This window comes from Microcystis sp. M20BS1 (genome assembly GCF_020245305.1).
GTDB classification, from domain to species: Bacteria; Cyanobacteriota; Cyanobacteriia; order Cyanobacteriales; family Microcystaceae; genus Microcystis; species Microcystis ichthyoblabe_A.
The window spans coordinates 1-43,060 of record NZ_JADBUZ010000074.1 but is presented as its reverse complement, the minus strand read 5'-3'; the positions used below and the strand labels follow the sequence as shown (position 1 = coordinate 43,060).

The following is a 43,060-nucleotide window of genomic DNA, read 5'->3' as shown; positions in this document are numbered from 1 at the left end:
TTGCTAAAAAAATTGATCAAAGATTCCCAACGGGGGATAAATGGCATCGAGATTTATTAGAGCAAATGTCTGTTGATATACCTAGGGTGAGAAAAGCAGTTATTACAGAAGAAACAAGGCTCATTTTGGATGAGTTACGGCGGTTTCGTCATCTGGTGAGAAGTGCTTATTCTTGCCAATTAGATGAGGAAAAGGTTTTAATCATCGCCCATCAAATTGTTAATTCTTATCAAACCATAATCAATGACATTCAATTGTTTTGTCATAATTTAAGTAAGGGAGAAACTTAATTAAAGATAACCCAATTTACAAGATCAGCTTCTTAAGGGTGTACCAAAGCAAAGTATGAGTATCAAGTAAGTATTTCAAGGCAAATACTCCGCAAAGTCTTGCAAGTGTTCTTCGTCATCAGCTACAATAGTAATCATTCCTTTACAGGGTCTGGGTCTTGGACGTTGGTGCGGTGTAGGTATTTGCCTCAACCCAACCTACAAGATCAGGTGATTGCACTAATGTTTGTCAGAAAATCAGCAATTATGCGCCTCCTTAGATTACAATGCTTTTGAGCCAATCATCGCTGTATAGTACCCATTTTTGATAGTTGCGAAATGAGCCATCTGTAAGTAATTTAGTTACATCTCCGTCTTGCTGAAAGCCAAGTCTAAAAACAAGACCTAGCGAATTTGTATTTTCAGCTTCGATATCAGCTATTAATCGTCTCAGCTTCCGACTTTTAAAAATAAAAGTGATAAAATGTGTTAGAGCTTCTCGCATAAGTCCGCAACCCGACCATGGATTAAAAGCAAAGTAGCTAATAGTTCCAGAGTCATCAACTGAAGGTAAGATGCTTCGGACTTCAATGACACCAACGAGGCTTGAATCTAATGTAGATCGTACCCAAAAAGATTCCCTAGATGGCCGAACCGTATTTTGTAAATAAGCGATAAATTCGTTTTTAGTAGAAGGAGGTTTCACCCATGGAGTGTGTAGCGATTTACTAGACTCAACAGCAGCAAGAAACTCATCTATAAAATCTAAATGAGGACGAACAAGAATAACTCTACTTCCTATAATATTTCTATCCATTGAATACAAATTGTTAGATTCTTTCATCTTTTATAGTCATTTCAATTAAGATTAAGAATATCAATGCCAGAGTTCATAAGGGTTTAACTGGTCTAGAGTGTATCAGACTTATCTGAAATGACTATAAATCCTGAAAATCGTGAAATATTTATCTAATTAGACATCCATAATAATAGTCTTAGAGTATTTTCTAGAGATGTCAATTGAGATTTCATGTCACAGAAATATATGGAAGTGTTTAGCTATGACTGTATATTGGTAACTTCATAAGAGAGTGCATGATATCAATTTTTACGGATAACCAGTATTGCATGGGTGCCTGATGCTCAATATCACGAATACGCTTCTGAATATCTGCTGGTAACTTGCTAAAATTTGGTTGGGCTATCTGTTTACGGGCAAGTTCAATCATCTGTATGAAATTTTTTTTCAACGTTGCTTCTATATCTTCGAGAGCTACCGATACAGAAATACATCTGCCACTTTTGGCAACTTGTTGATAATGGGTATAGATCATATTGTACATAATCTGAAGTCCTAGCATGGCATTAACGACATCTTCTGTTAACTCAAAGGTTGTAACCATCCATTCTTTGAAAACACTTAAGGACTCAACCATTGTTGAATAAACCTCCCCTAGCATTTCCATTGAAAATGCGACTTCTGATAGAATATCTTCCGAGATAAAAAGTGCAGCTTCCGCGATGAGATCACCTTCAACAATAACCTCTAATAAGGCAGCAAATAGTTCTTCCATAAATTTCTCCTTTTAGGAAAGTACAAAAGTCAACAAACAATAATTAACGAGCGAGGAAAAGTGAAGAAACTGTTTCCTCGCTTCTGTGTTAGGCTAATGCGCCTTTATCACACTGATTAATGAGAGGCATCATAGATAGGCATTGTTGCCATTGCTTCCATGATTTTTGGTCCAATCACTAACCAATAGACTTCACCATTCATGTTTGCTTCACTTGTGATGGTATCTTGAACTTCTTTTGGCCACGTGGAAAAATTGGGATTTGATTGCTGTTTTTTTGCCGCTTGGACAATTGTTCTGTCGTAATCAGTTTCTAAGGTCTGTTTAGCCCCTTTAATTGCCTCACTTAAGGCAATCATTTTGCCACTTTGTGAGGATTTTTGAGCTTGCTTCTCAATGAATTCGTACAGCATAATAACGCCAGTACCAACCATAACAACATCAGTGAGAGTAAGCCCTTTCAATTTTGAAACTACCCAGTCTTTGAAGGTTTTGGCGGACGATAGCACTTGATCTGTGAAAGTAGTTACTTCTTCTCTTACAATACTTTCTTCTGAGAAGGTTCCGTATCCTTCTACTTCTCTTGCTATTCCCATAAGTTCTTCATCTTCAATAACAGAATCGAACAATTCCTCTTCAAATGCCATGATAATTCTCCTTGTTTTAGATGAAATGTACTGTGAAATTTAAGCTCAAATGAGCTTAGTGTTAAACGTGATTAGGCTAAGATTGATCCTCTAAAGTAACATTGACTGTAATTGTCGAATGACTTTTAGTCGGACTCATCGTAACCATCAGTTCACCGAAAGTTGTATTTACCGTATCTGAATCATGCTGAGACCATGAAGGCGAATCTAGCCCAGGATCACCACCCCTATTGATAAGATAAAACCAATAAGGTGAAGTACCAATTCCAAATACTTGGATAGGAACATGAATACGAACCCACAAGGTTTGTCCTTTTCCGACAATACCTTGGTAGAAATCTATATCTCCATCTGCGATAAATTTCATCGCATTCTGATCCATAGAAAGGTAGTCCGATCCACCAACTCCTAGTTTTTGGTCTGGCTCATGATTGATTTCGCCAACTACAGCTTGGGTTACTCCACCATAATGTGTTATCATCACTTCCTGAGAAGATAGATTACGGTATTGTATTTGCCAATCACCCATAATAGATAGTCCTCTTTTTAACTGGTTGCCAATTAATTCTCTACCCCTAAAACACTCTCAAAAATCCATTTCTGAATTTTTCGAGTTAGCCATAATGCCTTAAGCAAAATGCCTTGTCTTTGGGGTTAAAAGTGATTGGTTCAATCACCTTTGATACCAGAATAAGTTTTATTTTGAGTAATGGCAATCTCTAAAGTTAATACTTTTCTAATAGGTTTTTTTGAGCAGAATATTAACTTTTATATGAGATTTATATTAGATTTGTATTAGATTCAAAGGGTGACTTTATGGTATGACTCCCTCATCCCTGAAAGTAGAACTAATGAATTAATCATTCGGCTAAAATCCTCAAAACCCTTTTACCCTCTGACTTGTAGCGGTTTTAGGGGATGAAAAGAAGGCAGCAAAAAAGCGATCGCAATTCTTGAAAACAGACAGCGATCACCTTCTTCCTTGAATAAAGAGATGCTATGATTAGATGATGAGTATAACCTTCCAATTAGTTCTGGCTTTACTTTCCCGTGGGCAAGTCAAAATATCAGCCCATGGCTACGATGAACTAGCAAATGACGGTATTCTGGTAAGGGATGTGATAACAGGTATTAGAGAAGCTGTCATTCTCGAAGATTACCCGGAATATCCTAAAGGGCGTTGTGTGCTAGTCTTACAGAAAGATAGTCAGGGTAAACCCGTTCATGTGGTTTGGGGTATAGCCAAGAATACCGAATCGCCTGCTGTTCTAGTCACTGCCTATAGACCTGATCCAGCACGTTGGTCAAGTGATTTTACAAGGAGAAAACCATGACAAAAAAGCCTCACATTAAACTCATCCACATTGGAGAGTACATGGCTGAAGTGGAAGTAGAACTGATTGAGACTCCCGAAGGATGGTCGCCCTATTTATCATTAGAAGACGCTCAAAAATTAGATGATGTCCGAGAAGCCCTTCGTCAAGGTGATCTACAAAAAGCTTCCAATTTAGCACATCTTTACAAAATTACCCCTCTTACCGTTTAACTAAACTTTGACAAGAAAAAATTAAAAAGCGATCGCAATCCTTGAAAACAGACAGCGATCGCCTAACTTTTAACTATCACAAGCAACATTATTGGAGGGCTGATAATTCTTCCCGAAGAATACGGCGTAAATCGGACTGAGTGAGCGATCGCTCAGAAGGAGATTGGATATATTGTTTTAAAGCCTCATTAATTAGGGTTTGATAACCCATTCCTGCGGTTTCAGCCTGTTCTCGAAAATAAGCTAGAATCTCATCATCTAGATAAATGGTAATGCGTGTTTTTCCCTGAGAGGAAATGAGCGCCCCTCGTTTTCCTTTAGAAAAATCATATTCCTTTCTCATAAGTTTTTCTCTCTTGTTTTGTAGCACGACGAGCGGAAATCAAGGGAATGACTTCACCCCGCAAAGTATAAATAACCACTAATAGTGATCCCATGTTTCCCATCCCCACTGCAATAAAACGTTCTTCTGTTATACAATCGGGATCAAGATCATGAATAGCGAGGGGATCAAAAAACACCATTTCAGCTTCTGCAAAGGAAACACCGTGCTTTTGCCAGTTGGTTTTTGCTTTTCTGGGATCATATTCAAATGTTATACATACATTATATGTATTTTAGAAGGTTGAGTCAAGCTCAAAACCCCTTCAGAGTATCACACGGATCGCCTTACCTTCCCACTTAGAGGGGTATTCAGGGGGAATGACAACTGTGCCATCATGAAGAATCATTTTAAATTCAATCGCTTCCATTCGTTAAGTTTAATAAAGTGCTGTATCAAGTTTAACCCAATCAATCCAGGCAGTTTTAGGGGATGAAAAGAAAGCCGCAAAAAAGCGATCGCTTTTTCCCAATCAAATATAATTTAGGTAGAAAATTCCCAAAAAACCTCTATGCTCAACGGGTACAAAATTATTGATGCTGATTCCCATGTCATTGAACCCCCCGCAATGTGGGGACAATACCTAGAACCTAAATTTAGGGAATTTGCCCCTTCTGCTGACATGAAAATCAAAGGAGAACCGATTAGTCAAAAAATCTCCCCACAAGTCCAAGCAGAAGGGAATAAGCAGATGAGGCAAGCTCATCCCCATGCTTATCTCAATCGCTATAATCCGGAATCCCATGTTCAAGCAATGACACAAATGGGGGTAGATAGGGCTTTTATTTATCCTACCTATGGACTGTGGTTATTTGCCATTGATAGCCTACCTGCTGAAGTGATGGGGGCTTTTGTCCGTGCTTACAATACATGGTTATATGAAGAATTTTGTAGCTATGACCCGGCCAGACTCAAAGGAGTCGCTGCAGTCAATCAACACGATCCCGAAGACATGGTAAAAGAGCTACACCGCATGGCAAACTTGGGCTGGAAGGCGGTTTTTTTGCGCCCTAACCCCGTTAAAGGCAGAATTTTGAGCGATCCAGGCTATGAACCCTTTTGGACGGCCTGCGAGGATTTGGACATGGCTGTAGGAATTCATGAAGGCACTCATAGCCGCTTATCCACCACTGGTGCAGAGCGATTTAATAGTCGGTTTGCGCTTCATGCTTGTTCTCACCCGATGGAACAAATGATGGCACTGTTAGCCTTAATTGAAGGGGGGGTGTTAGAACGTCATCGGAGGCTGAGAGTGGCGTTTCTAGAGTCCGGGTGTGGTTGGCTTCCCTATTGGTTATGGAAGCTTGACGAAGAGTATAAAAATTTATAGTATGATATAAAGAATAAGATTAGGTTGAACTTAATCCAAGTATTTTCCCTATCAATCTCAGATTATTAAGATATTATGACTGAAAACCCCAATAATTATAGTTCTAACTTACCTTCTGGTTGTCCCTTGATCCCAGAATCAATCCTGACTGCGAATAGATGTGAACACACGGAGCTTAACTTAGAGATTGAAGGGCAATTACCAGAAGACTTGCAGGGTCATTTTTTTATGGTCGCACCAGTAGGAACGGTTGATTCTGGGGGTCTCCCTTTTCCTGATGGAGACTCATTTTTGAATGGCGACGGTATGATTTACCGACTCGATTTTGATCGGCCCGGTGAAGCGAGAATTAAAACAAGGTTGGTTAAACCCGCAGACTATTATGCAGATAAAGCAACCCAACTAGGAAGCCCCTACGAAAAATATAGATTTCGCAATCATGGAATTGTCCGCTTTTCTTATTCGCTTGGCTTTCGTAATGAGCTAAATACTGCCTTTTTACCCATGCCATCAGCGGATGAATCCCTGGACCGTTTGCTGGTGACTTATGATGTAAGCCGTCCCTATGAACTAGATACCGAAACACTTGAAGTCGTTACACCTGTTGGCTCTAATCAAGAATGGCAAGCGGAGATTAACAAGCCTAAATATCCCTTCAAGCCGATTCTGAGTACCGCCCATCCTGCTTTTGATGCTTATACAGGCGAGATGTTTAGTGTAAATTATGGTAGAGCTATTATCAATTTTATGGAAACACTACCTGCTATATTAGCCTTAGAGGAACTACCAGAGGAAATTTACCAATTAGTTTCCACAGTAATTGGTTTTTTTGATGCTGGGATCATTCGAGATATTCTGCGGTTTAGTCTTCAATTGGGACAAGATGTTATCCAAAAAAATATAGAGATATTGCTAAGATTAATTGGGGAAAATATTAGCGATTTTGTCTATTTAATTCGTTGGGATGGAACAGGTTATTTGGAACGCTGGAAATTACTACTTCCCAGTGGCTCACCCGTGAGAATTAAACAAACTATACATCAAATTGGTGTCACTAAAGACTATGTGATTTTAATGGATACATCTTTCATTACTGGGATAGAGCAGGTGCTCAATAATCCCTTGCCAAATAATAAGAAAGTCGAAGAAACTCTCCGAGAATTACTTGAATCTCCCAATCTGCCTAATTCCTCTATTTATATTGTTTCCCGTAGCGATTTGAAAGCAGGACAAAACCCTGCTTATTCTGACAAAGAAGTGACTGTCATCGCTAAAAAACTCGTCATTCCTTTACCAGCCGCTCACTTTTTGGTTGATTACGAAAATCCTGATGGAGAGATTACGCTTCATGTTGCTCACATTGCTTCTTGGGATGTGGCTGAGTGGATTCGTAAATATGACTTATCGGCTTACCCACCCTATCATCCAATCGCCAAGCGGGTTTATTCTATGGAACCCAATGAGATGGATATTAGCCGTTTGGGACGCTATGTAATTGATGGAAACCGAGGAGAAGTCATTCAATCAAATGTTATCTACTCATCTCCCTATACTTGGGGAACGGGTTTATACGCTTACCGAGATCGGTTATCATCAGGAAGGCAGCCCAAACGACTCGATAATATTTACTGGATTTCCTTTGGACTTTGGCAGGAAACGATGACAAAGTTTCTCTATGATTTATATAAAGATACCCCCTACCGAGCAGTGGCTTTGGAGGATTTACTGAATTTAGCGAAACAAGGCGTTCCATCTTCCCTGTTTCGATTACATACCCCAGATGATTTCCTGAAGATTGCCGATTCTTATCAGTTTCCTAGGGGATATATTGGTAGTTCTCCTCAGTTTGTTCCTCGTTATGGCAGCGAAGAAAATTCTACAGAGGGTTACATTATTTGTAGTGTCTTTACCCCTAGTAGTAGCGAATTTTGGATTTTTGATGGGGGGGACCTCGCCCAAGGTCCTTTGACTAAGCTAAGACATCAGGATTTAAATTTTGGTTATAGTTTGCACACGGCTTGGCTTCCCAAAATTGGTCGCCGTCAAGTGAGTTACAATATTCCTGTCAAATCGGATTTTCAGCAGTTGGTAAACGACAGTTCCCCCGATATTCAAAAACTTTTTGAAGATGAAATATATCCCTTCTTTCCATCAGATAATTGACATTTAGTGTAGGAGATAAGGATTCGATGTTCGCTCTTCCTAACTATGAGATTAATCACAAGATTTACGAAGGGGTTAAAAGCGTCGTTTATCGGGGTAAATCTTGTCAGAAAGAACAACCCGTAATCATCAAAGTTCTCAAAGCTGAATATCCCTCCATAGAAGAGATCGTTTGTTGGAGACAGGAGCATGAAATTATTCAAAATTTAAACTATGATGGGGTAATTAAATCCTATGTTTTGGTTAACTATCGTCATGTTTTTGCCCTAATTCTCGAAGATTTTGGTGGTCAATCTTTAGCTGAATTTTTAACAACCCAACACCTTTCTATTTCTCAGTTTTTAACCATTGCTATCTCCTTAGCAGACATCTTAATTAAGATTCACCAAGTTCCCATTATTCATAAAGACATTAAACCCAGTAATATCCTCATCAACCAAGAAACAAAACAGGTTAAACTGACTGATTTTAGCATTGCTTCTAACCTAACATTTGAGCGGCAAACTATTACCAATCCTCGCTTTTTACAAGGAACACTGGCTTATATGTCCCCAGAACAAACGGGACGAATGAATCGCCGGATTGACTATCGCAGTGATTTTTATTCTTTGGGAGTGACCTTTTATGAAATGCTCACAGGAATGTTGCCCTTTAGATCTCAGGATTTGATGGAGTTAGTTCATTGTCATATTGCGAAACAACCTCCTCCTTTAGAACAATTCTCAGTTCCGCCGATGATTTCTAACATTGTTAGAAAACTAATGGCAAAAAATGCAGAAGAGCGTTATCAAAGTGCTGCTGGACTCAAATTTGATTTGGAAACTTGTTTATGTCAACTAGAAAAACAGAGCCGGCTTAAGATTTTTGCTTTGGGAGAACGGGATTATCCCAATCAATTGCTGATTCCTCAAAAACTCTATGGAAGAAGTCAAGAAATAGTGAGATTACTAGAAGCATTCAAACGAGTAGCACACCCAAAAGTAGTAGGAGTAGAAAAAGTTGAATCTGCCATCGAAATAATGTTAGTCTCTGGTTATTCAGGAATTGGTAAGACATCCATTGTTAATGAAGTTCAAAAAGCAATTGTTGAAGCAAGAGGATATTTTATTAGGGGAAAATTTGAGCAGTTAAAACGCAATATTCCTTATCTAGCTCTGATTCAAGCATTTCAAGAATTGATTCGCCAGTTATTAACTGAAAATCAGAGGGAAATTGAAGGTTGGAAAGACCATATTATCAGGGCTATTACGCCAAATGCTCAAATTATTATCGATGTCATTCCTGAAGTTGAATTAATCATTGGTAAACAGCCAGAAGTTCCTCAATTAAACTCTCTAGAAGCTGAAAATCGTTTTAATCAAGTTTTTAAAGAGTTCATCAAGGTTTTTTGTACTCCTAATCATCCTTTGGTAATTTTTCTTGATGATTTACAATGGATAGATTCGGCATCCCTAAAATTATTGCAACTTATAGTGACCGATAAAAGAGGCAAATATTTGTTTTTTATTGGTGCTTATCGAGATAACGAGGTTAGTTCAACTCATCCCTTAACCTTGATGCTAGAGAAACTAAAAACTACCCATTTAGTGATCAATCATCTTGAAATTCAACCCTTATCTTATGACAATGTTCGACAATTAATTGAGGAAACTTTTAACGGTAAGGTTAATAGGGATGAGCTTAAAGATTTAGCCGAATTAATTTTTTATAAAACCCAAGGCAATCCTTTCTTTATCTCTCAGTTTCTTAAAACTTTATACAGTGAAAATTTAATAACCTATCAAGTCAATATAGATCGTTGGATTTGGTCTAGTGAGGCTATACAATCTGTCGGTATTACTGATTATAATGTTGTGGAATTAATTGCTAGAAATATTGGTAAACTTCCTGAAAAAACGCAACAAATAATCAAATTAGCTGCTTGTATTGGCAACTCTTTTAGTTTAGATTTATTGGCATTTGTTCAACAAAAATCTATCTCCGCTACAGCGAAAGAATTAGCGATAGCTCTTCAACAAGGATTTATTTTACCTCAGTCAGAAGACTATAAACTTCCTTTATTGTTTGATCAGATAGAATACCAAAAGTTAAATTTAGAAAATGTAGAGATTAAATACAAATTTTTACACGATAGAGTACAGCAAGCAGCCTATTCACTTATTCCCGAATCAGAACGAAAAGCAACTCACTTGCAAATTGGTCAATTTCTTCTCAAAAAGACAACTACTCAAGCTCAACAAAACAAATTATTTGACATAGTTAATCAACTCAATTTTGGGATTGATTTATTAAAGGATACCTCAGATAAAGAACAGTTGTGTCAATTAAATTTAAGGGCGGGAAAAAAAGCTAAATCGGCTAATGCTTACCAAGCTTCAGTAAATTATTTACATTTTGCTTGTCAGCTTTTATTATTAGATAGTTGGCAAAAGCAATATGAGCTTACCTTTAATATTTATCTTGAATTAGTAGAAGCTCACTATCTGAATACTAATCTAGAAACGGCTGATAATCTCTGTGATTTTGCTTTACTGCACGTCCGAAGTCCTTTAGAACAAGTTAAATTTTACGAAATAAAGATTAAAATAAACTTGGCTAGAGGCGCAATAGATTTAGCTCTAAATAACGGACAAAAAGCTTTAGAAATTTTAGGCATATCTTTAGTGGAATCACCACCACAAGCGTTAAACATTGAAAAATTAGCCAGATTAGGAGTGATGAAAGAACCTAATAAGTTGATTGCAATGAAGATTTTTAGTCTTATTTTGGGTCCTGCTTGTTTTGCTGAAAGTTCTATAGTATTACCAATTCTCTATACTGAGATTACCCTATCCCAGCAGTATGGCAATTCACCCTCAGCGATTTACGCTTATATTAATTACGGCTCGCTTATTGCTTGGCTCATGTTAGATATTGATTTAGCTTATCAACTTGGACAATTATCTTTACAGGTTTTAGAGAAATTAAATGCCAAGAATTTTTGGGCTAAAGCTTATGTCTCAATTTCCATTAATATAACCTATAAAAAACATCATATTAAACAAACGCTTGAACCCCTTAAGAAATCTATCCAAAAGGCTCTAGAAGTTGGCGATCTTGAATTTGCTTGCCATGGGGCTAATTTCTACTGCGATCATTTATTATTTGTAGGGAATAACTTAGAATTCGTTCATAATCAGCAAAAACAATATATTGATTTTATTGCTCAATATCAGCAAGAACATCCCTTAAATTTAATAAAAATATGCGCCCAATTTGTCGAAATTTTAGTAAATGAATCCGTCGTCAAAAACTTGACGGGTACTATCCTCGACGAGGAAAAGTCTTTAAGGCAGTTACTCCAAGTTAACAATCGAATTTCTGTCTTTAATATTTATTTTTATAAAGCTTGGCTTTGTTACTTGTTTAAAGATTATCCTCAAGCAATAGAAAACAGTAAGATCGCCCTTGAATATTCAGGTTTTGTGAAAGCGGAAATTATTTTTACAGAACATAATTTTTATTATTCTTTGGCATTACTAACTCAATATCCATCCCTCGATCAAAAAAATAAAAAACAATATCTTAAGCAAGTCAAAGAAAATCAGAAACTGATGAAATGTTGGCAAGATCATGCCCCGATGAATTTTCAGCATAAATACAATTTAATACAGGCAGAAATGGCTCGTGTTTTGAGAAAACCTTTGACAGCAATGAAATATTATGATAGTGCTATAGCAGGAGCAAAGAAATATGAATTTATCCATGAAGAGGCTTTAGCTTATGAACGTGCCTCTGAATTTTATTTTACTTTAGGTAGAGAAGAATTTGGAAAATTGTATCTTAGAAATGCTCATCATTGTTACATTTGTTGGGGTGCAAAGGCCAAAGTTAAACAATTAGAAGAAGAATACCCTCAATATTTATTAGGCATCAGCAATCAAAACAAATCTAAAGGACTGAGTACCACCATTTCAACCACTGGTAATGATGGAGCAGTTCTTGATTTAACCACTATTCTTAAAGCCTGGCAAGCGATTTCTGGAGAAATTAAACTAGAAAATCTTCTGCAAAACTTAATGAAAATTGTCATTGAAAATGCAGGAGCGCAGAAAGGTTGTCTGATTTTAGAACAGGAAGGAAATTGGGTCATTGAAGCTCAAGGAACAATTGATCAAGAAACGCTTAATATCTTACAGCCGATTCCCATAGAATCTATCGACTATGATCATTCAATTCCTATCTTACCCACCAGTATTATTTACTATGTCGCTCGGATAAAAGAAACTATCGTTTTAAATGATGCCACTTCTGAAGGTCAATTTACTAATGATTATTATATTGTGGCTAAAAAAACTAAATCCATTCTTTGTATTCCTTTACTCAATCAAGGTCAATTAAAAGGAATTGTTTATTTAGAAAATAATTTAACAACAGGCGCATTTACCTCAGAAAGAGTTGAACTATTAAATATTCTAGCAGCTCAAGCTGCTATCTCTATTAATAACTCAAGACTCTATCAAACCTTAGAACAAAGAGTAGAAGAACGGACAAAAGAACTCACAAATACTTTAGAGGTACTGAAAGCAACTCAAGCAGAACTTATCTTGGAAAATGACCTACTTAAAAGTGCTGAACAACCTCCCAAATTTGTCTATCAAGTGGGGGGCAGTTTACCGATGGATGCACCGAATTATGTGGTTCGACAAGCCGATCGCAATCTTTATAAAGCTCTCAAACAAGGTCTATTTTGCTATGTTTTAAATGCACGTCAAATGGGAAAATCTAGCTTAATGGTACGGATGATGAGCCAATTACAAAAGGAGGGAATTAGATGTGCAGTAATTGACTTAACTCGGCTAGGAACAGACAATATTAGCCCCGAACAATGGTATAAAGGATTAGCCGTTGATCTGCTCCGCAGTTTTGGATTAATCAAAGAATTGAAAACTTTTAAAGCTTGGTGGAGTGAACAATTAGACCTGCCTCCTGTACAACGATTAGGACAATTTATAGAAAATTTTCTTCTAGTTAATGACGATTTTGATCAGCGGCAATCTGGAAAATCGACTGTTATATTTATTGATGAAATTGATAGCATTTTAGGGTTAAAATTTGATGTCTCTGACTTTTTTGCTTTAATTCGTTCTTTTTATAACCAGAGAGCGATTCAACCTCAATTTCAAGAGCTAACTTTTGCCTTTTTTGGTGCTACCACACCTTCAGCTTTAATTACTGACCCCCAGAAAACACCTTTTAATATTGGTAACGCTATTGAATTAGCAAGTTTTAAAGAACACGAAGCTCAACCTTTATTATATGGGTTAACAGAAAAAGTCAGTAATCTTCAGACAATGCTCAAACAAGTCTTAAGCTGGACGGGAGGGCAACCTTTCTTAACTCAAAAACTCTGTCAACTGATGCGGGATAGTGAGCAACCAATCCCCTCTAATCAAGAAGAACAATGGTTGGCCAACTTAGTAGCAGAAAAAATTATTCAAGATTGGGAGATACAGGATCAACCCGAACATTTAAAAACCATTCAAGATCGCCTTCTTCAAAGTCCAAACCGACCCCAGTTATTAACCTTGTATCGACAAATCCTGCATCAAGAACCAATACAGATTGATAACAATCCCTCTTTACCTGAGTTATTTTTATCTGGATTAGTGGTAAAACGCCATGGAAAAATGGACGTTCATAATCGGATTTATCAGACGATATTTAATAATGATTGGCTTGAGCGATCGCTATCTTAATACCATGGTTCAAAAATTTATTTATACTGAACCAGTATATTGGCTTATAAAGTACTTTTGATACAACTGACAGCTGACAATTGCTTGATTTTCTCTGAGTTTAATTAAACCCATACTATTAAGTTTGTAAGCAATAATTGGATCGACTATCATTGGTTGATTCCCTTGACAAATCTGTTGAAAAATACCAGCAAGTTCGGGTTGTTTTTGTAAAGTGACCCAGTGCAGCTGTAAATGAGAGGAATAAATCCCCGTTGATGTAGTTGCTGATTTGATTAAATCTGGCATCGTGATTCGCTCTTGGCTAAGATGATAAATCGCTAAATGAATCAAGGCAGGATGTCCCCCCACTAAGTCGATCAACTGTTGAATTTCGTTGGTTGCTAATTCATTTAATTGATATTTTTTTGCCAATTCTGCCACTTGTTCTTGACCAAAACCCTGTAACTCTATGGGTAATCCCACATTAAAAGGAGACTGTTCTAATCGCAGAGAAACATAAGATTCTGTAGATTGAACAATAATTAAACGTAATTTCTGCCACAGGGGAGATCGCTTAGATTCTTCATAACAAGCTCTGATTAAAGGTAAAAAATCTTCCGCTACTTTCGGATGTTCAAAGACTCGATGCACTTCGTCTAAAGCCAATACCAGTGGCTGTTTTATCTCTCGTAAAATATACTCTTCAAAATAAATTGTCCAACTCATTTTAATTCCTATATCTTCATCCCAATAATCATCTAATTTGGCTTCTAAATTCAACTGCCGAGCGCAATTACGGCAGATCCAGCGTAAGAACTTGTTAAAATTTGCTATGATGTCTTGGTCTGCTTTTTGTAAATCTAAACTAACAATTTGATAACCGAATTGCTGTTGACAAGCCTCTAAAATTGTTAATAATAAAGACGTTTTCCCCCATTTTTTGGGAGCTTTAATGCGTACTAACGCCCCAGATTGTCCGATTTCCTCGATAATTTTTGCTTCAAGTTTTGTTCGTTTTAGATAATAATAAGAATTATAGGGAATAGGAGCATCGGGGTATTCTGGACGCTCATTTTGGAGATATTCCTGATCGCAATACTGAAGCGATGTGGAGTTGGTAAAATGAGATTGTAGTCTAGATAAAAAATTTTTCTTATTGATCGTTTGTCCGATCAGTTGCGAGACTCTATTATAGAGTCCTGGGGCAACTACATTGGCAAGATAGCCGCTACTATAACCATTTTCTTGGGCAATTTCTTGATAGTTCTTTTTCTGCCAAAGTCCTCGCAATAATAATTGTTCTGTGTCATTGAGACAGCGATTCTCAAGCTTGAGCAGTTGCCCATTAAGAATCTCTTGGATTTCCTCGAATTTCATTATTTTTGTCCAAGGTAAGAAGATTTGAAGAAATAGATTGTTTTATTTTCCAGTTCCGTTGCAGCCAGAAATATTGAATCTTGACATAACGGCACCGATTCAAAATAGAATTGGTATATTTGACAGACAAGCTGACGAGAACCAGTAACCGACAAAATTGTGCGACGGCAACACCGAGAGGGATTAATTTCCCCCCTTGCTAGGAAATTATAGCATTTCTTGTCAAGGTCAATTACACGGGAGCAATTATCTCTTGATCATTTCTATCAAAACCCCTAAGTCTTCCGCGTCTAACTCCTCGATAATCCTATTAAGAATTAATTCGTAAAAATCCTCACAGGAGTTGAATAGACAGGGTTTTAAGTAGGTGGGTGGAATTAAATATAAGATGAACGTAGGTTGGGTTTCATGCTTCAACCCAACCTACGCATGGGTTACGCTACCGCTAACCCATCCTACAAATAATTGTGCCTCCCTACTTAGCAATCAGATGTACTGCATTTCAACTGCCTATTGAGAATTTTAGTACAGTGGCTGCTCCCAATCTTGCCAACAACGGTGAACAGTTACTGTTCATCCTTCAATACACTTGCTCCCAAAGCTTTTAGGGTTTCTTGTAGCATTTCAGCGCGAGAGAAATTACCCTGATCTTTCAATAATTGTAGGCCTTTTTGCCAAATCTCGATCGCCTCATTATAACTACCGAAAACTATATAAGCAACCCCTAGATTTTGGTAAATAGTGGGATTATCCGGGTTTAACTTGAGAGCTTTTTTATAAGCTTTAATCGATTCTGGTAGCCGGTGCAGTTGTTTGAGAACCAGTCCTAAATTATAGTAACCATCGGCATAGCTAGGATCAATTTCTACGGTTTTCTCAAAGACAGATAAGGCAGCTTCGTATTTTTCTGCTTCGTACAATAACCCACCTAAATTATTATAAGCACCCAGTTTTAATTTATCTAAAATTGGCTGCTTAATCGCTTTAACAAAATGATCGCCTGATTGCTTAAATTCCTCCACTGAATAATAATAATTAGCGAGATGATAATATAACTCGTATAAAATATGTGGATTAGAGCCATGGCATTTTAAACCATGTTTGAGCAGCTTAAAACCCTCTTTATCCCTGCCAATCTTCAGATATAACCCTCCCAATTTACTACACACATAGGGATCGTGGGGATGTTGTTGATAAAAGCCCTCCATCGCTTTTCTTGCCCGTTCAAACTTATCTAGGCTGGCTATTTTATCGACGGTGTAACCGTAGTGAAAGATCGCAATTTCTGGCAGTTCAACTATTTTCCAATCAGGCTCTTTTTTTAATAAAATAGCCACATTATCATCAATAATTGAGTGATAGGGACGGGTAAAAGTTACCTGAGGATGTCGGCGAAATAGCCGCGAAATTAGAGAATAGGGTGATTGTATGGCTCCGATTTCATGACGGATTAAATTAATAACTAAATTTTCCTCTTTTTCCATAGCCCGACGCATTTTCGGTACGATAGCAGGATTTAATTCCTCATCGGCATCAAGAACTAAAATCCAATCGCCAGTAACATATTTTAAAGCCTCATTTCTGGCCTCGGAAAAATTCCCCCGCCAATCGTAGCTAGGAACTATAGCACCGTAACTTTGAGCAATAGCAATCGTATCATCGGTCGAACCCGTATCCATAACGATCATCTCATCCACCACCTCTTTAACGCTATCCAAACAGCGCCGGAGATTTTCGGCTTCATTTTTGACAATCATGCAGAGACTAAGTTTAGGCATAACTTTATCAACTCTAGCGGTTAATCTTGAGCGATAGCAGCTGATCAATAACCCACTGATTACCACTCATCGATTATTAATTATCTTCCGAGTCTATCTTAAACCGTTCTACCGAAGAAAGCAGCTCCCGGGAGATACTCACCAATTTTTGCAAAGAACCCGCCACCTGTTGAGATTCTTGGGAAGTTTCCTGAGCGGTTAACTCCACCGACTGCATAACTTGGGCGACATTGAGGGAATTTTCCCGTTGTTTGACCGTATCGGCGGTAATCGATCGCACCAGCGTATCGATGCGGTTAGAAACTTGGATAATATCTTCTAGGGACTTCTTGGCCTGTTCCGAGCGCTCGGTGACATCGATAACCTGTTGAATCCCTTCCTCCATTGCCATCATTACCGAACCCGTTTCCGATTGAATCTGTAAAACGATCTGTTCAATTTCCTTAAGAGATTTAGCCGATCTATAGGCTAACTGACGTACCTCATCGGCCACCACCGCAAAACCGCGGCCTGCATCTCCTGCTCGCGCCGCTTGAATCGAGGCATTAAGAGCCAATAAATTGGTTCGCGAGGCAATCTGAGAGACTACTGCGACAATTTTCGAGATTTCCTGGGAAGCTTCTGCCAAACGCTTGACTTTTCGCGCCGTTTCTGATACCGTGTCGCGGATTTGCAGAATTCCCGCCACGGTTCTTTCCACGGAATCGCCCCCCTTGAGAGCGGTAATCGAGGAAGTGCGGGCGACTTCTTCGGCTTCCCTGGCGTTTTCTGCCACCCTTTGAATTGAGTCGGTCATCATCTGTACCGAATTAAGGGTGACGGCCAACTCCTCCGCCATCCGCAGGGCATCGCTAGACTGATTGCGGGCGAAAGATTCACTATTGGTACTGGCTTGATTCACCTGTTTTGCCGCTTTTTTCACCTGTCGGACAATTTCGCGCAGGTTTTGGATCGTCAAATTAAAAGCATCGGCCACCGCCCCTAAAACATCGGCACTTACCTCCGCTTCCACGGTCAGATCCCCCCGAGCCGCTCCTTCCACATCATCGAGAAGTCGAATCACTTGCCTTTGTAGATTTTTCCGTTCCCGTTCCGTTTCGGCGGCGCGGCCTTGGGCCAAGGTGGTGATAGTTGCCACCACCTTGGCCATCTGATTGAAACGATTGGCCAGTTGACCAAATTCATCTTCCGAGTAGATCGTCGCTTTAGCGTTAAAATTGCCTTCCGAAAGATGATCGAATTGGCTTTGCAAATCGTCGAGACTGCGCTTAATTTGACTAATTAGCAACTGTAAACCTAGCCAAGTTAGGGCAAAGGTTCCCAATCCAGTTAATAACATCATTGCTGGTTTCGGTTGACTCCAAGGAGAAAGGCTGGCTGGTGCTGGTGGTATTGGGGCTGGTTTGGGGGCAACTTTTGCAGAAAGCCAAGAGGTGGTGCTAACGGCAAAAATTAACACCACTGGGGTAATACCCGCTAAAGCCGCTAAAATTAGTTGTTTTTTGCCCAAAGAAGCGTTGACAAAAAAGGCTAATTTGCCCGGATTGACTTCCACCACTGGCCCGAGCAGGCGCTCGGAAACAGGGCCAAGATGACTATCTCTTTTGTCATCGGGGATTTCTAGACGAGAAGGATGAAAACTAGGCTCTCCCACAGCAGAACTGGCATTAAGGCTCGCCCTGGGTTCGGGGACAAAACCAGCAGTTAAAGCTTCCTCTCCCGAACCGGTAAATAGCTCCGATTCCCCCAGTTCTTCGCCTATATCCGTCAGACGTAGTTGGGAAAAACCGTCTAAATCCTCATCATTGAGTTTTAGTTCTCTAAAATCTCTGGCTTCGTCTTCCTCGTATCTTTTTTGAGTCACTCTGCCCTGATTAAGGTCAGTTTTCGCCGCTTGTCGGCGGGGCAGTTCCGGTTCAATGGCAAAAGTGCTTGTTTCTGGGGCATCGGCATAGGATAACTCCTGATCTCGACCGGTGACGGGATTTTCCCGCCAGTCAGCCGTAAAAGTGGCTTCTCCCGTTGATCCTAACCCACCGCCCCACCCTTCCTGCAGCGGGTCAATCTCCGCTGCTTCCAAAAAGGGGAAAGGGGGTTCTCCATCCGCAGAATCCCCGGACCACTGGGAACCGTGAGAGCCTGAACCAGCCAGGATAAGGGAACTAAAGGCGGTTTCCTCGGATTCCCCAAAATCATCGCCATAGGAATCAACTGTACCCGCCGTAGGCTCTCCGAAATCCTCGTCATTGAAAAGACCACTATCCCAGTCCATTACCTCCTGTTGCTGATCTCGATCAGCAGCTTGCGATCGCCCAGACAAAGAATTGCTGAAACCTTGACTGGGATCGAAAGCTGCCTCGCTGTAGGCAATGCTTTCCGCAGCGGCGATCATAAAATCTCCATTCTCGGCTTCAAAACGCGATTGCTGAATCTGATCGAGACCCCGTCGAGCATAATCTACCAGCTCAAAGAAATTGGCAGAATTTTTGGCCAATTCCAGCACTTTTTCGTAACGTCCCTCGGCCAAGCTGTATTGTTGTAGTCCGACATAAATGTGTCCCTGTAAAAGGATGACGTTGGCATCATCGGGATACTTGCTGATCATTTCTTTGACAATGACGGCGGCATCCTCAAGGTTGCCCTGGCAATAGGCGGTGTTCGCCTTGCCATAGAGTTTCGCATATTCTTTCCCTGACGGCATTTGTCCCTCCCCTAGTAAAGATAAAGTGGTGAAGTAGTTAGTAGTTTCAAGAAATAATTACTATAAATGCTATTCTGCTATTTTTTTGAGGTTTTAAGCCGCCCAACGGGTAGAACGGAGTATGCCCAGATGATCGAGTAGTCTTAAGGTTTTTTTTGATTCTTGGCCCAGAATCCACTCTCCCCGCACGTATGGCGCGATCTGATCGGGAATACTGACGACACTACCTAGTTTATCTGGGTCGAGCCATTTCATATCTCCCAAACGTTGCACCGCTAAACCGAGGATCGTTTCCTGTTCTTCAATCACAATTACAGGGATTTCGGCTCGATCGGTGTTTAAGGGGCTGCTATCCCCCAAAAATTGCCCGATATCCGCCACCCAGATCACTTGACCCCGAAGATTGATCGTGCCGAGAAGCAAGGGTGAAGCATTGGGAATGGGGGTAATGCGATCGACTGGTTGCTGCATCACCTCGCGAATACCCACGGAACTAAGGGCAAACTCGTCCTGAGAGGGTAGATAAAATCGCAAGTACAGTTCACCGAAGGGAGTTTCTAATTCCTGAGTGTCGGGGGCGGTATTTTGAGCGTCACCAGTAAAAAAATCGGTATCGTTAAGCATTTGTTTTGTTCTCCTGTAAGTAGGGTTTGCTGAAAAAGTTTGTTGGTGGGGTTAGTAGCCGGTCGTCAGTAGCCGGTCGTTTCAGGCTTTGTTGCCCTCTTTTTTTTGTACCAGCTTATGTACTATAAAAAGGATAATGCAAGGTTTTTGAATGTCCCAATCCTATATTCTTGTACTAACATCGGATTTTAACAGGTCAAAAGCCTTATTTTAAAAGGGTTTTACCATTATTCAGCAAGCCTTAAGTAATATTTGGGGCGGCGTTTTTAGCTATCTCGACCTATACCATGACTAGACTGTCCCTGGTGAAGGCGATTTTATCGGCGCAGCAGTTGTTTAACGATGCAAATGAACTCAATAGGTTCAAAGGGTTTGACAATGTAGGCATCGGCTCCGATTTTCGGTTCTTCCGAACTTACACTGTAGAAAATTCCTCAAGCTCCCTCTCTGCACAGCAAGGCTCTAAAGTTGATAAATATCAATTTAACAAAAACTCAAAGCCTTAGTGTACAAACTTTACAAGCATGAGTTGTTGATAGTTTTACATGACAGGTTCGGTAGAACCCGATTTTCATGCCCTCTCAACCAGCAGTCATAACTCATTTTCGCTCAAAGGTTTGCTTAAATAATCGGTTGCCTCCACCATTTTGGCTTTTACCCTTGCCAGTGGCCTCCCCCTTGACTGGTTAAACCGTCGAGTTTTGGTAGGGCGATATCCCAGAGAATGAGAGCAGCTTCGATCACTATAGCCTGAGCGAGAGCTTCTTAGGGAAAAGATCCCAGGAATAGTTGGAATTTTCTAAAATACTCTCGACTTTTTCACCAATACTGAGATCGCCATCAATAGTTCTCTTGTTCTTTGTCCTAGTTCAATCAATTGTAAAATACTGGGAATGTCAATCTCATTGAAGCTTCCTTGCCTAATTTCTCGGAATCTCCCCCACTAGACGCTATTTCTTTTGGTCTAGAATAACCTAGAGCAGTTATCTTAATGGTGAGGTACGAAGTCTCTAGTCTTGGGCAATACTGGAAGAGGAGGTGTTAGTCTGGAGATGATGCCAAGTCTCGTCATACTTCATCTTGAGAAGAAACGCTGTCTTCCTTGCTCTTGTCACTAATAATAAATCTGATAAGCTAATTATGTAAGATATTTTTCAGTAAGCTTTGCTGCATTTAAACTAGCTTTGGCAATTTTCAGTACAAAAGGTCTAGCTTTCTATCCTTGCCTCTCGCTCTCACGCCGTCTTAAACGATAATTTAGATGTGTGGTCAGCTTATTCAAACTGCAGCCAGAGGTAAAAGGGGTCAGAAAACATCAGCCGATTTATGAGATTGACTGCCAAATTTTTTGAGACTAGGTCAGTAAATTGGTGCTTAAAAATCTTCAAAAATTTAAAATTTTCCAGTGGGTAAGAGGAAAAATTGAGGACAAATGTATGTCTCAAAAAGAAAAACTTGAATAATAGAAATTTAAAATTTTTTGGCAGCTGATGGGTACACTGAAACTATAGACAGGCCGTTCCTAGCCTCGATCACCAACTCTCTCTAAAACCAATTACAAAAACTTTCATCACACAGGAAGACTACTCGTGCTATACCTTGCAGAAGTAAAAAAACAGACTAGAGGTTTTATCAGTGGTTACAAAACCGAATTGAAACTATTGGCCTGTCAGCATAAAGATCAGACGTGGAGTGCCATAGCGGGAAACGATATTTTAACCTGCGACGAAACTAACTCCATAGGAGAAGGTGCGCTTCTCTTGGTGAATTTGAGCGATAATCGTCAACTGCAAGGAAAACCGGAATTAGCGGGAGCGGAGATGGTGCGACAACTGCAAAAGATTTCCCGTTTGATCGAACGCAATAAGGAAGATCAAGAGAAAATCGCTCAGTGGAAACAATCCCTCACCTATCAAAGCGAGATTCTCAACCGCCAGAAAATGGAAATGGAGGAAAGAATTGAGCAAATTGAGCGCATAGAAGTAGAATTCGATTATTTAGAGGGCAAAAAACAAGAACTGGAAAACCTAAAACAACAATTGATAGAGCAACAGCGACACCTGGAAGAAGAACAAATAAATTTCAACTCCTTCCCCAATCTTTCCCCAGAACAACAACAATTTATTCGCTCTCTAGCGGAGAGTTTAGCCAATAATCACGATCTGGGTAATTCTCCCTCACAAATTCTCTATTCAACTCTTGAATCTGTGCAGGGACAACAGACAATTTTAAATAGTTGTTGGCAAAGTTTAGAGGAGCAGAAAAAAGCTGTAGAAAATCGCCAGGTCGTCAACGAACAAATGCTCAATCATCTCAAACAAAGAGCCAGGGAATTAAAGACAAGTCGCAGTGTTTTGGAAACAACGAAAATACAACTACAAATACAAGAAACTGTTCTGAGTCAAAAACAGGAATTATTCGAGCACCTTAACCTCACCCTACAAACCACTGATTCTACTCGACAAATGCTCCTTCGTCTCGCCCAAGCAGCAGACCTAGATTTTGATGGTAAAATCGATCTAGAAGCTCTTGAAAAAATGCCTTTAGAAAAATTGGAGAGCTTAGTTAACAATTTACAAACAGACCTCGATCGCTTGGAAATTTTTGTCAACGACCAAGAGGAAGAATTAACTCTCCAATCTCAAACCGTGGAAGAATTAGAGGCAAGAATGGCCACAATAGATGAATCCCAGCGAGCTAATTTAGAGGCGGAATTAGCCGAGGAACAGGAGAGAAAAGGAATGCTGGCAGAAACTTTGTTCGGACAAAGACGGAATCTTCGGGAAAGGCAAGCTATTTGCTCTCAACATCTGAAAATTCTGCAACGCAGACAGGGAATTTTATCCCCAGAAGATGCCCAAAAATGTAGCTTTGAACCAGTGTTAATTCTCCTGGAGGATAGTTATCAAAATAATCTCCAAGAAAGTCAACGTTTAGCCGCAGAAATCAAGGAGCTACAAGAGGATTTACAAAAAAACAGAGATACTATTGATGAGCAATGCTCGGATTTAGAGCAAAAAACTCGTGAATTTGAAGAACAGGAGCGACAATGGCGCGATGCTAATCTGGCATTAGTGCGTTTAAAAACTCAGATGCAACAGTACGAAACTTTTCTGCAACCCGTGCAGGATCATCTCGATCAAATCCATCAAAAACTAGAAAATATCTCCCATTGGTTTATACCTATGGAATCTAATGTTATTGAATATCATTAAGCTATTAACAGTTAGGCTTAATTAGGGTTTCTGAACAAATAATACAGGGTAATTCAGAAAAAGATTTCTCCCTTCTTGCCGATAACTTTTATAGCTTTTTATCTATGGATAAAATAATTTAGATCAATTTAACTCTAGGTTAGATGTGATATAGACTAGGACTAGTAATTTATACTCAGATAGCTATGAGACAATCCGATCGAGAAATAATGATTTTAGCGGCTGTGGCCTCCCTCTTAGCGGTGGTGGCGGAAGTAGCGATCGCTTTTTAGATAAAAAAAACTGATTTATGGGGTTAAATTCTGCCAAAATTGACAATCAATGCCGAGGAAAGATATCGATAGAATGCTTGTAACAGGGGCGGCAATCGCGATCGCCTCGATCGGGGAAATCAAAGCATGAGTGTTAGTGTAACGGGTCAGGTAAAAAGAATCGAAATAGGCACGGGAACTTGGGCATTAATTGCCGATAACGGTCAAACCTACGAATTAATGGAACCGACCGCCGAATTAATTCAAACAAGGGCAAAAGTGACAGTTATAGGTCAAATTCGCTCGGATGTGATGACTCTGGCCATGATCGGGCCAATTTTACAAGTGACCTCCTTTCAATCCCTGCCATGAAGCCGCAAAATACCGTTTAAAAACGGGCAAAAACCGCTTTTTAAGCCTGTAATCTCGAAAAATTGCCGTAATTGTCCCTCAGCTATACGAGAAAGAAAAATTGTCAAGAAGACCCTAATGGTTGATTTTTTCGAGAATAATCGGGAAATTTTGAATAATCATACTACAATAGACAGCAACTTTGTCTTAGGAACATCGGAATCACCTAAACCGATCTATCTGATTGGTTTAACTCGTAGTTACCTAAGTTGGCGTGAGGAGTGGACTGAATGAATTTGCGCGATAATGCTTTAACGATTCTGCAAGAAACGAGTCGAACTTTTTATATTCCCATAAGTCGTTTACCGGATCGTCTGCTCGAGGCAGTAGCCTCAGCTTATCTCTGTATGAGGGCGATCGATGAAGTAGAAGACCATCCAGACCTAGATAACTTCAGTAAAGCCCAGATATTAAGACAAATTAGCCTGAATTTACAAGCAGGTACCCAAAATTCTACCAAAGAGGATTTTACTTTTGGCTTAGTCCATCGGGAGATTTTGCCGGAAGTCACCCTGAGAATTGGCGAATGGGCAATGTTAGCACCGGATTCGATCGCCCCCCGGGTTTGGGATGCCACGGCGGCCATGGCCGATCGCATGGCCTACTGGGCCGGGAATAACTGGGATATTCGCACAGAAGTGGAATTAGATCAATATACCTTTAGTGTGGCCGGTGCTGTGGGTTTATTGCTGTCTGACCTCTGGAATTGGTACGACGGCACTCAAACTAATCGCAGTTATGCCATCGGTTTTGGTCGGGGTTTACAAGCGGTTAATATTGCCCGCAACCATGGCGAGGATCTGCGCCGGGGGGTAAGTTTTCTGCCCCAGGGTTGGACAATTAGTGATATTCATAATTATGCCCGTCGTAATCTGAAATTAGCCGATTATTACACTCAATCGCTGCCGAAAGGGCCGGCACTCGATTTTTGTAAGATTCCCCTCGCTTTAGCCCATGGCACTCTCGAAGTTCTAGCTTTAGGTAAGGAAAAACTCAGCCGCAGTGATGTTATCGCTTTGGTACAACAAATTACCCGATAGAAGAAATCAAAATTAAAATTGCCCACGATCGCTCTTCCAAAGTCAGGAATCACAAGCGTGGGCAAAAAACCGGTGAAGTTCAGTAACTTAGAACAAACCGAGAGTTAAAGATGTATCGATGGGGAAAGTGGCACCAATACCTAACCAAATCGTGACCACAGTACCAAATAGGAAGATAGCGGTAGCGACGGGACGACGGAAAGGATTTTGGAATTTATTGACGCTTTCAATAAAGGGAACTAACATCAAGCCTAGGGGAACGCCGGCCATGCAAGCGATACCTAAGAGTTTGTTAGGAAGAATACGGAGAATTTGGAAAACGGGATAAAGATACCACTCTGGCAGAATTTCTAGGGGAGTAGCGAAAGGATCGGCAGGTTCACCGATCATGGTGGGATCCATAATCGCTAAACCGGTGCAGAGTCCGATCGTACCAAAGATAACCACCGGGAAGACATAGAGCAGATCGTTAGGCCAAGCGGGTTCACCGTAGTAGTTGTGACCCATCCCTTTAGCCAACTTAGCGCGCAGAGCGGGATCGCTGAGATCGGGCTTTTTTAATGTGGACATGGATAATGTCTCCTAAAAATGATTTCGGATCGACAGAGATATTTTTCTGAATTATAGAGGCCCAGAAATGCCTTGTTTACGGATCATCAAGAAATGTAGCAACATGAAGACCGCGATCGACCAGGGTAGTACAAAGGTATGTAAGCTGTAGAAACGGGTTAAAGTTGCTTGACCGACGCTTTCGCTACCGCGCATCAGGGTGACGAGTTGATCACCGACGACGGGAATAGCAGCAGGTACACCGGAAACAATTTTAACCGCCCAGTAACCCACCTGATCCCAGGGTAAGGAGTAACCGGTGACACCGAAGCTAACGGTGATTACGGCCAGGACAACCCCAGTTACCCAGGTTAATTCGCGAGGTTTTTTGAATCCACCGGTCAGGTAAACGCGGAAAACGTGCAGGATCATCATTAAGACCATCATACTGGCGGACCAGCGATGGATAGAACGAATTAACCAGCCAAAGTTAACTTCGTTCATGATGTACTGTACGGAGGAGAGGGCCTCTGCTACAGTGGGTTTGTAGTAGAAGGTCATGGCGAAACCAGTGGCAAACTGGATCACGAAGCACACAAGGGTGATGCCACCCAGACAGTAGAAGATATTGACGTGAGGGGGAACGTATTTGGTGCTGATATCATCAGCGATCCCTTGAATTTCTAAGCGTTCCTCAAACCATTGATAGGCTTTAGAATCCGTTACTTGTTTGGTAAACATCGCGTAACCAGTAAGAAAAATGAAAGATTTAATGTGTGACCTTTAAAAAATGTAACACAGTTTTCAGGTCTAATTCTCGCTCCGGTCAGGTTTCTCCACCGGTGGGGATCGATTGGCGATCGCTAGGGACGAAAAACGGCTAACTTCCTAAAATTTCCCTTAAAATGTCTCCTAGACTACAAAAAATCAGGCCAATTGTCCGACACTGGGAATAGGTAAGGTATGAAATGAGGTCAGCGTGCTATTAAATACCTACGATCCCGAAGGCTTCTACGACGAACTATTCTTAGATGATGGTCAACCTCGTCCCCACGCGTCCCCTTTAATCAAATGGTTGCAGAATCTGCCGCCCCGAGAACTTCAACAACACCGGGAAACCGCTCAGTCGGCCCTGTTTGAATTGGGGGTGACTTTCAATGTCTATAGCGACAATCAAGGGGTGGAAAAAATCTTTCCTTTTGATATTATTCCCCGAATTGTCTCGGCTGAGGACTGGGATTATTTAGAAAGAGGACTGAAACAACGCATCAAAGCCCTCAATCTTTTTCTCTCCGATATCTATAATGACCAGTTAATCATTAAAGATGGCATTATTCCCCCCGAATTAATCGCCTCGGCGACGGGATTTCTGAAACCCTGTGTGGGACTGAAACCCGCCGGAGGTATCTGGTGTCACATCACGGGAACCGATTTAGTCCGCGATAAAGATGGTCAATGGTACGTTTTAGAGGATAATTTGCGGGTTCCTTCCGGTATTTCTTATGTCCTCGAAAATCGTCGGGTAATGAAAAGCACTTTCCCAGATATTTTCCAGACAATGAATGTTAAACCGGTGGATGATTATCCTTCCCATCTGTTGGAAACTCTCCTTAATTTAGCCCCAGCCCAATTACCTAATCCCACCGTGGTGGTTTTAACCCCCGGAACCTATAATTCTGCCTACTTTGAACATTCTTTTATTGCCCAACAAATGGGGGTAGAATTAGTGGAAGGGCGTGATTTAGTCGTCTTTGATGGTTATCTACAAATGAAAACCACCAAGGGATTAAGACGGGTAGATGTGGTCTATCGTCGCCTCGATGATGACTTTTTAGATCCGGCGGTTTTTCGTCCCGATTCGATGTTAGGTGTACCCGGATTATTAAAAGTTTTCCAGGAAGGTCGCGTCGCTTTAGCTAATGCCCCGGGTACGGGAGTCGCCGATGATAAGGTTATTTATGCTTTTGTCCCCGATATGATTCGTTATTATCTGGGAGAAGAAGCGATTTTAAATAACGTTCCTACCTATCTTTGTTGGCGAGAAAAGGACTTAGATTATGTCTTAAATAATCTCGATAAATTAGTTGTGAAAGCCGCTAATGAGTCGGGAGGTTATGGGATGTTAGTCGGTTCTCAAGCTACCCCCGAACAAAGGGCAGAATTTGCCCCACGCATTGCTGCTAATCCCCGCAATTATATCGCTCAACCGGTGTTAAGTCTTTCTAGGGTTCCCACTTTAATTGACACGGAAGTTGAAGGTCGTCATGTGGATTTACGTCCCTATATTCTCCATCGGGGTGATGAAATTTATGTGCATCCCGGGGGGTTAACTCGCGTAGCTTTGAAAAAGGGTTCTTTAGTGGTTAATTCTTCTCAAGGTGGTGGCAGTAAAGATACTTGGGTTTTAACCAAGTAATCAGGACAATAATCAAAATTTTGGTGGGTTAGTAACCCACCCTACCCTTTTCTTTTTCCTTTTCACTTTTTCCCAGTTAATTATGCTTAGTAGAGTTGCTGATTCAATTTATTGGTTAAATCGCTATATTGAACGGGCAGAAAATGTCGCCCGGTTTATGGATGTTAATCTTAATTTAATGTTAGATGTACCTACCAGCGTTTTGCAACAGTGGGAACCTTTGGTTTTAACCACGGGAGATTTAGAACAATTCAAGAAACGTTACGGCACAGCCACCGCAGAAAATGTGATCAATTTCTTGACATTTGACACGGAATATAGTAACTCAATTATCTCTTGTTTGCGCTGGGCCAGAGAAAATGCTCGGTCAGTTCGCGAGATTATTTCTTCGGAAATGTGGGAACAGGTTAATGGTTTTTTCTTGATGGTAAAAGACGCTTCCTCTTACCATCCTCAAACTACTTTACCGAACTTTTTTACCCAAGTTAAATTGGCTAGTCACCGTTTTGCGGGAGTAATGGATGCGACGATGACTCATAATGAAGGTTGGCATTTTGGCGTTATGGGAAGATTACAGGAACGCGCCGATAAAACCGCCAGAATTCTTGATGTTAAATACTATTATCTCTTGCCTTCCGCTCAATGGGTAGGAACTTCTCTAGACCAAATTCAATGGATTGCTTTACTGCGGTCGGTGAGTGCCTACGAAATGTATCGTAAATGTCAACGACGGATTACTCCTAGTGACGTGGCCGAATTTTTAATTCTTAATCGAGAATTTCCTCGCTCAATTCACTTTTGTCTGCGGGAATTAGACCACTGTTTGCATCAAGTTACCGGTACTCCTGTAGGAACTTGGGGCAATTCGGTAGAAAGAAGTTTAGGGCGACTTTGTGCCGAAATGAGTTATCTAACTATCGAGGATGTTATTGAAATGGGATTGCATGAATTCCTCGACCATATTCAAAAAAGAGTTAATGATGTGGGAATAAAAATGACAGAAACTTTCTTTGTTTTTAATCCCGAACTTGCCCCATCTCTGCCAGTAAATAACTTTCAATATCAATCCCAATTAACAACTTAATGCGTTATCACATTCGGCATCAAACTAACTATTTATATAATCAACCCGTGATTTTATCACCCCATCTGCTGCGCTTGCGGCCAAAATCTGATGGTGGGCAAACTTTGCGAGAGTTCACGCTCAAAATTAACCCAGAACCTTTAACAATAACTAATATTATCGACCTCGATGGTAATTCTTGTTTACAAATTTGGTTTAATCAACCGACGGAAGAATTATTGATTGATGTGGTGAGTGAAGTGGAAACCCATGGGGTTAATCCTTTCCAGTATTTATTGGAACCTTGGGCGACCTGTTTACCCTTTGATTATCCCATTTCTCTCCACAGTCAATTACAACCCTACCGACAATTTTATGGGTTAGCTAATGACCCTGATGTGGCAGCATTAGCCCAGGAAGTTATGCAGGAAACTGAGGGACAGGTGCTATCTTTCCTGTTTAATCTTAATGACAAAATTTACCGAAATTGTCAGCAAATTATTCGTCTTACCGGGGAACCCTATCTACCCGGAAACACTTGGAAAAATAAGCAGGGTTCCTGTCGCGATTTTGTGGTTTTATTTATGGATGTGTGTCGCTGTGTGGGATTGGCTTCCCGTTTTGTCAGTGGCTATCAAGAAGGAGATTTAGACCAAGGAGAAAGACATTTACACGCTTGGGTAGAGGTGTACTTGCCGGGGGGCGGCTGGAAAGGCTATGATCCTAGCCATGGATTAGCGGTGAGTGACCGTCATATTAGCCTCGTTTCTAGCCCAATTCCCCGTTATTGCGCGCCAGTAGAGGGAAATGCTCGACCGGTTAATCTCGGTCATCAAGTGATAGAATCTCAGCTATCATCGACAATTGCCATCGATAGCCCTAACTAGGGTTTGCTGAATAAATCTAAAAACCTTGTTGGGTAAGACTTTTAGACTTTTTGTCAATCAAAAAGTACCAAGTATGGGAGTGATAAGGGGGAAAATTCAGGTACTTTTTCCCTAAAAATTAGGTAATTGGCCACCTCAAAACCCGTAAAATCCCACACCCCACACCCCACACCCCACACCCCACACCCTGCCTCTACCGAAAAACTTTTTCAGCAGACCCTAACTAGAACTGCGCTAAAGCGCAACTACAAACCTATCAGAAGCCTAATGTTTTCAAAATTATCGGTAAGGCTGTTTGACAGGCTTGGGCAAGTTTGCTGGCAGGTTCCAAAGCTTTAGCAATTGTTTCGAGAAAATTAACTGCTCGTTGGGCTTTCTTTTGCAGTCCGGCATCATCAGGATTTTGACTAGCTTGGGCAATCTTTTTCACTTGGTTGGCGGCTTCGGCTTTTTCTTCTTCATCTAAATGGCTGTCAATTTTAATCGCCTGGGTTAGTTCTTGCAGTAAGGCTTTGAGTTGGGCATTTTCTGGGGAAGCATCGGCTGCAATTTGGTTAATGGTATTAGTTACATCGCCGATGATTTCGCCGAAATTGACGGCGGAATTATTAATATCGCGGATGGTAATATTTGGGGAACTGTCGTTACTGTGGCTCATGGCTTTTGCTTCTACATGGATGGGACGGTTGGCGAGGGTTTTGGTAATTTCCATCATATCAACACTTTGTTGGCGATAGATGGCAATTTCTGTCTCTTTGGCGGTGAGTTGTGCCTTATATTGGGCTTCGATGGCTGCGAGTTGTAGTTGATAATTTTGGTTAAATTCTTGGTGAATTTTCTCTTTATCAGTGTCGGACGGTACATGGACTTTTACCACTATCACGCCATCTCCTTTATTGGCAATGCTCTGCACCTGAAGCGGCGTATCTTCATTCTGCACTTGTACTTCTTTTAAGGCAGCGATGAAAGCTTTCCAATCTACCCCATTGCGGAAAATCAGGTCAACGGTGTCGAACATTTCGGCAAATAATTTAGTAAATTCGCCCGGTTGAAATTCGCCACTGCTGGGGCGGCGCTCTTTTTGCCCATTAAGCAGATAAATGTACTGGCAGTCCACCTCATCCAGTTGGGTGGTAGCATCAATATTCCAATTTTCCACGCAAGCACCCGTCAGAGTAGCATGGCGCAAATCGGCATTGACGGCGTTGACTTCGGTGAGGTTTGCCCCCGCAAGGTTGGCGTATTGCAAGCTGGCTTCACTGATATCGGCGAGGCGCAAGTTGGCAGCTTGCAGGTTTGCCCCCTCCAGGTATGCCCCCCGTAAATCGGCTTGGGCAAAGTCTTTTCCGCTTCCGGTGCGGGAATCAATCAAAAATTCTCTAACCCGGGGATTGGCTAATAAGGTATTGCCGGGGCGGGCTAATTCCAATTTAATTGCTTGTTTAAAAATTGTTTTATTCAAGATTGCCTGATTAAAATTGGTACTTTTTAAGGTGGCTCCTGTAAAATCTATTGCGGTTAAATTGGCTTGAAAAAAGGATGTGCCACCAATGGCAGCAAAGGCTATCACAATTTTACGCAACCAAGGATCGCGGCTTTCCTGTTTAAGGGTCAGCCAACCGAGCCAAAAGTAAAATAGCGTCAAGGCTACGGCTACGGCTCCGGCTACGGCTACGGCTCCGGCTACGGCTACGGATATGGCTACGGCTAGGGCTACGGATATAGCTACGGCTACAGCTAAGGCTCCGGCTCCCGCTCCGGCTAGGGCTAAGGCTCCGGCTCCCGCTCCGGCTAGGGCTCCGGCTCCCGCTCCGGCTAGGGCTAAGGCTCCGGCTCCGGCTCCGGCTAAGGCTCCGGCTACGGCTCCCGCTCCGGCTAGGGCTACGGATATAGCTACGGCTACGGCTCCCGCTCCGGCTCCGGCTAGGGCTGAGGCTCCGGCTAGGGCTCCGGCTACGGCTACGGCTCCGGCTACGGCTACGGCTATGGCGAAGGCCAAAATATTTTTACGCCAAGTGACAGCGCAAAAACAGATGAGAAAAATTAAGGTGAACCAACCAGTAACTTGGTTTTCTGGATTGGAATAAAAAATTAAGCCCACCATATAACCGCCGAAGGCGGAGAAAAAACTCGAAACCACAATTAACACCAAAGCCAACCCCAGCAAAATCACCAGCCACCGCTTCTGCAATCCCGCCTTCGCCCCGGCAAACTTCACCCCCGTCAAATTCGCCCGACTAAAATTTGCCCCGCGTATATCACAACCACTGAAATCCGCCCCTGTTAAGTCCGCACCGCGAAAGTTACCACCCCGCAAGGATTCCCCCCGGAAATCCCGCCGCCCGTTTTTGTACTGCTCAATAACTGCCGCTGCCTTCATCGCCTACGAAATTGCCATACTATGCCCTCAATCTTACTACAAGTCAGAAAGCGGGTTTCTTGAGAGAATCCGATTGACACTCCCACCCCAGCGCTTCGGGATTCTTGGTTCAACGAGTCCACGTTCAAAAACCTGGCATTTTTATGGGCAATCGCGTCAGTTTCCACACCTCGCGTTCTAGAATATATCTGAATTTCCCCCATAGATATCTACTACAATATCCGAAAACTGGCTCTTCTGGTGTTTATGTGGAAGGAAGAAGAATAGGGATAATTTGGGTGCATCTCAATTTGGTGGAAATATCTAGAGGACGTTTTGGGCGCACGCAACTACGTTTACCCTTCTGAGTATGAATTTTATCTGCAATCACCCCTCGATCGAGCATTGTTTAAAACAACAATTAATTAATCTTTTTCCAGAAAACAACCATAAATTAACTTTCTATCGTTGCCAAAAAACTGATAGTATCCTCTATCGTTCACCTCTGTTTTATTATTTTACACCCGCTCAATGTCAAACCATATTTAACCATTTAATCGCCCTTTTTCCACAAATTCAGCTTAGGGAAGGATGGCTAGAATTATTATTAGATCAGCAATTTTTGTCCTTTTGGTTACTGAAACTAAACGATTTAATTGATAAATTTTTCTCCGATCAGCTTCCTCTCCATCCCGAAGGAGAATTTTTCTTTTTATTTCAATATACCCACGCTCGCTATTCTAGTTTGTTACAACTGCTCAATCGGGAAAAAATTAGATTAACCGAGTCTGAACTATTATCATGGCATCATCCCGCCGAAATAGCCTTAATCCTGCAAATTTTAACCGTTTGCGATTGTTGGGAAGGCCAGAAACTCTATCCCCTAACTGCGAATTTGTGCGAAGCGATGCTCAATTTTGAGCGTAACTGTCGCATTATCGGAGAATCGGCCCCAATTCAGCAATCGAGATTAATCCTGATTAGCGTCAGTCAAAAACTACTTAACCGTCTTCTCCGTCAAAAATGGCAACTGCTGCCGATGACGGAACTATAAAAATATTAACTTTTGTGAATTTAGTGGACAAAACCATCAGCTTATGATAGATTTTAATTAGTGTGAGGAGCGAACCAGAATAGAGAGCCGAGACGAAACATGGACAGTCGCCGGCTCTCTTTCTGTTGTTCAGGAATTATCTTTTTCTTGGCGATATTTAATAAAAGTGGGCAAATCAACCCGAAAAGAGGAATATTTCGGGGAAGGAGAGATGATAGGTGCGGGCCAATCCCTGTCTTTCTTATTTAAGGATTCTACTGGCTCAATAGTCTCTAATTCCGCTACAAAATCATCGATGGGAGCCACTTCATCGTTTTCTTGATTCTCTGTCTGAGACCAAGGCTCGATCGCAGCTGCCTTGTCAACAATGGCTAAATCTGGGGAAAAATTGCGATCTCTACCGCGCTGGAAATACTGGGCCAAGGCCGCTTTATACTGGAGGGTGTAGCGTTGCTGACGTTGGAGACGGGTGCGTAATTCCTGCAATTGCTGGTCATAGTTGCACAGTTTTTGGCTTTTTTCCTGATAACTTTCCTGAATTAAGGCACATTCTCGCTCTAAACGGGCTAATTGTTGGCGCGTGCGGGTCAATTCTGCGGTCAAATTGGCAATAATCATCGGTTGCCGTTGTTCTGCTTGACGATACTGTTCGATTTCTCCTAAAGCTCGCTGTAATTGTTGCTTTTCGTATTGCAGTTCCTCGTTTTGCTGCTGGATTAGGGTATCGCAACTTTGCCAGCGACGATGTTGCTCGGCTAACCGCGATCGCAGTTCCGCCAGAGCTTGCTCCCGTCGCCAGATCTCCGCTTGTAATTCTTGATTTTGTTGACGTAAATGAGAGGATAGAGCTGCCCAATCTGTCTCATCTGTTGATTGACTCTCATGCTCGACAATTTCAGCAGTGATGACAGTATCCGCATGGGTGAGATGATCGAGGTACAGGTCGGAATTATCGTTCATAAAAGCCAAAGGATGAGGAAACCTAGAAGTTTAGAGACGTTAAAAGCCTTCTATCGTTCCAAAAAAAAATGGGAACCGCATTGTTAGAGACTGCCGCGCGGTTCCACTGCCGATCCTTAAGAGGAGAACACTATAAATAACTATAAGCTTATTAGGAATTTTTGTCAATACTTAATGAGAAGTTTTTTCAATAAGTTGGAGAGGAGAGGGGAATCGACTAATTCCTAGATAGCTATAGTGCGGGGTATCTGGCCCGGATCCAGGGAAGAATTAGCCACAGCAAAATTGACACAAGCACTGGTCGAGCGGGTTAGCGGCTCGATATGCTTCAATAATCCTATAGTTTTTATTTTCCTTGTCGTATCATGCCACGTCCCCCGAAGAAAACCCCTAGCACCCCTGAACCTCCCGAAGAGCCAATTAAAACCACTCCTCCCCTACAACCTCTACAAATTATTAAAAAGGGTTCTAGGGCTGCAGTACCCCCCAAACCTCCAGAAACCCCTCCAGAAATAATTGAGGAAAAACCAACCGAGGAAACGGTAAAATCAGTCAGTAGTGAGATAAAATCTCCTCTCCGTCCCCGTTTCGATTCGGCTCCTCCATTCCGAAAACCGATTCCCAAAGCAGAAATTCCCGTCATCGAAAAAGCGACGGGAGCTAATGGCGAAGTATTTAATCTGACCGATTCTGTCCTGATTACTGAACCTTTTGGTACTCGTATTCCTGCTATTATCGATAGTTTTTATGCCGATGATCAAGGCGAAATCTGGGCGCGACTCAAACCAGTGGAAGTTAATCCCGATTGTCGCTGGGAACAGGCCTGTATTCGCTCTCAGGGTTTGGTAAAGGCCGAGTAAGACAGTTATCAGTTATCAGTTATCAGTTATCAGTTATCAGATTTGAGTTTTAAGTGTGCAGTAAGCTGTTCGTAATTTAAATTGCGTTAACAGAATTACCCTTGTTTTTCAACTTGCGATCCCACTTAATAATTAGACCTCCTTCATTTATAAAGTTGATGTAAAAGAGATTCTAATTCTTCAACTGATTTAAAAAGTCGATGAGCGATAAATTCTTTTGTCGAGTGCCAGAGCAATTCAATGATATTTAAATCTGGGCTATATGCGGGTAAACACTCTAAAATTAAGTTGGGCATATTTTCAGCAATTTTACCAACAACATCCGTTTTTTTGTGAACACTAGCATTATCGAGAATCAGGACAATCTTTCGACCCTTTTCTCGAAAATCCTCCTCTTTATTCCCCGCTTCCACCCATTCTTTAATGATTTTTGTATAAAAAACTTTTACCACTTCATAAAAAGTTTCTCAATTTCCTTTTTTGATGAATTCTACGAATCTTTTTTTATCGGAATATCTCACTCCTCCCATCCCATTTACTCGACCACCTCTTCTTTGTCCGCTAACTTTTTTTTGCTTTTTTTCCCTATGTTTTTCTTCTCATGACTCTTAAACCATAGCTTTTTTCAGTCTGCTGAGGTACAAAAGTTATGGGCTTTAGACGAAAGGAAAGAAGAATAGGTGTACCTCACTAGCTTAAGAAACGCTATATTCTGAATGAAAACTTGAAGTTTTACTCTTAACTCAAAACTCTTTAGATATGCTTTAATTTAGTTATCAAAATCTCTTTATTTAAGCGGCACAAACTGTCTCAATTTTGATAATTGAGAATAAATTCTCCTTGATTTGATTAATGTTTGGCAACTTTTAAGAAGCGGCTATACCTATCCCTAACTCACAGTTATATAAAGGTTTTGAGATTTATTCAGCCAACCCTATTTAATGATCGCTGCCGTTTTCCTGTACCGATCCTAACTGTTGACGCACATCATCGATCGCTAGATTTAACTGGGCAATTTTATCTTCTAAACTGCGGCGGGCCATTTCCATACCTTCCTCTGGAGTCAAGCGCCCATTGCGGATCTCCTCCAAAAAAGACTGATTATCACCATCTGCTAAACCGCGACGGCTGCGATTAGCCAACACTGTCCCCAAAACACCGCCCACTAAACCACCGACAATCGCACCAGCCAAAAAACCGCCCGCAAACCCATCTCGCTGACTCATAATCCGTTTTTCTCCTAATAGGTTCCAAAAGCTCGATCGCCGGCATCGCCCAACCCCGGCACGATGTAACCGCGGCTATTTAATCCTTCATCGATAATAGCCGTATAGATGTTCAAGCTGGGATAATTCTGACTCAATTTCTGTAAAGCCGGCGGGGCAGCCACCACGGAAATCAGGCGAATTAGGGCAGGATCAACGCCTCTGCTGGTAATTTCTGCCATTGCCGTTGAAATTGATCCCCCCGTGGCTAACATCGGTTCAAGAATTAACACTCTCGTGGCCGGATCAAAACTAGCCGGTAATTTATTTAAATAACAACTCGCCTCCAGGGTTTCCTCATTTCTGACTAAACCGAGATGATAGGTACTAGCTAGGGGTAAAAGACTTTGCGCCCCTTCCAACAGGGCTAATCCTGCGCGTAAAATCGGGACTACGGCGATCGGTACGCTAGGATCGATAAAAGTAGCGGGACATTCCGCTAGAGGGGTTTTAACGCTAGTTTCCAGGGTCGGCAACCATTGCCTGGCTGCTTCGTAGGTTAACCAGCGCCCTAGTTCCGTCATCGCTGTTTTAAACAGTACCGAGGGGGTATTTTGATCGCGGGCGATCGCCAGCCAATGCTTAACCAGAGGGTGTTCGGGAACATAGACGCGCAGTTGTAAAACCATGAAAACACGAGAACTCGATCGAGGGCTAAACTTTATCTTAAGCCAAAAAGCCATCAGCCCGGAATCAGTTATTAGTTTCTAAAGGCAAGGGGCGACAGGCACTCATGCACAAGAAAGAATCTGGCAATTCTCCCACCTAAAAACAAGGGTAAAAACTAAGTAGGTAGGTATTGAAAACTTTCAGATGCCCCCCTTATTAAGGGGGGACTAAGGGGGGATCGGCACCCTCCTTAATAAGGGGGGGGATCGAACCTAAAATCCATTTTTAATTTAATTATAACCAGCCACCTAAGTACATCAAAGCTTTGAGCCTAACCAATTAGGTTTTAGATTCGGCCTTTGGTATTAGTCATCAGTAAACCGATGACTGAAAAAAGCTCTTGTCAGAGGTCTGCCCGAATATGTAACAATTTATGGGGGAAACCCCCAGCAAATTTAACCAGAAAAACATGGCAGCTACAATTAAGAAAGGAGCTTTAGTCCGCGTGGTGACGGGAAACCTAGAAAATAGCCTCGAAGCCCTAGCCAGCGATCGCCGTTTACCCAGTTATATGTTCGACTCGACAGCAGAAGTCTTGGATGTAAAAGATGATTATGCTTTGATTAAATTCTGTGTTCCCACCCCCAGTGTGTGGCTAAAGCTCGAACAACTGGAACCCGCCTGATGAGGAATTGCCTCATCCATAAACCATGGTTGACTTCTACGATACACTCATCCCCTGTCAATCGCCCCGAGTCTCGGTTATTGGTGCCGGCAACGTCGGACGCACCCTGGCTCAACGCATCGCCGAAAAAAACCTCGCCGATGTGGTTCTCCTCGATATCGTCAATGGTTTGCCCCAGGGTATTGCCCTAGATTTGATGGAAGCTCAGGGCATAGAACTGCACGACAGCGAGATTATTGGCACTAATAACTACGAAGACACGGCAGGCTCGGATATTGTCGTGATTACGGCTGGATTAGCCAGAAAACCGGGCATGAGTCGCGATGATCTCATGAATGTCAATGCTAAAATTGTCGTCGAGGCCGCCACTAAATGCCTCCAGTATTCTCCGGAAGCCATTTTTATTGTCATCACCAATCCCCTGGATGTGATGACCTATCTAGTCTGGCAATCGACCGGTTTACCCCCCCAAAGAGTGATGGGAATGGCCGGAGTCCTCGATTCTTCCCGTTTACAAACCTTTATCGCCATGGAATTGGGGGTTAGTACCGCCGACGTTCATGCTATGGTTTTGGGTGGTCACGGTGATTTAATGTTGCCCCTACCCCGTTACTGTACCGTCAGTGGTGTGCCGATTACCGAATTAATGGACGAGATAACAATTAACCGTTTAGTGGAGAGAACTCGCAACGGTGGGGCTGAAATCGTCAAATTACTGCAAACTGGCGGCGCTTATTATGCCCCTGCTTCCTCTGCCTGTACCATGGTCGAGACGATATTGAGAAATCAATCCCGTTTACTGCCGGCGGCAGCCTATCTTAAGGGTGAATACGGTTTACAGGATGTCTATCTGGGGGTTCCCTGTCGCTTAGGCTGTCGGGGTGTGGAAAGTATTCTGGAAGTGCGTTTGACCGATGCTGAACGTCTGGATTTACACACTTCTGCTGCCTCAGTTCGTCAGAATGTTCATTTAGCCCTTGACAGTCTCAAGGTTTTGATGTAGTTAATACAACTCATATTTTAAGAGGGTACAGGGCAAAGAACCGTTATACAAGGGAGTGCGACGGGAAGAACGCAGACCGATTTGTTTAGTCAGTTCTTTGTTTCCCGATAAAATATAGGCTGTCCAACCCTTAAACCTCTGTTTTAAGACATCACCGAAGGATTTATATAAAGCCCCTAATTCTTCGGTATTACCCAATCTTTTGCCGTAAGGGGGATTACAGAGAATAATCCCTCGATCGCTCGTCGGTTCTAAGTCGGTGATGCTTTGCAAGCTAAAATTAATATAGTCCTGCACTTGACAAAAATAGGCGTTATCCTCGGCCTGACGCAAAACCTCATAATCGGCATCACTAGCATAAATTGGCGCATTTAGCTGAAATTTTTGTTTTTCTTTAGCTTCCTGAAGCAAAGATTGCCATAAATCCGGTTGATAGTCTGGCCATTTCTGGAATCCGAACTGGGAACGGGATAAACCGGGGGCAATATTTAAAGCTTTTAACGTCGCTTCGATGACAATGGTTCCCGAACCACAGAAAGGGTCCAAAAGCACCATATCATCCTGCCATGCTGATAATTCTACCAAAGCAGCGGCAAGACTTTCTTTCAGAGGTGCGACTCCCATGGCCCGATGATACCCGCGACGATGTAAACTGTGGCCAGAACTATCTAAACTAAGCACACAGCGATTTTTCTCGATATGAGCGTTAATTTGCAGGTCGGGGTTTTCTGTATCCACAAAGGAACGGGGATTGCCCTGTTGACGCTGTTGGTCGATAATAGCGTTTTTGATGCTTAAAGCGGTGTAATGGGTGTGATTGAGGCGATCATTCGTTCCCGTACATTGTACCGCTAAAGTTTCCTCACTGCTGAGATAATCTCGCCAATCAATGGCTTGAATACCATCATACAGTTCCTTCCCATCCCCACAGGGAATTTCGGCAATGGGAACCAAAACCCGAAAAATAATTCTTGACCAAAGATTGACTCGATAGAGTAGGGAGATATCCCCCTGAAAATGGACTCCGGTGAATACTGGTTTCACTTCTTTGGCCCCTAGGAATTCTAATTCCCTAGCGGCAATTTCTTCTAGTCCCCTAGCGGTGGTAGCAAAATAGGATCGAGTCATTTCAGTTATCAGTTATCAGTTATCAGTTATCAGGTTTCAGTTTTCAGTTATCAGGTTTCAGTTTTCAGGTTTCAGTTATCAGTGACTAGCGCTGGTCGTTGGTAGCTTGAAATCAGAAAGATTTTAATTTTTATCCCCTTGTAAATTCCTATCTCATTCGTTCTTTCTTTATCTTGCAGGTAGTTGGCGATCAAATCAAGTTTTTGTTAGGAAATATTAAGGGTTTCTCTCAATCAAGACTAGACAGCATTCTCTGAGAAAATAATGTAGGCGCTCATCATCATTCTTCTCTCGAGTTGCCTGAGCTATATTTGCTAGTTCTGTTTCTCCTATCTCTATATTATCCAGCCAACGCTCAAAATCTCCTCTGTCCATGTGTTCTTTAAATTTATTGGGATTATCTATAGATAATTCGAGTAATTCTGGGATATTGTTAACGACTTTTACTTCACCATTGTCTAAGTTAAAGAGGTCATTCTGTTATTCTTACTTCCCCTCCCGACGACCGGCTACTGACTCCTGACGACCGACTCCTAACCCCACCAATAAACTTTTTGCCGTAAACCCTACTTAAGTAAGCTAAAAAGGATTTTAACCGCCTATCCTTAGATTAGCTGTCTCGGAGTCTCGGAGTCTCGACTAGGAAATTAATTTTGCACGACTACTTAACTAACACTCCATTCAGAAAAATTTCGGCAATACCTTCGGCCATTTCTTGTAAAGCTAAGGGGGAAGCATTACTATCTAAAATAGTTTCACTAGAAAAACCGGCAATTGCGAACATTCCTAGAAAAACCTGGGCTACAATTTTCGGATTCATGGGACGATAGATACCATGATCGATCGCTGTTTGAAAAAAAGCCTCAGCCACATCGGTCATTTTAGCAATTACCTCCGATTGAATCCGCTCTTTTAATTCGGGGTGAAATTGTGCCTCTATAAAACAAACTCGCAATAAATCGCTATTTTCTCGCATTCTCAACACCCTACGTCGCATCACCTGCGCTACCGCTTTATAACTGCCCATTTCGCTCAATTCCGTCAGCAAGTCGGTGAGAATGTCCACCCATCCCCTAGTGGCCACTTCGATTAAAATCGCCTTTTTGTTGGGAAAATAACGAAATAAAGTTCCTTCTGCCACATTTGCTTTTCCTGCTAGGTCTTTGGTCGTGGTTCCTTCATAACCCTTAGCGGCAAATAAACGTAAAGCGGCCTGTAGAATACGACTACGGGTATCTTCTTCCCCAGAATTGGTCTCAGTTAGGGAACGTTGAAAAAGACTTTGCATAATTATTGACAGCTAGAAAGGGATAGAGCCATTGTCATCGATCAAGTTAGGTGTTTACTCAAATGCTTCATAAAATTTTGAGTAATTGGGGAAGTGGGAAAGTGGGGAAAGTGGGGAAAGTGGGGAAATTCAACTAAAACCCCAAAACCCCAAAACCCTAAAACCCCACTTCCCCAACCCGAATGTCTTTTTTTCTTTTCTCTTGGGATAAGATTGTGATCGATCGAGTTTAGGGAATTTTTATGACCACAGAAAGTTTAGCGACTTCAGAAGCAATAGAGTCAATGACCGATGAATTTCTGGCTAGTACGAGCAGTCACCAAGAAATGATTGAAATGGTTATTTCTACTCTGCAGCAGAATGATACTGCTATGGTACAACATACAGAAAAAGGTTATCTGTGGAAGTTTCAGTATGGTAGCGTTGAGGTATTTGTGCAGTTAACTGGGGAAAGCGATGATGATTTTCTCACGGTGTGGTCTTCTGTGCTGAAATTGCCTGTTCAGGATGAATTGGGATTAACCCGCAAGTTATTAGCGATGAATTGTGCCGAAACCTTTGAATCTCATTTTGCCATTATGAATGAGCAGGTGGTGGTGATTTCTCAGCGTACTGTGGCCGATTTGTCTGCTGGGGAGATTTCGCGAGCAATTACTCTCGTGGCGACGGTAGCAGATAATAATGATGAAATGTTACGAGAATCTTTTGGTGGCAGCTAAAATTTGGCGTTATATCCCTCCAATTATCTCATCGGCAGAGCTACAAATGGCGATCGATTCTTGGTTACTAGAACAACACCGTTGTGGTCATCATCCCCCGACTCTGCGTTTTTATCAATGGTCGCCCCCAGCTATTTCCTTGGGCTATCATCAACGGCAATATCCCGATTTTTGGCGTGATTTGACTTGGCAAGGTCAAAAAATCTCCCTAGTTCGTCGTCCTACCGGTGGCCGGGCCGTACTACATCAGGGGGATTTGACTTATATGGTGGTAAATTCGGGGATGAAGGGGAATGTTAGGAAAGTTTACTGTCAAATCTGTCAATTTTTAATCACAGGCTGGCAAAATCTCGGTCTAGAATTGTCCTACGGTGCTGCCGGCCGGGGATATATCCATTCTGCTAACTGTTTCGGTACAGCTACCGGTGCGGATTTAGTCGATAATTGGGGAAATAAATTTATTGGGAGCGCCCAACTGCAACGGGGTTCCTCGGTTCTCCAACATGGTTCGATGGTGTTAGAGCAGGATAATTCGCTGTTTGAGCAAGTTTTCGCCAGTGCTGCCCCTCAAAAGCTCAATTTAGCCCCAGATTTGACCCTAGAGACAATTATCGCTACCCTGAAAACCGCCGCCGAGGAATGCTTTGATTGTCAATTGCTAGAGCAACCCCTAGAGGATTGGGAATGGCGATCAATTAAAAAAATGAATATAAATACTCATTGACAAAAAAGTTTTTGTGTGTATTAAAAATCAATTATGAGTCAAGTTGTATAGATTTGTAATTTTTTGCTAATAATAGTTAAAGGTAGATAGAGGCCGCAAGGAACCAAAGTCTTACCGAACTCGAAATTATTGTCTAGCTTGTGCTAGTTTAAGAAACGTTAATCTTTTACAGTTTGTGAGGATTAACGAGCGATCGCAGCTAGTTTAGTTAAGCTAATCCAGTCAATCGATCGCGCCATCTTATAAGACAATGGGAGTAATCCCAGACTCAAAAAAGTTAAGAAATCTTGCCCGTGATTTCAGTTAAGCAAGAGGAAAAATACCCATGACCATTGCTGTCGGACGCGCCCCAGAAAGAGGGCTGTTTGATGCTCTCGATGACTGGCTCAAAAGAGACCGTTTCGTCTTCATCGGTTGGTCTGGTTTACTACTCTTCCCCTGCGCCTTCATGGCCCTAGGTGGA

36 protein-coding genes and 3 pseudogenes are annotated in these 43,060 nt (G+C 41.7%); 20 read left to right on the top strand and 19 right to left on the bottom strand.

The features are described from left to right. A partial coding sequence (locus IM507_RS07820) for a ribonuclease toxin HepT-like protein (protein ID WP_465246292.1) occupies positions 1–290 on the top strand: 290 nt, incomplete at its 5' end. Positions 291–546: 256 nt separating this feature from the next. Here IM507_RS07820 and IM507_RS07815 read toward each other — a convergent pair. The 4 genes from IM507_RS07815 to IM507_RS07800 form a co-directional block, all read right to left on the bottom strand. Continuing rightward, entirely contained in the window at positions 547–1,086 is a 540-nt protein-coding gene (locus IM507_RS07815) for a GNAT family N-acetyltransferase (RefSeq protein WP_042790993.1), read from the bottom strand. 238 nt (positions 1,087–1,324) lie between these two features. Continuing rightward, the gene (locus IM507_RS07810; protein ID WP_002738566.1) at positions 1,325–1,843 is read right to left on the bottom strand and encodes a hypothetical protein; all 519 of its coding nucleotides are present in this window, start codon (positions 1,841–1,843) and stop codon (positions 1,325–1,327) included. A gap of 116 nt (positions 1,844–1,959) precedes the next feature. After that, on the bottom strand, positions 1,960–2,490 hold the full coding sequence (locus tag IM507_RS07805) for a hypothetical protein (protein ID WP_002739412.1): 531 nt from the start codon (positions 2,488–2,490) through the stop codon (positions 1,960–1,962). A gap of 76 nt (positions 2,491–2,566) precedes the next feature. Next, positions 2,567–3,019, bottom strand: coding sequence for a hypothetical protein (locus IM507_RS07800; RefSeq protein WP_069474884.1), 453 nt, complete (start codon positions 3,017–3,019; stop codon positions 2,567–2,569). A 481-nt stretch (positions 3,020–3,500) separates the two neighbouring features. Here IM507_RS07800 and IM507_RS07795 point away from each other — a divergent pair, with 481 nt between their 5' ends. Both IM507_RS07795 and IM507_RS07790 read left to right on the top strand, forming a co-directional pair. Continuing rightward, positions 3,501–3,824, top strand: a complete 324-nt coding sequence (locus IM507_RS07795) for a DUF4258 domain-containing protein (RefSeq protein WP_016516510.1) — start codon at positions 3,501–3,503, stop codon at positions 3,822–3,824. Then, positions 3,821–4,036: a hypothetical protein gene (locus IM507_RS07790; RefSeq protein ID WP_002757627.1), complete on the top strand. Its 216-nt coding sequence runs from the start codon at positions 3,821–3,823 to the stop codon at positions 4,034–4,036. The genes IM507_RS07795 and IM507_RS07790 overlap by 4 nt, the downstream gene beginning before the upstream one ends. 88 nt (positions 4,037–4,124) lie before the next feature. Here the strand turns inward: IM507_RS07790 and IM507_RS07785 are convergent, their stop codons facing one another. Both IM507_RS07785 and IM507_RS07780 read right to left on the bottom strand, forming a co-directional pair. Continuing rightward, entirely contained in the window at positions 4,125–4,379 is a 255-nt protein-coding gene (locus tag IM507_RS07785; RefSeq protein WP_002738362.1) for a BrnA antitoxin family protein, read from the bottom strand. After that, complete coding sequence (locus IM507_RS07780; protein WP_016516511.1) at positions 4,363–4,635, bottom strand: BrnT family toxin; 273 nt, start codon at positions 4,633–4,635, stop codon at positions 4,363–4,365. Before IM507_RS07780 ends, IM507_RS07785 begins: the two co-directional genes overlap by 17 nt. Before the next feature lie 294 nt (positions 4,636–4,929). Here IM507_RS07780 and IM507_RS07775 point away from each other — a divergent pair. The 3 genes and pseudogenes from IM507_RS07775 to IM507_RS07765 form a co-directional block, all read left to right on the top strand. Continuing rightward, a pseudogene (locus IM507_RS07775) lies at positions 4,930–5,745 on the top strand (amidohydrolase family protein); the annotation flags it as partial. Between the two features lie 78 nt (positions 5,746–5,823). Beyond that, positions 5,824–7,911 (top strand): carotenoid oxygenase family protein, encoded by a 2,088-nt coding sequence (locus IM507_RS07770; protein WP_069474885.1) that lies wholly within the window; start codon positions 5,824–5,826, stop codon positions 7,909–7,911. Positions 7,912–7,937: 26 nt separating this feature from the next. Further along, positions 7,938–13,649: an AAA family ATPase gene (locus IM507_RS07765; RefSeq protein ID WP_002738530.1), complete on the top strand. Its 5,712-nt coding sequence runs from the start codon at positions 7,938–7,940 to the stop codon at positions 13,647–13,649. Positions 13,650–13,670: 21 nt separating this feature from the next. Here the strand turns inward: IM507_RS07765 and IM507_RS07760 are convergent, their stop codons facing one another. The 4 genes from IM507_RS07760 to IM507_RS07745 form a co-directional block, all read right to left on the bottom strand. Then, positions 13,671–15,008, bottom strand: coding sequence for an AAA-like domain-containing protein (locus tag IM507_RS07760; protein ID WP_002738345.1), 1,338 nt, complete (start codon positions 15,006–15,008; stop codon positions 13,671–13,673). A gap of 566 nt (positions 15,009–15,574) precedes the next feature. Then, entirely contained in the window at positions 15,575–16,786 is a 1,212-nt protein-coding gene (locus IM507_RS07755; protein ID WP_002738839.1) for a glycosyltransferase, read from the bottom strand. A 76-nt stretch (positions 16,787–16,862) separates the two neighbouring features. Continuing rightward, entirely contained in the window at positions 16,863–19,487 is a 2,625-nt protein-coding gene (locus IM507_RS07750) for a methyl-accepting chemotaxis protein (protein ID WP_069475043.1), read from the bottom strand. Between the two features lie 93 nt (positions 19,488–19,580). After that, positions 19,581–20,111, bottom strand: coding sequence for a chemotaxis protein CheW (locus IM507_RS07745; RefSeq protein WP_002751697.1), 531 nt, complete (start codon positions 20,109–20,111; stop codon positions 19,581–19,583). Positions 20,112–21,700: 1,589 nt separating this feature from the next. Here IM507_RS07745 and hmpF point away from each other — a divergent pair. The 3 genes from hmpF (at position 21,701) to IM507_RS07730 (ending at position 25,028) form a co-directional block, all read left to right on the top strand. After that, positions 21,701–23,326 carry a pilus motility taxis protein HmpF gene (hmpF, locus tag IM507_RS07740; RefSeq protein WP_287636854.1) on the top strand — a complete coding sequence of 542 codons (1,626 nt, stop codon included), beginning with the start codon at positions 21,701–21,703 and terminating at the stop codon, positions 23,324–23,326. Between the two features lie 398 nt (positions 23,327–23,724). Continuing rightward, the gene (locus IM507_RS07735; protein ID WP_002738436.1) at positions 23,725–23,949 is read left to right on the top strand and encodes a hypothetical protein; all 225 of its coding nucleotides are present in this window, start codon (positions 23,725–23,727) and stop codon (positions 23,947–23,949) included. A 269-nt stretch (positions 23,950–24,218) separates the two neighbouring features. Next, positions 24,219–25,028 carry a squalene/phytoene synthase family protein gene (locus IM507_RS07730; RefSeq protein WP_069475044.1) on the top strand — a complete coding sequence of 270 codons (810 nt, stop codon included), beginning with the start codon at positions 24,219–24,221 and terminating at the stop codon, positions 25,026–25,028. Positions 25,029–25,115: 87 nt separating this feature from the next. On the opposite strand, the gene petD is transcribed toward IM507_RS07730, so the two are convergent. After that, positions 25,116–25,598 (bottom strand): cytochrome b6-f complex subunit IV, encoded by a 483-nt coding sequence (gene petD / locus IM507_RS07725; RefSeq protein ID WP_004267928.1) that lies wholly within the window; start codon positions 25,596–25,598, stop codon positions 25,116–25,118. A gap of 51 nt (positions 25,599–25,649) precedes the next feature. After that, the gene (gene petB / locus IM507_RS07720) at positions 25,650–26,318 is read right to left on the bottom strand and encodes a cytochrome b6 (protein WP_002738970.1); all 669 of its coding nucleotides are present in this window, start codon (positions 26,316–26,318) and stop codon (positions 25,650–25,652) included. 238 nt (positions 26,319–26,556) lie between these two features. On the opposite strand from petB, the gene IM507_RS07715 reads away from it, so the two are divergent. The 3 genes from IM507_RS07715 (at position 26,557) to IM507_RS07705 (ending at position 29,943) form a co-directional block, all read left to right on the top strand. Beyond that, complete coding sequence (locus tag IM507_RS07715) at positions 26,557–27,993, top strand: circularly permuted type 2 ATP-grasp protein (protein WP_287636853.1); 1,437 nt, start codon at positions 26,557–26,559, stop codon at positions 27,991–27,993. Between the two features lie 82 nt (positions 27,994–28,075). After that, positions 28,076–29,077, top strand: coding sequence for an alpha-E domain-containing protein (locus IM507_RS07710; protein ID WP_287636852.1), 1,002 nt, complete (start codon positions 28,076–28,078; stop codon positions 29,075–29,077). Next, positions 29,077–29,943 carry a transglutaminase family protein gene (locus IM507_RS07705; RefSeq protein WP_287636851.1) on the top strand — a complete coding sequence of 289 codons (867 nt, stop codon included), beginning with the start codon at positions 29,077–29,079 and terminating at the stop codon, positions 29,941–29,943. Before IM507_RS07710 ends, IM507_RS07705 begins: the two co-directional genes overlap by 1 nt. A 256-nt stretch (positions 29,944–30,199) precedes the next feature. Here IM507_RS07705 and IM507_RS07700 read toward each other — a convergent pair whose 3' ends face one another. After that, positions 30,200–32,323 carry a pentapeptide repeat-containing protein gene (locus tag IM507_RS07700; protein ID WP_287636850.1) on the bottom strand — a complete coding sequence of 708 codons (2,124 nt, stop codon included), beginning with the start codon at positions 32,321–32,323 and terminating at the stop codon, positions 30,200–30,202. A gap of 143 nt (positions 32,324–32,466) precedes the next feature. Here IM507_RS07700 and IM507_RS07695 point away from each other — a divergent pair, with 143 nt between their 5' ends. Next, positions 32,467–32,670, top strand: a complete 204-nt coding sequence (locus IM507_RS07695) for a hypothetical protein (protein ID WP_287636849.1) — start codon at positions 32,467–32,469, stop codon at positions 32,668–32,670. Between the two features lie 2 nt (positions 32,671–32,672). Next, entirely contained in the window at positions 32,673–33,356 is a 684-nt protein-coding gene (locus IM507_RS07690) for a DALR anticodon-binding domain-containing protein (protein WP_002738708.1), read from the top strand. Positions 33,357–33,485: 129 nt separating this feature from the next. Here the strand turns inward: IM507_RS07690 and IM507_RS07685 are convergent, their stop codons facing one another. Beyond that, positions 33,486–34,316, bottom strand: a complete 831-nt coding sequence (locus IM507_RS07685; protein WP_287636848.1) for a hypothetical protein — start codon at positions 34,314–34,316, stop codon at positions 33,486–33,488. Between the two features lie 365 nt (positions 34,317–34,681). On the opposite strand from IM507_RS07685, the gene IM507_RS07680 reads away from it, so the two are divergent. Further along, positions 34,682–35,176, top strand: coding sequence for a hypothetical protein (locus IM507_RS07680; protein WP_287636847.1), 495 nt, complete (start codon positions 34,682–34,684; stop codon positions 35,174–35,176). A 76-nt stretch (positions 35,177–35,252) separates the two neighbouring features. Here IM507_RS07680 and IM507_RS07675 read toward each other — a convergent pair. From IM507_RS07675 to upp, 3 genes and pseudogenes are all read right to left on the bottom strand, one after another. Continuing rightward, positions 35,253–35,763, bottom strand: a pseudogene (locus IM507_RS07675) (IS630 family transposase); the annotation flags it as partial. A gap of 351 nt (positions 35,764–36,114) precedes the next feature. Then, positions 36,115–36,402: a ssl2009 family thylakoid membrane protein gene (locus IM507_RS07670; RefSeq protein ID WP_002738615.1), complete on the bottom strand. Its 288-nt coding sequence runs from the start codon at positions 36,400–36,402 to the stop codon at positions 36,115–36,117. 14 nt (positions 36,403–36,416) lie between these two features. Next, complete coding sequence (gene upp / locus IM507_RS07665; protein WP_002778835.1) at positions 36,417–37,070, bottom strand: uracil phosphoribosyltransferase; 654 nt, start codon at positions 37,068–37,070, stop codon at positions 36,417–36,419. Between the two features lie 449 nt (positions 37,071–37,519). On the opposite strand from upp, the gene ndhO reads away from it, so the two are divergent. Both ndhO and mdh read left to right on the top strand, forming a co-directional pair. After that, complete coding sequence (ndhO, locus tag IM507_RS07660; protein ID WP_036397110.1) at positions 37,520–37,735, top strand: NAD(P)H-quinone oxidoreductase subunit O; 216 nt, start codon at positions 37,520–37,522, stop codon at positions 37,733–37,735. Between the two features lie 25 nt (positions 37,736–37,760). Next, complete coding sequence (mdh, locus tag IM507_RS07655) at positions 37,761–38,738, top strand: malate dehydrogenase (RefSeq protein WP_002790897.1); 978 nt, start codon at positions 37,761–37,763, stop codon at positions 38,736–38,738. On the opposite strand, the gene IM507_RS07650 is transcribed toward mdh, so the two are convergent. Both IM507_RS07650 and IM507_RS07645 read right to left on the bottom strand, forming a co-directional pair. After that, positions 38,739–39,866, bottom strand: coding sequence for a THUMP domain-containing class I SAM-dependent RNA methyltransferase (locus IM507_RS07650; RefSeq protein ID WP_002738408.1), 1,128 nt, complete (start codon positions 39,864–39,866; stop codon positions 38,739–38,741). Between the two features lie 661 nt (positions 39,867–40,527). Then, positions 40,528–41,154 carry a TetR/AcrR family transcriptional regulator gene (locus IM507_RS07645; RefSeq protein ID WP_002738367.1) on the bottom strand — a complete coding sequence of 209 codons (627 nt, stop codon included), beginning with the start codon at positions 41,152–41,154 and terminating at the stop codon, positions 40,528–40,530. A 242-nt stretch (positions 41,155–41,396) separates the two neighbouring features. Between IM507_RS07645 and IM507_RS07640 the strand changes: the two genes are divergently transcribed. From IM507_RS07640 to IM507_RS07630, 3 genes and pseudogenes are all read left to right on the top strand, one after another. Further along, positions 41,397–41,873: a YbjN domain-containing protein gene (locus tag IM507_RS07640; RefSeq protein WP_069473758.1), complete on the top strand. Its 477-nt coding sequence runs from the start codon at positions 41,397–41,399 to the stop codon at positions 41,871–41,873. Beyond that, on the top strand, positions 41,836–42,597 hold the full coding sequence (locus IM507_RS07635) for a lipoate--protein ligase family protein (RefSeq protein WP_069473757.1): 762 nt from the start codon (positions 41,836–41,838) through the stop codon (positions 42,595–42,597). The genes IM507_RS07640 and IM507_RS07635 overlap by 38 nt, the downstream gene beginning before the upstream one ends. Before the next feature lie 325 nt (positions 42,598–42,922). Beyond that, positions 42,923–43,060: pseudogene (locus IM507_RS07630) on the top strand (photosystem II D2 protein (photosystem q(a) protein)); the annotation flags it as partial.

What these genes read in the sequence shown, in the direction of transcription:
- IM507_RS07815 (WP_042790993.1), bottom strand. Translation starts at nt 1,086, where the DNA reads ATGGATAGAAATATTATAGGAAGTAGAGTTATTCTTGTTCGTCCTCAT.
- IM507_RS07810 (WP_002738566.1), bottom strand. Translation starts at nt 1,843, where the DNA reads ATGGAAGAACTATTTGCTGCCTTATTAGAGGTTATTGTTGAAGGTGAT.
- IM507_RS07805 (WP_002739412.1), bottom strand. Translation starts at nt 2,490, where the DNA reads ATGGCATTTGAAGAGGAATTGTTCGATTCTGTTATTGAAGATGAAGAA.
- IM507_RS07800 (WP_069474884.1), bottom strand. Translation starts at nt 3,019, where the DNA reads ATGGGTGATTGGCAAATACAATACCGTAATCTATCTTCTCAGGAAGTG.
- IM507_RS07795 (WP_016516510.1), top strand. Translation starts at nt 3,501, where the DNA reads ATGAGTATAACCTTCCAATTAGTTCTGGCTTTACTTTCCCGTGGGCAA.
- IM507_RS07790 (WP_002757627.1), top strand. Translation starts at nt 3,821, where the DNA reads ATGACAAAAAAGCCTCACATTAAACTCATCCACATTGGAGAGTACATG.
- IM507_RS07785 (WP_002738362.1), bottom strand. Translation starts at nt 4,379, where the DNA reads ATGAGAAAGGAATATGATTTTTCTAAAGGAAAACGAGGGGCGCTCATT.
- IM507_RS07770 (WP_069474885.1), top strand. Translation starts at nt 5,824, where the DNA reads ATGACTGAAAACCCCAATAATTATAGTTCTAACTTACCTTCTGGTTGT.
- IM507_RS07765 (WP_002738530.1), top strand. Translation starts at nt 7,938, where the DNA reads ATGTTCGCTCTTCCTAACTATGAGATTAATCACAAGATTTACGAAGGG.
- IM507_RS07760 (WP_002738345.1), bottom strand. Translation starts at nt 15,008, where the DNA reads ATGAAATTCGAGGAAATCCAAGAGATTCTTAATGGGCAACTGCTCAAG.
- IM507_RS07755 (WP_002738839.1), bottom strand. Translation starts at nt 16,786, where the DNA reads ATGCCTAAACTTAGTCTCTGCATGATTGTCAAAAATGAAGCCGAAAAT.
- IM507_RS07750 (WP_069475043.1), bottom strand. Translation starts at nt 19,487, where the DNA reads ATGCCGTCAGGGAAAGAATATGCGAAACTCTATGGCAAGGCGAACACC.
- IM507_RS07745 (WP_002751697.1), bottom strand. Translation starts at nt 20,111, where the DNA reads ATGCTTAACGATACCGATTTTTTTACTGGTGACGCTCAAAATACCGCC.
- IM507_RS07735 (WP_002738436.1), top strand. Translation starts at nt 23,725, where the DNA reads ATGAGTGTTAGTGTAACGGGTCAGGTAAAAAGAATCGAAATAGGCACG.
- IM507_RS07730 (WP_069475044.1), top strand. Translation starts at nt 24,219, where the DNA reads ATGAATTTGCGCGATAATGCTTTAACGATTCTGCAAGAAACGAGTCGA.
- petD (WP_004267928.1), bottom strand. Translation starts at nt 25,598, where the DNA reads ATGTCCACATTAAAAAAGCCCGATCTCAGCGATCCCGCTCTGCGCGCT.
- petB (WP_002738970.1), bottom strand. Translation starts at nt 26,318, where the DNA reads ATGTTTACCAAACAAGTAACGGATTCTAAAGCCTATCAATGGTTTGAG.
- IM507_RS07710 (WP_287636852.1), top strand. Translation starts at nt 28,076, where the DNA reads ATGCTTAGTAGAGTTGCTGATTCAATTTATTGGTTAAATCGCTATATT.
- IM507_RS07705 (WP_287636851.1), top strand. Translation starts at nt 29,077, where the DNA reads ATGCGTTATCACATTCGGCATCAAACTAACTATTTATATAATCAACCC.
- IM507_RS07700 (WP_287636850.1), bottom strand. Translation starts at nt 32,323, where the DNA reads ATGAAGGCAGCGGCAGTTATTGAGCAGTACAAAAACGGGCGGCGGGAT.
- IM507_RS07695 (WP_287636849.1), top strand. Translation starts at nt 32,467, where the DNA reads ATGGGCAATCGCGTCAGTTTCCACACCTCGCGTTCTAGAATATATCTG.
- IM507_RS07690 (WP_002738708.1), top strand. Translation starts at nt 32,673, where the DNA reads ATGAATTTTATCTGCAATCACCCCTCGATCGAGCATTGTTTAAAACAA.
- IM507_RS07685 (WP_287636848.1), bottom strand. Translation starts at nt 34,316, where the DNA reads ATGAACGATAATTCCGACCTGTACCTCGATCATCTCACCCATGCGGAT.
- IM507_RS07680 (WP_287636847.1), top strand. Translation starts at nt 34,682, where the DNA reads ATGCCACGTCCCCCGAAGAAAACCCCTAGCACCCCTGAACCTCCCGAA.
- IM507_RS07670 (WP_002738615.1), bottom strand. Translation starts at nt 36,402, where the DNA reads ATGAGTCAGCGAGATGGGTTTGCGGGCGGTTTTTTGGCTGGTGCGATT.
- upp (WP_002778835.1), bottom strand. Translation starts at nt 37,070, where the DNA reads ATGGTTTTACAACTGCGCGTCTATGTTCCCGAACACCCTCTGGTTAAG.
- ndhO (WP_036397110.1), top strand. Translation starts at nt 37,520, where the DNA reads ATGGCAGCTACAATTAAGAAAGGAGCTTTAGTCCGCGTGGTGACGGGA.
- mdh (WP_002790897.1), top strand. Translation starts at nt 37,761, where the DNA reads ATGGTTGACTTCTACGATACACTCATCCCCTGTCAATCGCCCCGAGTC.
- IM507_RS07650 (WP_002738408.1), bottom strand. Translation starts at nt 39,866, where the DNA reads ATGACTCGATCCTATTTTGCTACCACCGCTAGGGGACTAGAAGAAATT.
- IM507_RS07645 (WP_002738367.1), bottom strand. Translation starts at nt 41,154, where the DNA reads ATGCAAAGTCTTTTTCAACGTTCCCTAACTGAGACCAATTCTGGGGAA.
- IM507_RS07640 (WP_069473758.1), top strand. Translation starts at nt 41,397, where the DNA reads ATGACCACAGAAAGTTTAGCGACTTCAGAAGCAATAGAGTCAATGACC.
- IM507_RS07635 (WP_069473757.1), top strand. Translation starts at nt 41,836, where the DNA reads ATGATGAAATGTTACGAGAATCTTTTGGTGGCAGCTAAAATTTGGCGT.